Annotated in this window: 53 protein-coding genes, 1 tRNA gene and 2 pseudogenes (2 of these 56 only partly in view); 27 read left to right on the forward strand and 29 right to left on the reverse strand. The window is 68.5% G+C overall.

Features of this window, described 5'->3' with window-relative positions; all coding sequences use genetic code 11:
* On the forward strand, window positions 1-821 hold the 3' portion of the coding sequence (locus ACWDEX_RS06135; protein ID WP_450462011.1) for a transglycosylase domain-containing protein. Its footprint begins 1,888 nt before the window's first position; the window shows 821 of its 2,709 coding nt (coding positions 1,889-2,709); its start codon lies off the left edge, out of view; it ends in the stop codon at window positions 819-821.
* Between the two features lie 129 nt (window positions 822-950).
* Window positions 951-2,459, forward strand: coding sequence for a glycosyltransferase family 87 protein (locus tag ACWDEX_RS06140; protein ID WP_450462012.1), 1,509 nt, complete (start codon window positions 951-953; stop codon window positions 2,457-2,459).
* Window positions 2,460-2,534: 75 nt separating this feature from the next.
* On the opposite strand, the gene ACWDEX_RS06145 is transcribed toward ACWDEX_RS06140, so the two are convergent.
* The 3 genes from ACWDEX_RS06145 to ACWDEX_RS06155 form a co-directional block, all read right to left on the reverse strand.
* Entirely contained in the window at window positions 2,535-3,566 is a 1,032-nt protein-coding gene (locus ACWDEX_RS06145) for an alanine racemase (protein WP_450462013.1), read from the reverse strand.
* A gap of 127 nt (window positions 3,567-3,693) precedes the next feature.
* Window positions 3,694-4,812 carry a peptidoglycan bridge formation glycyltransferase FemX gene (gene femX, locus ACWDEX_RS06150; protein WP_450462014.1) on the reverse strand — a complete coding sequence of 373 codons (1,119 nt, stop codon included), beginning with the start codon at window positions 4,810-4,812 and terminating at the stop codon, window positions 3,694-3,696.
* A gap of 160 nt (window positions 4,813-4,972) precedes the next feature.
* A complete protein-coding gene (locus ACWDEX_RS06155) occupies window positions 4,973-5,290 on the reverse strand; it encodes a hypothetical protein (protein WP_450462015.1) in 318 nt (105 codons plus the stop codon).
* 263 nt (window positions 5,291-5,553) lie between these two features.
* Here ACWDEX_RS06155 and rpsF point away from each other — a divergent pair, with 263 nt between their 5' ends.
* From rpsF to rplI, 4 genes are all read left to right on the forward strand, one after another.
* On the forward strand, window positions 5,554-5,844 hold the full coding sequence (rpsF, locus tag ACWDEX_RS06160) for a 30S ribosomal protein S6 (protein ID WP_004985983.1): 291 nt from the start codon (window positions 5,554-5,556) through the stop codon (window positions 5,842-5,844).
* A 76-nt stretch (window positions 5,845-5,920) separates the two neighbouring features.
* Window positions 5,921-6,502, forward strand: a complete 582-nt coding sequence (locus ACWDEX_RS06165) for a single-stranded DNA-binding protein (RefSeq protein WP_450462016.1) — start codon at window positions 5,921-5,923, stop codon at window positions 6,500-6,502.
* Window positions 6,503-6,583: 81 nt separating this feature from the next.
* Entirely contained in the window at window positions 6,584-6,820 is a 237-nt protein-coding gene (rpsR, locus tag ACWDEX_RS06170) for a 30S ribosomal protein S18 (RefSeq protein ID WP_003949403.1), read from the forward strand.
* A gap of 18 nt (window positions 6,821-6,838) precedes the next feature.
* Window positions 6,839-7,285, forward strand: a complete 447-nt coding sequence (rplI, locus tag ACWDEX_RS06175) for a 50S ribosomal protein L9 (RefSeq protein ID WP_450462017.1) — start codon at window positions 6,839-6,841, stop codon at window positions 7,283-7,285.
* 148 nt (window positions 7,286-7,433) lie between these two features.
* Here rplI and ACWDEX_RS06180 read toward each other — a convergent pair whose 3' ends face one another.
* Complete coding sequence (locus ACWDEX_RS06180) at window positions 7,434-8,771, reverse strand: MATE family efflux transporter (protein ID WP_450462018.1); 1,338 nt, start codon at window positions 8,769-8,771, stop codon at window positions 7,434-7,436.
* A gap of 459 nt (window positions 8,772-9,230) precedes the next feature.
* Here ACWDEX_RS06180 and dnaB point away from each other — a divergent pair, with 459 nt between their 5' ends.
* Window positions 9,231-10,706 carry a replicative DNA helicase gene (gene dnaB, locus ACWDEX_RS06185; RefSeq protein ID WP_450462019.1) on the forward strand — a complete coding sequence of 492 codons (1,476 nt, stop codon included), beginning with the start codon at window positions 9,231-9,233 and terminating at the stop codon, window positions 10,704-10,706.
* A 64-nt stretch (window positions 10,707-10,770) separates the two neighbouring features.
* Here the strand turns inward: dnaB and ACWDEX_RS06190 are convergent, their stop codons facing one another.
* Window positions 10,771-11,328 carry a TetR/AcrR family transcriptional regulator gene (locus tag ACWDEX_RS06190; protein WP_450462020.1) on the reverse strand — a complete coding sequence of 186 codons (558 nt, stop codon included), beginning with the start codon at window positions 11,326-11,328 and terminating at the stop codon, window positions 10,771-10,773.
* A 63-nt stretch (window positions 11,329-11,391) separates the two neighbouring features.
* On the opposite strand from ACWDEX_RS06190, the gene ACWDEX_RS06195 reads away from it, so the two are divergent.
* On the forward strand, window positions 11,392-12,369 hold the full coding sequence (locus ACWDEX_RS06195) for a DsbA family protein (RefSeq protein ID WP_450462021.1): 978 nt from the start codon (window positions 11,392-11,394) through the stop codon (window positions 12,367-12,369).
* 211 nt (window positions 12,370-12,580) lie between these two features.
* On the forward strand, window positions 12,581-13,966 hold the full coding sequence (locus ACWDEX_RS06200) for a serine hydrolase domain-containing protein (RefSeq protein ID WP_450462022.1): 1,386 nt from the start codon (window positions 12,581-12,583) through the stop codon (window positions 13,964-13,966).
* Window positions 13,967-14,029: 63 nt separating this feature from the next.
* Here ACWDEX_RS06200 and ACWDEX_RS06205 read toward each other — a convergent pair whose 3' ends face one another.
* Window positions 14,030-14,482, reverse strand: a complete 453-nt coding sequence (locus tag ACWDEX_RS06205; RefSeq protein WP_450462023.1) for an N-acetyltransferase family protein — start codon at window positions 14,480-14,482, stop codon at window positions 14,030-14,032.
* 250 nt (window positions 14,483-14,732) lie between these two features.
* Window positions 14,733-15,599 (reverse strand): GNAT family N-acetyltransferase, encoded by an 867-nt coding sequence (locus tag ACWDEX_RS06210; protein ID WP_450462024.1) that lies wholly within the window; start codon window positions 15,597-15,599, stop codon window positions 14,733-14,735.
* A gap of 229 nt (window positions 15,600-15,828) precedes the next feature.
* On the opposite strand from ACWDEX_RS06210, the gene ACWDEX_RS06215 reads away from it, so the two are divergent.
* Complete coding sequence (locus ACWDEX_RS06215) at window positions 15,829-16,461, forward strand: HAD family hydrolase (RefSeq protein WP_450462026.1); 633 nt, start codon at window positions 15,829-15,831, stop codon at window positions 16,459-16,461.
* A 144-nt stretch (window positions 16,462-16,605) separates the two neighbouring features.
* Here ACWDEX_RS06215 and ACWDEX_RS06220 read toward each other — a convergent pair whose 3' ends face one another.
* The 5 genes from ACWDEX_RS06220 to ACWDEX_RS06240 form a co-directional block, all read right to left on the reverse strand.
* Window positions 16,606-17,088 (reverse strand): NUDIX domain-containing protein, encoded by a 483-nt coding sequence (locus ACWDEX_RS06220; RefSeq protein WP_450462027.1) that lies wholly within the window; start codon window positions 17,086-17,088, stop codon window positions 16,606-16,608.
* Window positions 17,089-17,237: 149 nt separating this feature from the next.
* Window positions 17,238-18,143 carry a LysR family transcriptional regulator gene (locus ACWDEX_RS06225; protein ID WP_450462028.1) on the reverse strand — a complete coding sequence of 302 codons (906 nt, stop codon included), beginning with the start codon at window positions 18,141-18,143 and terminating at the stop codon, window positions 17,238-17,240.
* A 212-nt stretch (window positions 18,144-18,355) separates the two neighbouring features.
* Window positions 18,356-19,510, reverse strand: a complete 1,155-nt coding sequence (locus ACWDEX_RS06230) for a cystathionine gamma-lyase (protein WP_450462029.1) — start codon at window positions 19,508-19,510, stop codon at window positions 18,356-18,358.
* Window positions 19,507-19,995 carry a low molecular weight protein-tyrosine-phosphatase gene (locus ACWDEX_RS06235; RefSeq protein WP_450462149.1) on the reverse strand — a complete coding sequence of 163 codons (489 nt, stop codon included), beginning with the start codon at window positions 19,993-19,995 and terminating at the stop codon, window positions 19,507-19,509. Before ACWDEX_RS06235 ends, ACWDEX_RS06230 begins: the two co-directional genes overlap by 4 nt.
* 13 nt (window positions 19,996-20,008) lie before the next feature.
* Window positions 20,009-20,389 (reverse strand): phage holin family protein, encoded by a 381-nt coding sequence (locus tag ACWDEX_RS06240; RefSeq protein ID WP_450462030.1) that lies wholly within the window; start codon window positions 20,387-20,389, stop codon window positions 20,009-20,011.
* Window positions 20,390-20,450: 61 nt separating this feature from the next.
* Between ACWDEX_RS06240 and ACWDEX_RS06245 the strand changes: the two genes are divergently transcribed.
* From ACWDEX_RS06245 to ACWDEX_RS06265, 5 genes and pseudogenes are all read left to right on the forward strand, one after another.
* Window positions 20,451-20,768 carry a cupin domain-containing protein gene (locus ACWDEX_RS06245; protein ID WP_450462031.1) on the forward strand — a complete coding sequence of 106 codons (318 nt, stop codon included), beginning with the start codon at window positions 20,451-20,453 and terminating at the stop codon, window positions 20,766-20,768.
* 168 nt (window positions 20,769-20,936) lie between these two features.
* Window positions 20,937-21,149 carry a DUF5326 family protein gene (locus ACWDEX_RS06250; protein WP_450462032.1) on the forward strand — a complete coding sequence of 71 codons (213 nt, stop codon included), beginning with the start codon at window positions 20,937-20,939 and terminating at the stop codon, window positions 21,147-21,149.
* 379 nt (window positions 21,150-21,528) lie between these two features.
* Window positions 21,529-22,255: pseudogene (locus ACWDEX_RS06255) on the forward strand (helix-turn-helix domain-containing protein).
* Window positions 22,256-22,355: 100 nt separating this feature from the next.
* Window positions 22,356-22,793 (forward strand): SsgA family sporulation/cell division regulator, encoded by a 438-nt coding sequence (locus ACWDEX_RS06260; RefSeq protein ID WP_450462033.1) that lies wholly within the window; start codon window positions 22,356-22,358, stop codon window positions 22,791-22,793.
* Between the two features lie 393 nt (window positions 22,794-23,186).
* Window positions 23,187-23,393, forward strand: a pseudogene (locus ACWDEX_RS06265) (phosphomethylpyrimidine synthase ThiC); the annotation flags it as partial.
* Window positions 23,394-23,482: 89 nt separating this feature from the next.
* On the opposite strand, the gene ACWDEX_RS06270 reads toward ACWDEX_RS06265, so the two are convergent.
* The 3 genes from ACWDEX_RS06270 to ACWDEX_RS06280 form a co-directional block, all read right to left on the reverse strand.
* Complete coding sequence (locus ACWDEX_RS06270; RefSeq protein ID WP_450462034.1) at window positions 23,483-24,349, reverse strand: hypothetical protein; 867 nt, start codon at window positions 24,347-24,349, stop codon at window positions 23,483-23,485.
* A 192-nt stretch (window positions 24,350-24,541) separates the two neighbouring features.
* Window positions 24,542-25,651 (reverse strand): metallophosphoesterase, encoded by a 1,110-nt coding sequence (locus ACWDEX_RS06275; protein WP_450462035.1) that lies wholly within the window; start codon window positions 25,649-25,651, stop codon window positions 24,542-24,544.
* Between the two features lie 230 nt (window positions 25,652-25,881).
* Window positions 25,882-26,994 (reverse strand): LacI family DNA-binding transcriptional regulator, encoded by a 1,113-nt coding sequence (locus ACWDEX_RS06280; protein ID WP_450462036.1) that lies wholly within the window; start codon window positions 26,992-26,994, stop codon window positions 25,882-25,884.
* A 431-nt stretch (window positions 26,995-27,425) separates the two neighbouring features.
* On the opposite strand from ACWDEX_RS06280, the gene hisC reads away from it, so the two are divergent.
* From hisC to ACWDEX_RS06305, 5 genes are all read left to right on the forward strand, one after another.
* Window positions 27,426-28,505 (forward strand): histidinol-phosphate transaminase, encoded by a 1,080-nt coding sequence (gene hisC / locus ACWDEX_RS06285; protein ID WP_450462037.1) that lies wholly within the window; start codon window positions 27,426-27,428, stop codon window positions 28,503-28,505.
* Between the two features lie 283 nt (window positions 28,506-28,788).
* Entirely contained in the window at window positions 28,789-30,297 is a 1,509-nt protein-coding gene (locus ACWDEX_RS06290) for a cytochrome ubiquinol oxidase subunit I (protein WP_450462038.1), read from the forward strand.
* Window positions 30,298-30,317: 20 nt separating this feature from the next.
* Entirely contained in the window at window positions 30,318-31,325 is a 1,008-nt protein-coding gene (gene cydB, locus ACWDEX_RS06295) for a cytochrome d ubiquinol oxidase subunit II (protein WP_450462039.1), read from the forward strand.
* Between the two features lie 107 nt (window positions 31,326-31,432).
* Window positions 31,433-34,966 (forward strand): thiol reductant ABC exporter subunit CydD, encoded by a 3,534-nt coding sequence (gene cydD / locus ACWDEX_RS06300; RefSeq protein ID WP_450462040.1) that lies wholly within the window; start codon window positions 31,433-31,435, stop codon window positions 34,964-34,966.
* Between the two features lie 133 nt (window positions 34,967-35,099).
* Window positions 35,100-36,155: a peptidoglycan DD-metalloendopeptidase family protein gene (locus ACWDEX_RS06305; protein WP_450462041.1), complete on the forward strand. Its 1,056-nt coding sequence runs from the start codon at window positions 35,100-35,102 to the stop codon at window positions 36,153-36,155.
* Window positions 36,156-36,181: 26 nt separating this feature from the next.
* Here ACWDEX_RS06305 and ACWDEX_RS06310 read toward each other — a convergent pair whose 3' ends face one another.
* The 5 genes from ACWDEX_RS06310 to ACWDEX_RS06330 form a co-directional block, all read right to left on the reverse strand.
* Window positions 36,182-37,069 (reverse strand): Cof-type HAD-IIB family hydrolase, encoded by an 888-nt coding sequence (locus ACWDEX_RS06310; RefSeq protein ID WP_450462042.1) that lies wholly within the window; start codon window positions 37,067-37,069, stop codon window positions 36,182-36,184.
* A 78-nt stretch (window positions 37,070-37,147) separates the two neighbouring features.
* Window positions 37,148-38,050: an LLM class flavin-dependent oxidoreductase gene (locus ACWDEX_RS06315; RefSeq protein WP_450462043.1), complete on the reverse strand. Its 903-nt coding sequence runs from the start codon at window positions 38,048-38,050 to the stop codon at window positions 37,148-37,150.
* A gap of 114 nt (window positions 38,051-38,164) precedes the next feature.
* Window positions 38,165-38,725, reverse strand: a complete 561-nt coding sequence (locus tag ACWDEX_RS06320; protein ID WP_450462044.1) for an RNA 2'-phosphotransferase — start codon at window positions 38,723-38,725, stop codon at window positions 38,165-38,167.
* Between the two features lie 323 nt (window positions 38,726-39,048).
* The gene (locus ACWDEX_RS06325; RefSeq protein WP_450462045.1) at window positions 39,049-40,806 is read right to left on the reverse strand and encodes an SDR family oxidoreductase; all 1,758 of its coding nucleotides are present in this window, start codon (window positions 40,804-40,806) and stop codon (window positions 39,049-39,051) included.
* A complete protein-coding gene (locus ACWDEX_RS06330) occupies window positions 40,803-40,931 on the reverse strand; it encodes a hypothetical protein (protein WP_450462158.1) in 129 nt (42 codons plus the stop codon). Before ACWDEX_RS06330 ends, ACWDEX_RS06325 begins: the two co-directional genes overlap by 4 nt.
* A gap of 287 nt (window positions 40,932-41,218) precedes the next feature.
* Here ACWDEX_RS06330 and ACWDEX_RS06335 point away from each other — a divergent pair, with 287 nt between their 5' ends.
* The 6 genes from ACWDEX_RS06335 (at window position 41,219) to ACWDEX_RS06360 (ending at window position 45,514) form a co-directional block, all read left to right on the forward strand.
* Entirely contained in the window at window positions 41,219-42,181 is a 963-nt protein-coding gene (locus ACWDEX_RS06335) for an ABC transporter ATP-binding protein (RefSeq protein WP_450462150.1), read from the forward strand.
* Window positions 42,171-43,079 carry an ABC transporter permease gene (locus ACWDEX_RS06340; RefSeq protein WP_450462046.1) on the forward strand — a complete coding sequence of 303 codons (909 nt, stop codon included), beginning with the start codon at window positions 42,171-42,173 and terminating at the stop codon, window positions 43,077-43,079. Before ACWDEX_RS06335 ends, ACWDEX_RS06340 begins: the two co-directional genes overlap by 11 nt.
* A complete protein-coding gene (locus ACWDEX_RS06345; protein WP_450462047.1) occupies window positions 43,076-43,987 on the forward strand; it encodes an ABC transporter ATP-binding protein in 912 nt (303 codons plus the stop codon). Before ACWDEX_RS06340 ends, ACWDEX_RS06345 begins: the two co-directional genes overlap by 4 nt.
* Window positions 43,988-43,997: 10 nt before the next feature.
* Window positions 43,998-44,717 (forward strand): ABC transporter permease, encoded by a 720-nt coding sequence (locus ACWDEX_RS06350; protein WP_450462048.1) that lies wholly within the window; start codon window positions 43,998-44,000, stop codon window positions 44,715-44,717.
* A 176-nt stretch (window positions 44,718-44,893) separates the two neighbouring features.
* Window positions 44,894-45,133, forward strand: coding sequence for an SGM_3592 family protein (locus ACWDEX_RS06355; RefSeq protein WP_450462049.1), 240 nt, complete (start codon window positions 44,894-44,896; stop codon window positions 45,131-45,133).
* A 276-nt stretch (window positions 45,134-45,409) separates the two neighbouring features.
* Window positions 45,410-45,514 (forward strand) — tRNA-OTHER (locus tag ACWDEX_RS06360).
* 64 nt (window positions 45,515-45,578) lie between these two features.
* Here ACWDEX_RS06360 and ACWDEX_RS06365 read toward each other — a convergent pair.
* From ACWDEX_RS06365 to ACWDEX_RS06405, 9 genes are all read right to left on the reverse strand, one after another.
* Window positions 45,579-46,397 carry an HAD family hydrolase gene (locus ACWDEX_RS06365; RefSeq protein WP_450462050.1) on the reverse strand — a complete coding sequence of 273 codons (819 nt, stop codon included), beginning with the start codon at window positions 46,395-46,397 and terminating at the stop codon, window positions 45,579-45,581.
* Window positions 46,394-47,671, reverse strand: coding sequence for a serine--tRNA ligase (serS, locus tag ACWDEX_RS06370; RefSeq protein ID WP_450462051.1), 1,278 nt, complete (start codon window positions 47,669-47,671; stop codon window positions 46,394-46,396). Before serS ends, ACWDEX_RS06365 begins: the two co-directional genes overlap by 4 nt.
* Window positions 47,672-48,249: 578 nt before the next feature.
* Complete coding sequence (pheA, locus tag ACWDEX_RS06375; protein ID WP_450462052.1) at window positions 48,250-49,182, reverse strand: prephenate dehydratase; 933 nt, start codon at window positions 49,180-49,182, stop codon at window positions 48,250-48,252.
* 79 nt (window positions 49,183-49,261) lie between these two features.
* The gene (efeB, locus tag ACWDEX_RS06380) at window positions 49,262-50,626 is read right to left on the reverse strand and encodes an iron uptake transporter deferrochelatase/peroxidase subunit (protein WP_450462053.1); all 1,365 of its coding nucleotides are present in this window, start codon (window positions 50,624-50,626) and stop codon (window positions 49,262-49,264) included.
* A gap of 6 nt (window positions 50,627-50,632) precedes the next feature.
* Window positions 50,633-52,747: a copper resistance CopC/CopD family protein gene (locus tag ACWDEX_RS06385; RefSeq protein ID WP_450462054.1), complete on the reverse strand. Its 2,115-nt coding sequence runs from the start codon at window positions 52,745-52,747 to the stop codon at window positions 50,633-50,635.
* Between the two features lie 13 nt (window positions 52,748-52,760).
* A complete protein-coding gene (locus tag ACWDEX_RS06390; RefSeq protein ID WP_450462055.1) occupies window positions 52,761-53,231 on the reverse strand; it encodes a copper chaperone PCu(A)C in 471 nt (156 codons plus the stop codon).
* Complete coding sequence (locus ACWDEX_RS06395) at window positions 53,228-53,902, reverse strand: SCO family protein (protein WP_450462056.1); 675 nt, start codon at window positions 53,900-53,902, stop codon at window positions 53,228-53,230. The genes ACWDEX_RS06390 and ACWDEX_RS06395 overlap by 4 nt, the downstream gene beginning before the upstream one ends.
* A 107-nt stretch (window positions 53,903-54,009) precedes the next feature.
* Window positions 54,010-54,759 (reverse strand): YcnI family copper-binding membrane protein, encoded by a 750-nt coding sequence (locus ACWDEX_RS06400; protein WP_450462057.1) that lies wholly within the window; start codon window positions 54,757-54,759, stop codon window positions 54,010-54,012.
* Between the two features lie 141 nt (window positions 54,760-54,900).
* Window positions 54,901-55,713, reverse strand: coding sequence for a hypothetical protein (locus tag ACWDEX_RS06405; protein ID WP_450462058.1), 813 nt, complete (start codon window positions 55,711-55,713; stop codon window positions 54,901-54,903).
* A gap of 242 nt (window positions 55,714-55,955) precedes the next feature.
* Between ACWDEX_RS06405 and ACWDEX_RS06410 the strand changes: the two genes are divergently transcribed.
* Window positions 55,956-56,161, forward strand: partial view of an ATP-binding protein gene (locus ACWDEX_RS06410; protein ID WP_450462059.1) — the start only. It continues 220 nt past the right edge of the window; only the first 206 of its 426 coding nucleotides appear in the window; its start codon is at window positions 55,956-55,958; its stop codon lies off the right edge, out of view.

A 56,161-nucleotide genomic window follows, 5' to 3' on the forward strand; every position in this document is an offset into this window, starting at 1 on the left:
CCACCTTCGCGAACAGCGGCAAGCAGAACGAGCCGTACTCCGTCGAGAAGGTCACCAGCAAGGACGGGACGGTCTTCATGCACAAGGCCAAGCCCAAGCAGGCCTTCTCCTCGCTGGTCGCCGACAACGTCACGGACATTCTGAAGACCGTGGTCGAGGAGGGCACGGGTAAAAACGCCCGGCTGCCCGGCCGTGACGTGGCCGGCAAGACCGGTACCACCGACGGAAACAAGTCCGCGTGGTTCGTTGGCTACACCCGGCAGCTGTCCACCTCGGTCGGCATGTTTCGGCTGGACGACAACGAGAACAACAAGAAGCGCAAGTTCCTGTCGATGTTCGGAACGGGCGGCCAGAAGAAGATTCACGGTGCCTCGTTCCCGTCCGAGATCTGGCACGACTACATGGCCGGGGCGATGCAGGGCATGCCGGTGGAGGCGTTCCCGGCCCCGCAGCCCATCGGTGAAATCGTCAACGCCCGGCCCACGCCGACGCCGACTCCGTCGGCCACCGAGACCCAGGAGGCGAGCCCGACACCGAGCCCGACGCCGACCGAGACGCTCACCTCGCCCACGCCCACGCCTACGCCGACGCCGAGTGACACCTGCGGTTACTTCGGCTGGAACTGCGGCAACGACAACGGCGGAGCCGGTGGTAACGGCGGACCCGGTGGGGCTGGCGGACCGGGTGGGCCTGGTGGACCCGGCGGTGTGACCCCCACTCCCACTGAGACGGCCGACCAGGGAGGCACTCGGGGCAATGGCAATGGCAACGGCAACGGCAACGGCAACGGCACTGGAGGGATCTTCCCGGGTGGCGGGTAGCCATCACTGAGCGTGTTTCACGTGAAACAATCCGTTTCACGTGAAACATCGGCCGTAGAGGGGCCGTCATACCGACCAGGTATGGCGGCCCTCGGTGTTTCCCAGGGCGGATGCGGCAGGATGAGCCTCATGTCCAGTGCAGAGACGACGCGAGCGAGCGCGCACGACCCCGATTCCGTGCGGCCGACCAGAGAGGACGAGGTTGCAGCGGCTGGCAGCGAGCTGATCGGCGGCCCCATCGGGCGACGGGCACTGCTCGGCACGTCCTGGTGGACTCCTGTGCGGATCGTGGCGCTCGTCGCGATCGGCATGTTCGCCCTCGGGATGGTCCAGAAGCTGCCCTGCTACGACAGCGGCTGGTTCTTCGGCGCCGGCTCGCAGTACACGCACGCTTGCTACTCGGACATCCCGCACCTCTACCAGGGGCGCGGTTTCGCCGACGGGCTCGTGCCCTACTTCGACAAGCTCCCCGGCGACATGGACTACCTCGAGTACCCGGTGCTCACCGGTGTGTTCATGGAGGTCGCCTCCTGGCTCACCCCGGGCAGCGGTGCCCTCCAAGGCCGTGAACAGACGTACTGGATGGTCAATGCCGGGATGCTCATGGTGTGTACCGCGGTCATCGCCGTGTGCACCGCGCGCACTCACCGTCGGCGCCCCTGGGACGGCCTTCTGGCCGCCCTCGCACCCGCCTTCGCGTTGACGGCCACCATCAACTGGGACCTGCTCGCTGTGGCCCTGCTGGCCGCCGCGATGCTGATGTGGTCGCGCGGCCGGGCTCTCGCCTTCGGCGTTCTGGTCGGGCTTGCCACAGCTGCCAAGTTCTATCCGTTCCTGGTGCTCGGACCGCTCCTCGTACTGTGCTGGCGAGCAGGCAAATGGCGGGAGTACGGGATCGCCTTGCTGGGCGCCGCGGGCGCATGGCTCGCCGTCAACCTGCCGGTGATGTTGCTCGCCCCCGAGGGCTGGGCGAAGTTCTACGGCTTCAGCAGGGAGCGGGGGGTCGACTTCGGCTCGGTCTTCCTGTTCGTCTCGCGCTGGTTCGACGTCGAGATCACCTCGGACACGGCCAATACCTGCGCAATGATCATGATGGTGGGGGTCTGCGTCGGTATCGCCGGGCTCACACTGACCGCGCCGCGCCGCCCGCGCTTCGCGCAGCTCGCGTTCCTGATCGTCGCGGCGTTCATCCTCACCAACAAGGTCTACTCGCCGCAGTACGTGCTGTGGCTGGTTCCCCTGGCCGCGCTCGCTCGGCCGCGCTGGCGGGACTTCCTGGTCTGGCAGGCCTGCGAGGTGGCGTACTTCCTGGGGATCTGGATGTACCTCGCGTACACGACCAGCGGAGACGCCCACAAGGGCCTGCCGACAGACGGGTACCAAGTCGCCATCGCCATCCATCTGGTGGGGACGCTCTACCTGTGCGCCGTCGTCGTACGCGACATCGTCATGCCAGAACGGGACCCGGTGCGCCGGGCCGGTGACGACGACCCGTCCGGCGGGGTGCTGGACGGCGCGCCGGACGCCTTCGTCCTGGGGGTGGCCGCTCATCCGCCGCGGCACGCGGCACACGTCGACGGGCCGCAGGTGGACTGGGGTAGCCGAAGCACGGAGCCCACGGGGAACAGTTCGCTCTGAGCGAACGGAGCAAGAGGGGGGCTGCACAAAGGCCGTACACAGGTGCTGTGTACGGCCTTTGTGTTCCGCCCAGGCTCAGCAGTCGACGAGCCGGTCGAACTGCGTGGTGGTGTGACGCAGATGGGCCACCAGTTCGTCGCCGACCTTCGGCTCGGTGGCCTCCGCCGGGACGAAGAGGATCGAGACCTGCATGTGCGGGGGCTCAGCGAACCAGCGTTGCTTGCCCGCCCAGACGAACGGCGAGAGGTTCCGGTTCACCGTTGCGAGGCCGGCCCGCGCGACACCCTTGGCGCGCGGCATGACACCGTGCAGGGCTTTGGGTGCCTCCAAGCCCACGCCGTGCGACGTTCCGCCCGCCACGACGACCAGGAACCCGTCGGAAGCCGCCTTCTGTTGCCGGTAGCCGAAACGGTCACCCTTAGAGACGCGGGTGACGTCCAGGACAGCACCGCGGTACTCGGTGGCTTCGTGGTCCCCCAGCCACAACCGGGTGCCGATGCGGGCGCGGAAGCGGGTCTGCGGGAACTGTTGCTGGAGCCGGGCCAGTTCCTCGGCCTTGAGGTGGCTGACGAACATCGTGTGCAGCGGCAGCCGGGCCGCGCGCAGCCGGTCCATCCAGCCGATGACCTCCTCGACGGCGTCGGAGCCGTCGGTGCGGTCCAGCGGCAGGTGGATGGCGAAGCCCTCGAGGCGGACGTTCTCTATGGCGGCGTGCAGCTGTGCCAGTTCCTGCTCGCTCACGCCGTGCCGCTTCATCGAGGACATCACCTCGATGACCACCCGGGCGCCCACGAGACCGTAGACACCGTCGATGGACGACACCGAGCGGATGACGCGGTCGGGCAGCGGCACTGGTTCCTCGCCCCGGCGGAACGGCGTCAGCACCAGCAGGTCGCCGCTGAACCAGTCCTTGATGCGGGCCGCCTCGTACGTCGTGCCCACGGCGAGGACATCCGCGCCCAGACGCGTGGCCTCCTCCGCCAGCCGCTCGTGGCCGAAGCCGTAGCCATTGCCCTTGCAGACCGGGACGAGTCCCGGGAACTGCTCCTGCACGTGCTTGTGGTGTGCCCGCCAGCGCGCGGTGTCGACGTAGAGCGTGAGCGCCATGGCCGGTCCCGGAACCTTTCTTGTGGCTGCGGTGTATCAGAGGTCTGAGAGGAAATTGTGACGGATCCGTCGGGCCGGCGGAGCGGTACCGGGCTGCCTGACGGGCCTGGCACGGGGCTCCGGCGGGTCAGCGACGGGACATGTAGATGTCGAGCGCCTTGTGGAGCAACTTGTTGAGCGGGAAGTCCCACTCGCCGAGGTACTCGGCGGCCTGCCCGCCCGTGCCCACCTTGAACTGGATCAGACCGAAGAGGTGGTCGGTCTCGTCCAGCGAGTCGGAGATGCCGCGCAGGTCGTAGACGGTGGCGCCGAGCGCGTAGGCGTCGCGCAACATCCGCCACTGCATGGCGTTCGAGGGCCGCACCTCGCGGCCGATGTTGTCTGATGCGCCGTAGGAGTACCAGACGTGTCCGCCGACGATCAGCATGGTCGCCGCCGACAGGTTCACTCCGTTGTGCCGGGCGAAGTAGAGGCGCATGCGGTTGGGGTCCTCGTTGTTGAGGGCCGACCACATGCGCTGGAAGTACGACAGCGGGCGGGGGCGGAAGTGGTCGCGCACAGCCGTGATCTCGTACAGTCGCTGCCATTCCGCGAGGTCGTGGTAACCGCCCTGGACCACCTCTACACCGGCCTTCTCGGCCTTCTTGATGTTGCGGCGCCACAACTGGTTGAAGTTCTTGTGGACCTCTTCCAGGGAGCGGTTGGCGAGCGGCACCTGGTAGACGTAGCGGGGCTGTACGTCGCCGAAGCCGGCGCCGCCGTCCTCCCCCTGCTGCCAGCCCATGCGACGCAGCTTGTCGGCGACCTCGAAGGCGCGCGGCTCGATGACGTCCGCTTCGATGTCGCGCAGGCGCTTCACGTCCGGGTTCTGGATGCCCTGCTTGATGGAGGCGGCCTCCCAGCGCCGGATGATCACCGGCGGGCCCATCTTCACGGAGAAGGCGCCCTGCTGCTTGAGGTGCGCGAGCATGGGCTGGATCCAGTCGTCCAGGTTCGGCGCGAACCAGTTGATGACCGGGCCCTCGGGGAGGTAGGCGAGATAGCGCTTGATCTTGGGCAACTGGCGGTAGAGCACCAGTCCGACGCCCACCAGTTCGCCGTTCTTGTCGAACCAGCCGAGGTTCTCGGAGCGCCACTCCGCCTTGACGTCTGCCCAGGCCGGAACCTGCATGTGGCTCGCCGCAGGCAGGCTCTGGATGTACGCCAGATGCTGCTCGCGGCTGATCGTCCTCAGGGTCAGGCTCATTCGGGGCGCTCCTCGGGCTGGTGTGTCCCCATGGGTACAGGGGCTCCGGCTCTCGCGCCGAAGCCTACTGCGCCCTGCGAGCGCCCCGTCTGGCCGTATGGAACCTGCGTGCCCGTCAGGCCGTCCGGCGGACCCCTGGGCCGACCGGCGACCTCACGAGTCAGCCCCCGATGATCCCTCCGAAGAGGCCGCCGTCGGCCATACCGAGGAAGAAGCCGATGGCGGAGGCCCCGATCCCCAGGATCAATCCGAAGCGCTCACGAGTCGTGGCGGAGACGAGTTGTCCGTACGCGCCGGTGAGGATCCCCACCAGGCCGGTCCAGGAGCTGACCAGATGCAGGCCGCCGATCATCGCCGTAACGAAGGCCGTTCCCCCCAGCACCAGGGTCACCACGAGCAGGGTTGTCTGGAGGGGATGGGCCTTGCCGTCCGTGGCGAAGAGAGAGCCGGTGGTGTTGGGTCGCAATACCTGTGCCATAGGCACCTCCTGCGGAAGGCGGCGCATCGTAGCGCCGTACACACCCGATGTGTACAGATTGACGGGCCTCACGGCCGGATTTCAACCGGAAGCTCGTGTGCGGGTACTCTGTACCGTCTGCACCGGTGTCTGCCCAGGCTGAGCCGGGGAAACCGCCGACTGGCCTTCGATTGTCAGTGGCGGCCGATACCGTTGCGTACGCATCACAACCCTCCTGCCACGGAACGACCGTGGCCGCTGAGTCCAAAGGAGGTGGGTTCCACATGCGTCACTACGAGGTGATGGTCATCCTCGACCCCGATCTCGAGGAGCGCGCTGTCTCCCCGCTGATCGAGAACTTCCTTTCTGTCGTCCGTGACGGTGGCGGAAAGGTCGAGAAGGTCGACACCTGGGGCCGTCGTCGTCTCTCGTACGAGATCAAGAAGAAGCCCGAGGGCATCTACTCGGTCATCGACCTGCAGGCCGAGCCTGCGGTCGTCAAGGAGCTCGACCGCCAGATGAACCTGAACGAGTCGGTCCTCCGGACCAAGGTCCTCCGCCCCGAGACCCACTGAGCCCTCCGCTCAGCGGATCACGGGATTCGAGTAGCAGCACAAGCAGCCAGCAGCAAACCCGCCGAGAGGTTCCCCCATGGCAGGCGAGACCGTCATCACGGTCGTCGGCAATCTTGTCGACGACCCCGAGCTGCGCTTCACCCCGTCCGGTGCGGCGGTCGCGAAGTTCCGCGTCGCGTCCACTCCCCGCACCTTCGACCGCCAGACGAACGAGTGGAAGGACGGCGAGAGCCTCTTCCTGACCTGCTCGGTCTGGCGTCAGGCGGCGGAGAACGTCGCCGAGTCGCTCCAGCGAGGCATGCGCGTCATCGTGCAGGGCCGGCTGAAGCAGCGGTCCTATGAGGACCGGGAGGGCGTCAAGCGCACGGTCTTCGAGCTCGACGTCGACGAGGTCGGCGCGAGCCTGCGCAACGCCACGGCCAAGGTCACCAAGACCTCCGGCCGCGGTGGCCAGGGCGGTTACGGCGGCGGTGGCGGTGGCGGCCAGCAGGGCGGCGGCTGGGGCGGTGGCCCCGGTGGCGGCCAGCAGGGCGGCGGCGCTCCGGCCGACGACCCGTGGGCGACCGGCGCTCCGGCCGGCGGCCAGGGCGGTGGCGGCTGGGGCGGCGGCTCCGGCTCCGGCGGTGGCGGCGGCTACTCGGACGAGCCCCCCTTCTAGACCTTTGGGCCGGGCCTTGAGTCCGGACCGGGTCAAGGGCGGGTTGCATCCCAAACTTCTTGATCACACAGGAGAAACACCATGGCGAAGCCGCCTGTGCGCAAGCCGAAGAAGAAGGTCTGCGCTTTCTGCAAGGACAAGGTCACGTACGTGGACTACAAGGACACGAACATGCTGCGGAAGTTCATTTCCGACCGCGGCAAGATCCGTGCCCGCCGCGTGACCGGCAACTGCACGCAGCACCAGCGTGACGTCGCCACGGCCGTCAAGAACAGCCGTGAGATGGCGCTGCTGCCCTACACGTCCACCGCGCGCTAAGGGAAGGGTGACCGACTCATGAAGATCATCCTCACCCACGAGGTTTCCGGCCTCGGTGCCGCGGGCGACGTCGTCGACGTCAAGGACGGTTACGCTCGCAACTACCTGATCCCGCGGAAGTTCGCTATCCGCTGGACCAAGGGCGGCGAGAAGGACGTCGAGCAGATCCGTCGGGCTCGCAAGATCCACGAGATCCAGACCATCGAGCAGGCCAACCAGGTCAAGGCCCAGCTCGAGGGCGTGAAGGTCCGTCTGGCTGTCCGCTCCGGCGACGCCGGCCGTCTCTTCGGTTCCGTCACCCCGGCCGACATCGCCTCGGCGATCAAGGCCTCCGGTGGCCCCGAGGTCGACAAGCGCCGCATCGAGCTGGGCGCGCCGATCAAGACGCTGGGCTCTCACGAGACGTCCGTGCGTCTGCACCCCGAGGTTGCCGCCAAGGTCAACATCGAGGTCATCGCGGCCTGATGCCGCGCTCGGCTTGAGCAGCTGAGAGAAGGGCCGCACCCAGGGGTGCGGCCCTTCTTTGTCGCTGGAGGCAGTCATGCCTGCTGATGCACGCGCCCTGGTGTTTCACGTGAAACACCACGGAGGGGAGGCGAGATCGTCGGCTCGGTCAGCGCGTCGCGCCCGTCACGACCCAACGGCCCGAGCGGGTGCGCAGCCACAGCGTGAGCATCCGTACGGTCATCATCAGCGTCATCGCTGCCCAGACGGCGGTCAGCCCGCCGCCGAGAACCGGAACGAGCAGGGCCACGGGAGCGAAGACCGCCAGTGTCAGCACCATCGCCCAGGCCAGGTACGATCCGTCCCCGGCTCCCATCAAGACCCCGTCCAGCACGAAGACGATGCCGCAGATGGGCTGCCCGAGAGCCACGAGCACCAGCGCGGGCAGGGCCGCACGGTGGACGGTCGTGTCACCGGTGAACAGCGGCAGGAACAGTGGGCGGGTCATGAGGACCAGCAGTCCGAGCACGACTCCAGCGACGAAGCCCCACTGCACCATGCGGTGACACGCCGCGCGGGCGCCCCGCGGGTCGTCCGCACCGAGATAGCGCCCGATGATGGCCTGCCCGGCGATGGCAATCGCGTCCAGGGCGAAGGCGAGCAGGTTCCACAGCGACAGGATGATCTGGTGCGCGGCGATGTCCGCGTCCCCGAGCCGAGCGGCGACAGCGGTGGCGATCACCAGGATCGCTCGAAGCGAGAGCGTACGGACCAGCAGCGGTGCTCCCGCCTGTGCACAGGCCCGTATCCCGGCCGTGTCCGGCCGCAGCGACGCACCGTGGCGGCGGGCACCACGGACGACGACGTACAGGTACACGGCGGCCATGCCGCACTGGGCGATGACGGTGCCCCAGGCGGAGCCGGCGATGCCCAGGCCGGCGCCGTAGACGAGGCCTGCGTTGAGGGCACCGTTCGCCACGAAGCCCGCGACGGCGACGTACAGCGGCGTTCTCGTGTCCTGCAGGCCGCGCAGGAGACCCGTGGCAGCGAGGACGACGAGCATCGCGGGGATGCCGAGTGCCGAGATCCGCAGATACGTCGTCGCATACGAGGCAGCGGACTGTGAGGCGCCGAAGAGGTCCACGATTTCGGGGGCCATGGGCAGGACGACGGCGATGACCATCGCTCCGAGCAGCAGCGCCAGCCAGACACCGTCCATGCCCTGGCGGATGGCGGCCCGTAGATCGCCCGCGCCGACCCTGCGCGCGACTGCGGCCGTGGTGGCGTACGCCAGGAAGACGAAGACGCTTACGGCGGTGGTCAGGAGCGCCGAGGCGACGGCGAGACCGGCCAGTTGCGCGGTGCCGAGATGGCCGACGATCGCACTGTCGGCTATCAGGAAGAGGGGCTCTGCGACGAGTGCGCCGAAGGCCGGAACGGCCAGTGCGACGATCTCCCGGTCATGTCGGCGTCGGATGGCGCGGGGTGTCGCGGGAGCCTGGGTCATGACCGCCAAGATAGCCGTCCACAGGTAAGAGATGCAAGCAGTGAGTGCCCCTTACTCTGGCTCAGTAGGGGCGCGGCGCTGTGTACCGTTCGCGAAGATCTTGACCCGGCTGGGGAAGTTTTTCTTCTGCACAGCCAGTGGACGGGAAAAGAGCAGGTCAGAGTCGATCGAGCGAGGTGGCTGAGGGCTTGTTCACAGGACTGTCCACCGTGTCGTGCACAGGTTTTGTGGAGTTGTCCACAGTGTAGGGGCCGTCGTCCACATGCCCTGTGGATAACCAGATTGGCTGACGGTGCCGACAGGCCTAACGTGGTCCGGCGCCCGCTCCGCGTGCGTCCTTGCGGAACGCGCGAAATCGACGCGTCTGAAACGGAGCTGGGGTTCTCAGTTTGTCAGTGCCGTGCCCTAGAAACGAGGTGCACGGCGAAGTCCGCGCGGCGGACGGGAGGAGGCGGCCCGGTGAGCATTTCCGAGCCCTTGGACGATCCGTGGGCCGACAGCGGTCCCACTGATCGTGTGCCCGCCTCCCGTCGGCGGCACGATGGCGGCCGGAGCCGCGACGAGCAGCACGACCGCGGCCGGGACAGCGAGTCATGGGACGGGGCGGGTTCCTCCTTCGAGCGAGTCCCGCCGCAGGACCTGGACGCCGAGCAGTCCGTGCTCGGTGGCATGCTCCTGTCCAAAGACGCGATCGCCGATGTCGTGGAGATCCTCAAGGGCCGTGACTTCTACCGGCCTGCGCACGAGACGATCTACCAGGCGATCCTCGACCTGTATGCGAAGGGCGAGCCGGCCGACCCCATCACGGTTGCCGCCGAGCTGACCAAGCGTGGCGAGATCACAAAGGTCGGCGGAGCCTCGTATCTGCACACCCTCGTGCAGACGGTCCCGACCGCGGCGAACGCCGAGTACTACGCACAGATCGTGCACGAGCGTGCGGTGCTGCGCCGCCTGGTCGAGGCAGGAACGCGCATCACCCAGATGGGGTATGCCGCCGATGGTGACATTGACGAGATCGTCAACGGCGCCCAGGCTGAGATCTTCGCGGTCACCGAACAGCGCACGGCCGAGGACTATCTGCCGCTCAGCGAGATCATGGAGGGGGCGCTCGACGAGATCGAGGCGATCGGCTCGCGGTCGGGGGAGATGACCGGTGTGCCGACCGGCTTCACCGATCTCGACCAGCTCACCAACGGTCTGCATCCCGGCCAGATGATCATCATCGCGGCCCGCCCCGCCATGGGTAAGTCGACGCTGGCCCTGGACTTCGCACGGGCGGCCTCCATCAAGCACAACCTGCCGAGTGTGATCTTCTCGCTTGAAATGGGCCGCAACGAGATCGCGATGCGCTTGCTGTCCGCCGAGGCGCGGGTAGCCCTGCACCACATGCGGTCCGGCACGATGACGGACGAGGACTGGACCCGGCTCGCGCGCCGCATGCCAGACGTGTCGGCCGCTCCGCTCTACATCGACGACTCGCCTAACCTGTCGATGATGGAGATCCGCGCCAAGTGCCGCCGTCTCAAACAGCGCAACGACCTGAAGCTGGTCGTCATCGACTATCTGCAGCTGATGCAGTCGGGCTCGAAGCGGTCCGAGAGTCGACAGCAGGAAGTCTCCGAGATGTCCCGGAACCTCAAGCTGCTCGCCAAGGAGCTGGAGCTGCCAGTGATCGCGCTTTCGCAGCTCAACCGAGGACCCGAACAGCGCACGGACAAGAAGCCCATGGTGTCCGATCTGCGTGAGTCCGGTTCGATCGAGCAGGACGCCGACATGGTGATCCTGCTGCACCGCGAGGATGCGTACGAGAAGGAGTCGCCGCGCGCGGGCGAGGCGGACATCATCGTCGGCAAGCACCGAAACGGTCCGACGGCGACGATCACGGTCGCCTTCCAGGGCCACTACTCCCGCTTCGTGGACATGGCACAGACCTGACCGGAGTCGCTGTAGCGTCTCCGCTCTGCGACATCGGGCACCGGCGCGGCGGGCCGTTGCGAAGTCAGCGCCGGAACAGCCTCCAGAAGGCGAGGGCCGTCTCCGGTGCGGACACCGGGGCGTTCTGCGTGATCCAGGTGGCGATCACGCCGATCAAGGCGCCGGCCAGATAGGCGGCATGCACCTCGTCCGGTACGTCATCGAATCCGGCGGGACAGCGCCCTTCGCGGAACGAGGCGACGAGTTCCGTGGTCAGCCGTTCCCGCATGCGTGCGGCGAACAGAGCGCTTCCCTGGGCGCCCAGCATGCGTCTGTACAGAGCCGCATTGTCGAGGACGTGCTCGAACAGGTCGTTCAGCGGCTGGGGCACGACATCGCGAGGCGCGTCGAGAGGACACAGAGCTGCCGTACGCGTCACATGCGCCATCGCGTCTTCCATGGCATCCGTCACAAGTGCGTTCACGTCGGGGAAGTGCTGATAGACGGTGGCTCGGTTCACGCCGGCGTGCTTGGCGACCTCCGACATGGTGATAACGGCGGGATCCTTGGCCGCGGCGAGCTCAAGGATCGCGGTCCGCAGCTGGGCCCGACTGCGCTGGGCGCGGGGATCGTCCAGGTTCATGACCTCACACTAACCGACAGTTGTCGATTTACTAATCAACAGTTGTTGATTAAGGTTTCGTTCATGCGAATCGAGATCTGGGCAGACGTGGTCTGCGCATGGGCATACCTCGGCAAGCGGCGTCTGGAGAAGGCGCTGGCCAGTACGGCACTCGCCGATGCCGGGGCTGAGGTGGTCTGGCGTCCGTTCCGCATCGACCCGACCACGCCGGACAAGGCGACTCCCATCGAGGAGGCATATCGCGATCCGCTGGTGGACGCCGCGTTGCAGCAGTGCTCGCCGGGGCTGTCTCCGGCGGAGAACCGGGTCCGTGTCTCCCGGATCGCGGCGGACGAAGGACTGGGGTCGCAGTGGGGAGCGGTCTGGCGGGCCAGCAGCCACGACGCCCATCGGATGCTTTACCTGGCCCGGGAGCACGGCGGCGCCGCGCTGCAGAACGAGGTGGCCGAGCAGGTGATGAAGGCGCACTTCATCGACGGCGACGACATCAGCGACCGCCGCCGCCTCAAGATGGTCGCCATGCGCTCCGGATTCGCCGAGGGGGCGGAGCTGCTGGACTCCGACGCGGGCGACCGAGAGGTGCGGGAACTCGTTCTGACAAGCAAAGCTCGAGGCATCGCGACATCGCCGACGATCGTGGTCGGTGACCGGGCGCTGGCCGGCGCCCAGTCGCCCGAGGTGATCGCGGCCTTTCTCGCCGGAGGTGACCGCGGGCGCGAGATGCCGGAGGAGGTCCAGCGGTTGCGCTGGGCCGAGTCCCTGCTGGACCAACACGACCCCCTCGGCGCCCTCGCCCTGCTGAGGCCATTGCTCGACGAGCATGCGGACGACCTGAACGTCCGCCGCATCGCGGCTCGCAGCTACTTCCACTCCGCCCAGCTGTCGCGCGCTCGTGACGTGCTGGAGCAGCTGGTCAACGACGCGCCGGACGACTCCTATGCGCGGCTCATGCTCGGCCGCACCCTCCAGCGCTTGGGAAAGCACGACCAGGCTGCTCTGCACCTGAAGATGGCGGCTGCCATGACGCCCGAGTACGCCTGACCGGCCACCGGTTGAACTGGGTAAGTGACCACAGGCGGCGAGGAGCTGCGCGCATTCGAGACGTCCGGCGGATGCCAAGCCGAAACAGCTGGGGAAGCCGGGGTCACAACCTCAGTTCAGCAGAGCGAAACGGAAGCACCTGCCGTCGCTCGGGCGAGCGCGACCGGGTATTTGGCTCGACGTGAGATGCGTGGTCGGGTGGACTGGTCCCATGACGACACATCAGGAAGAGCTGCTTCCTGCCACGCGCCGGGCTCTGCTGCACCGCATCGCCGTGGCTCAGGCCGAAGGGCGGTCGCCGTCACTGGTGGCGGCGGTCGTCCGGGACGGGCAGACGGTGTGGCACGGTTCCCGCACCTGCGTGGACGGCCAAGCCCCGGACGAGAACGTGCAGTACCGGATCGGCTCGATCACCAAGACCTTCACCGCGGTCCTTGTGTTGCGGCTGCGTGACGAGGGCCTCCTGGACCTAGGCGACCCGCTGGAGAAGCATCTGCCCGGCACCGGTGCGGGGGAGGCCACCATTGCCGAGCTTCTTGCACATACGGGCGGTCTTGCGGCCGAGTCGCCCGCGCCGTGGTGGGAGCGTACCCCCGGCACGCTGCGCCCCGAACTCTCGGATGTACTGGGCGAGCAGCCCCTGCGGCACCCGGTCGGTCGCAGGTTCCACTACTCCAACCCCGGCTACGCACTCCTGGGCGCGCTGGTCGAAGAGGTTCGCGGGGCTCCCTGGGAGGATGTTCTGCAGCGTGAGGTGCTCGAGCCGCTGGGGTTGCATCGCACGAGTAGCCGGCCGCAGACGCCGCACGCCGGCGGCTGGGCCGTGCATCCGTGGGCGGATGTGATGCTGCCGGAGCCCGCCGAGGACCTGGGCCGAATGGCACCCGCCGGTCAACTGTGGTCAACCACAGGCGACCTGGCGCGCTTTGCCGTCTTCCTCTCCCGGGGTGACGATCGGGTGCTGTGTGCGGAGTCCGTCCAGGAGATGCGTACACCCGCTGCGCCGCCAGAGGCCGTGGATGTGGCGGGCGGTTATGCCTACTGCCTCGGTCTGGAGATACGGCACCGGGACGGTCGCCCCCTCGTCGGGCATACCGGCTCCCTCCCCGGCTTTCTCGCGAGCCTCACCTTCAGCGTCGAGGACGACGTGGCGGCCGTCGTGCTGGCCAACTGCACCTCCGGGGCGCTGCTCGCCGCCGTCGCCGCCGATCTCGTTGGCATCGTGGCCGAGGCGGAACCCCGGATCCCCGAGCCGTGGCGACCGCTGCCCGATGTGGACCGGACGGTGCTGGAGCTGGCGGGGCAGTGGTACTGGGGGACGCAGGGGTACGCGCTGCGCCTGACCCTGGACGGGGGAGTCTCTCTGGAGCCGCTCTCCGGCGTGGGCCGTCGCTCGCACCTGCGGTCCAACGGAGATGGCACCTGGACCGGGCTTGACGGCTACTACGCGGGGGAGCTTCTGAAGGCAGTGCGACGGCCGGATGGATCAGTGAGTCATCTGGATCTGGGGTCGTTCGTGTTCACGCGTCAGCCCTACGACGAAGGGGCTCCTGTGCCCGGCGGCGTGGACCCGGAAGGGTGGCGCGGAATCCGATAGGCTGCGCCACCGTCGAAAGGGGCATGTTTCTCGTGAAACATGCCCCTTTGTTGGTGAGCAGTGTCAGAGCGACAGCTTGAAACCGAGATGCGACGCCTTGAAGCCCAAACGCTCGTAGAAGCGATGCGCGTCGGTGCGGCTTGCGTCGGATGTCAGCTGTACCAACTGGCATCCCTGGCGCCGAGATTCGTCGACCGACCACTCGATGAGCTGTGTCCCGAGGCCGCTGCCCCGCTCGTCGGCATGGATACGCACGGCCTCGATGAGCGATCGGGTCGCACCCTTGCGGGACAGTCCCGGGATGATCGTGAGCTGGAGGGTACCGACGACACGCCCTTCGCGTACGGCGACCATGAGGTGCTGGTTCGGATCGCAGCTCAGCCTGTCCAGCGCGCTCAGATATGGAGTCAGGTCGTCCGGGGACTCACGTTGGGCGCCGAGCGGGTCGTCGGCGAGCATGGCGACGATCGCCGGTACATCATCCGCGACGGCAGGCCGTATCTCTAGATCTCCCATGTTTGCACCTTACGGGGAAACGCTCCCCTGCGTATGGGCCGTGACCAGGCTGTACGGCTGCCCCCGGACAGGACACCAGTGCCACAACAAACCGGCAGACTCACGGACATGTCCCCACGGATCGGCAGCGTCGATTCGGGATTCGTCGCCGCGTCGTAGAGCGCCTCGCACTGAGTGAAACCGCCGTATCCCGGCCGACCGACGACGTGCCTCGACATCAGCGGCACGCGGTTGTCATGTCGGCGCAGGGTCAGCTCGCCGCCACCGTCACCGGTGCGAAGCGCTGCGTCCAGTCACCGGGCAGGTCCGGGATGCCATACGTCATCACCGCGTTGAAGGTGACGGAGGCGAGACCATGACCCTTCAGCCACGTCAGCAGTTCTTCGTGCCGTACATCGACGTCGGTGCGCAGCGGTCGGTCGGTGCGGGCGGCCAGGGACGCGACGAGTGCCTTCGCCGTCTCCGTGTCGCGAGCGATGAGCGGGCCCACGACATGGGTGTCCATGTTGGGCCAGGCGGCCGCGTACCCGATGATCCGCCCGTTCTCCTCTGCGACCCGCAACTGGTCGGCGAATGCGGGTAGTCGCGTGATCACATGTGTGCGATCGACGCCGAAGATCTCCTCGTCGAGCCGGACGAGGGTGGCAAGGTCCTCGGCAGTGGCTGCGCGGGTGGCAACGGTGGGGGACGGTCCATCCGCCGTGAAGTGCCCACGCAGCATCTCGGAACTGCCGATGACCTTGAAGCCGAGTTCCTCGTACAGAGGACGGCCGTACGGGGTTGCGTACAGCGTGAGGGGTGTGGCGCCCAACTCCGCGAATACATGCCGCATCAGTCGCCGGCCGACGCCCTGACGGGCGTGCCGTTCGGCGACGAGCACCATGCCGATGGCCCCCAGTTCCGGACGGTACCGGGACCCGTACTCGGTCACGACGCAGACGGTGATGAGGCCACCCTCGGGGTCGTCGATGCCGTACCCCTTTCCCGCGGCTAGGAGAAGCCCCCACTTGTGCTCCTCGCGGGGCCAGCCCCGGTCTTCGGACAGGTCAGCACAGGCATGGAGATCACGGGGCGTCAGGCGACGGATGGGCAGAGCAGCTAGGGAAGGTGTCGACACGCAGGTCAGGCTGTCTGACATGAGGCAGTGGCGTCCACTCGATTGCGGACCAACGCACCGGCTTTTGGCCATGTCATGCGACCACAGAACAGGAGGGCAGGCGTTTCACGTGAAACAACGAGCGGCCTGAGCGTGACCGTTCGGCGCCCGGCTGATGACCGGTCACGGCTGGACGGCATCCAGGAACTCGCTGTGCCGACAGCGGAAGAGGCCGCTAGCCTCCTCGAACATGGCGAGACTTCATCTCTTCGATCTCGACGGTACGTTGCTGCACCGGACGACCGCGCCGTTGGAGATCTCACGGCAACTCGGCTTGGAAGCCGAGACTGTGATGCTGGAGCGGGCGATCGCGGCCGGAGACATCGGACCCCCGGAGTACGCAACACAGGTGCATGCCCTCTGGTCGCGGCTCACGGACGCGCATGTGGCAGCGGCTTTCGCGGCTGCCCCCTGGCTGTCCCGTATCGAAGAGGTGTGGACCGCGATCCGTGAGGACGGTGACTACTGCGCCGTCATCTCGCTCTCTCCTTCCTTCTTCGTGAAGCGGCTCACGCTGTGGGGTGCGCATGCGGCGTACGGATCGCGTTTTCCTGTGCTGCCCTTCACGGAGCCGGTGGATCCGGCGGGGATTCTCAGCGCCGCCGCCAAGGTGCGGATCACGGACCGGCTCTGCGCGGAGTTCGGCGTTCGGCGTGCCGATTGCGTTGCCTATGGTGACTCGCTGTCGGACAGGGACCTGTTCGATGCGGTGTCGGTATCGGTCGCGGTCAATGCGGACCAGCACTTGGCGGACCGGGCGACCCACGTCTATGTCGGACAGGATCTGTGGGATGCCTATGAACTGGTGCGTCACGCCTGGTAAGTGAGAGGGCGGGCCCTCCAGGAGTGATCAGGTGCGGCAGCTCCGGCTTATCGGCATCCTGTTGGAGCGGATTCGCCACGACGCGGTGGAGCCACTGGTCACCGTAGGGGCCCGGCCCCGCAGAGGGACGCTTCCGTCCGGGTGTCAGCCGAGGTCGGGCGCGTGCATGGCCCGTACGCCCTCAATGTTCCCGTCGAGGTAGTGCCGCAACGACAGCGGAACGAGATGAACGGACGCGATGCCGACCCGAGTGAAGGGGACCCGCACGATCTCGTATCCGCCGGCGGGCTCCTCCACCTCCGGGCCGTGCCGCAGGCTCTCATCCATGGACTCGAGGCGACAGACGAAAAAGTGCTGGACCTTCACACCGGTTGCGCCGCCGTCCTTGCCGATGTGCTCGACGGTGTCCACGAAGCAGGGCACCACATCGGTGATCTTGGCGCCGAGTTCCTCGTGTACTTCGCGGTGGAGTGCATCGACGACGGTCGTGTCCGACTCCTCGACCCCGCCACCTGGTGTGAGCCAGTAGGGATCGACGCCGGGCTTGGTCCTCTTGATCAGGATCAGGTCGTCACCATCGAGCAGAATGGCGCGGGCGGTGCGCTTGACCACGGGGCGAACGGTCATGGGTGAAATGTGGCCCAGCGTGTTCCACGTGAAACATCGCAAACCCCACATGGCGTCGAAACCCCAGTGGGCTCAGCGAGCCGCCTCCTGGTGGCCCACAGGCGCGGTGGACATCGAGCGAAAGCACCGCACCGTCGGCCGTTCGGCGATCAGCTCCAGTCCGCCGCCGTCCGCAGCAGCCACTCGTGCGCCCGAGCTATGTGCGGCATGGCCATCGTGCCCGTCCGGACCACGAGAAAGTACGTCCTCAGCGGGGGTACCGCTGGTTCATGGAGGGCCACCACATCGCCTCGGTCCAGTGCGGGGGCGCAGAGATAGCGCGGCAGCACGGCGAGCCCTGCGCCGGTGGCGGCGCAGGCGAGGACCGCACGCAGATCGGGGACGACGACGGTGCCGGAGGCAGCCGGACGGGAGTCGAAGACGGACGCCCAGTAGCGGGCGACGAACGGGAGCGACTCGTGCACCTCGACCACCGGGAGGTCATCCAGCGCGTGTGCACTCATACGGCGCAGCTTGCCGGGGTCGATAGCGGACGCCCAGCGCGGGGCGGCGACCAGGACGTGTTCCTCGTCGCAGAGGGGCGTCGCGGTGAGCAGGGCGCCGCGCGGCCGGGTCGTGGTGATGGCCAGGTCATGATGTCCGGCGGCGAGCCCCTCCAGTGTTTCGTCGGCGTTCCCGAAAGAGGCGCGCAGCGCAAGCCCCTGGCCGTCGTCGTCGGTCAGTTCGGCAAGTGCGGGCAGGGCGCGCTCGGCGGTGAATTCGGGGGGACCTGCGAGATGAAGGGTGCGCAGCGACGTGTGCTCGTCGATTCCCGTCTCGGCGATCTCCACGAGGGCGTCGAGATGGGGAGCGGCCTTGTGCGCGAGTTCATCGCCGATGGTCGTGGGGGTCACGCCGCGGGCTTGGCGCAGGAAGAGGGGACGGCCGAGCTGCCGTTCCAGGGTGCGGATCTGGGAGGTCACGGCCGGCTGTGAGAGGCCGAGCAGTGCCGCGGCGCGGGTGAAGGAGCCGGCCCTGTGTACGGTCACGAAGGTGCGCAGCAGGGCCACATCCATGGTGCTTCCTCCCCTCCCCGCACCCCCAGCCGCGCCCAACTATAAATAAGTCGATAGGCCTCTGTCGCTACTGTGATTGGACACTGACACAGAGTCAACTAGCCTAGGTCGCACGGTTCTTCGCGCGCAGAACCGGGGCGGTCCGAGCCACGAGGGGGGAGGCTCGGACCGTCCGCCGTCCGCCGTCCGGAGAACGGATCCCAGAGGCGTGGTCATTGCGCCGACTTGTCGAGCGCGCGCAGCACATCGGCCACCAGGTCCTCGGGGTCCTCGGCGCCCGCCGAGAAGCGGATGAAGCCCTCCGGCACCGCGTCACCGCCCCAGCGTCCACGCCGCTCGGCGGTGGATCGTACGCCTCCGAAACTCGTTGCCTCATCGACGCAGTGCAACGCGTCCAGGAAACGGTCGGCACGCGCGCGTGTGGACAACGTGAACGACACCACGCATCCGAATCGGCGCATCTGCTGCGCAGCGATGGTGTGGGAGGGGTCGTCGGGCAGGCCCGGATACCGCAGCCCGCTCACCTCGGACCGGCCTCGCAGCGCCTCGGCGACCGCGAGCGCGTTGGCGGTCTGCCGGTCGGCACGTAGCTGGAGGGTGGCCAGTGAGCGGTGCGCGAGCCAAGCCTCCATGGGACCCGGGACGGCCCCGACGATCTTTCGCCAACGTCGTACGGAGGTCATGGCTCCGGCATTCCGGGACACCACGTAGCCGAGCAGGAGGTCCCCGTGCCCGGTGAGCATCTTGGTGCCGCTGGCCACGGAGAAGTCGGCGCCCAGCTCCAGGGGGCGCTGGCCGAACGGGGTCGCCAAGGTGTTGTCGACGGCGACCAGGGTGCCTTGTGCGTGCGCTGCAGCAACGAGCCGGCGCACGTCGCAGACGTCCAGTCCGGGGTTCGAGGGAGTCTCGATCCACAGCAGCTTCGCGCCGTCGAGGACGCCTAGCTGGGCGTCGGCACCGGTTGGCGCGGTGCGCACCGCGATGCCGTACGCGGTCAGCTGCTCGCAGACCAAGGGAAGTACCTGGTAGCCGTCGCCTGGCAGTACCACGGTGTCGCCGGCGCGCAGCTGGGAGAAGAGGACCGCTGAGATCGCGGCCATGCCGGAGGCGAAGGTGAGCGTTTCGACACCGTCTTGGCCGGGCGCCTCGAGCTCACCGATGGCGCGCTCCAGAAGGGTCCAGGTGGGGTTCTCGTCACGCCCGTAGGTGTACGGACCCGTCGGCTCACCGGGCAGGTGGTAGTGCGCGGCGAAGACGGGACCCGGCAGCGTCGGCTCGTACTTGACCGGCTCGGGCAGCCCCGCCCTTACTGCGCGCGTGCCGTCACCGGGCCGACTGCCGGACGTGCTGCCATCCCCTGCTGTCATGCTGCCTTCCCCTCCACGTGCTCTTTCACCGCGGCGAGCAGGCCAGCGCTGGCCGCCTCCACCATCTCAAGACATTCCTCGAAACCGTCCACTCCCCCGTAATAAGGGTCGGGAACGTCGAGGTCGTCCGCGGTGGGGTCGTACGAGCGCAGGAGCCGGACCTTCGCCGCGTCCTCCGGGCCGGGCGCCAGGCGGCGCAGGACCTCGAGATGGCCGGAGTCGAGGGCGATCACGAGGTCGAGGAGGGAGAACCAGGAGCGATCAAACTGTCGTGCGGTGTGGTCGCTGTCGTAGCCGTTCGCCCCAAGAACGGCGACGGTACGCGGATCGGCGCCGTCCCCTTCGTGCCAACCGCCTGTGCCGGCGCTGTCGACTTCGACCAGGTCGTCGAGACCAGCCTCCTCGACGCGTGCACGGAAGACGGCTTCGGCCATCGGGGAGCGGCAGATGTTGCCGGTGCAGACGAAGCAGACGCGATAGGACATACGGCTCACTCGATCAATCCTTGCCGTCGGGCAGCGCGACGTTCAGGGCCCAGGAGACGATCGAGACGATCAGACCGCCCACTACGGCGGTCCAGAAGCCCTCGACATGGAAGCTCAGGTCCAGCTTGCCTGCCATCCAGGAGGTGAGCAGCAGCATCAGAGCGTTGACGACCAGGGTTATCAGGCCGAGCGTCAGGATGAACAGCGGGAAGGTCAGCACCTTCACGATCGGCTTGACCATAAAGTTCACCAGGCCGAAGAGCAGCGCGACGACGATGAGCGTGCCGATCTTCTTGCCGGTGCTTGAGCCCGTCAGGGTGATCTTGTCGAGCAGCGCGACGGCGACGGCCAGAGCTCCCGCGTTGGCGATCGTCTTGACTACGAAATTCTTCATGTGTCTGATCGTGGCAGACGGGATCACCGGTCAGTAGAGAGCAAGGGCGGAACCAGGGGCGATGAAGGCATTCCGGCTGGACGAACTGGAGGCGGAGCGCGCCGCCAACGACGGGGCCTATCTGCAGTTCCTGCGGGAGCGGAACATGTCGGTGGGCCTGTACGCACTTGACGCGGGTGCCTTGGACCCCCAGAAACCCCACCAGCAGGACGAGGTGTACTTCGTCGTCAGTGGTCGCGCCGCGATCACCGTCGGCGTGGAGACCACGCAGGTCGCGCGCGGCAGCGTCGTCTACGTGCCCGCCGGGGTCACTCACAAGTTCCACCACATCACCGAGGATCTGAGGGTTCTGGTGGTGTTCTCTCCGCCCGAGAGCTGAGGCCCTTCTCGGGGTTCCCTAGGGGGACGATCAGGGGAGGGCAAGGGGTGTGGGGCGCCCCTTCCGACCCGTGTCGGACCTAGCATCGAGGGCAGGACACTGAAGAGCCCGACAGCAGAGCCTCCGAACGGGACGTGAGGCGACGGGTGGAGAGACAAGGACAAGGCGATGCGAGAGATCTTCGCGAGTTTGCCGTGGTGGGTGAAGTGGATCGCGGTGCCGGTCGTCGCGCTGGTCGTGTTCGGCAGCGTCATAGCGAGCATCATCGGCTTCGTCGTGGCGCTGCTCTTCAAGGTGCTGCTCTTCGTCGCGCTCGTCGGCGGACTGATCTACGTCGTACGGAAGTTCATGTCGAGCTCAACGTCACGCGGCGACTGGTGACCTGCCCTGAGCGCGCCGAGGCGTCGCCGCACCGGCATGGAACGGCGCGCCGCAGGGGAGCGGTGACGGGCGGGCGGTAACGGGATTCCGAGGTTCGCTCGGGCGAGGGAAGTTTTCCCGGTGGGGCCGCCGGCGAGCGGTGGTGGACCGTTAGAGTCCGAGTTCGGCGCGCGGCCGGCGCCGCGCGTGGCGCACCCACCTCCCGTGTCCCCGCACGGGCGGCTCCCTCGCGCTCCGGGAGTGATCCTTGGCCACGGCCCGCACCGCACCGCCAGTCTCCACTGCCCCGCCCCTACAGCCGCGCTCATCACCAGCGGAGGCCTGCCTCCGCCCCGTACAACCGCACTCCACCACGCTCATCGGATCCGTGCAGCGGGCGATGCGGCTGCTGGAAGCCGTCGCCGAACACGCGTACGGGGCCCCTGCCAAACAGCTGGCCCGTGAGGTCGGCCTGGCGCTCCCCACGGCGTACCACCTGCTGCGGACCCTCACCCACGATGGTTATCTGCGCCGCGAGAAGGGCCTGTTCTTCCTCGGCGAGGCGGCCGAGCGGCTGAGCAGCGGTGCCGCCCGGCAGAAGACGTCGCAGCATGGTGAATGAAGCGCACGCACAATGGCGTGAACCGATCGACGCGCCGCGCACTACGTGACCTACCGCGGGGGTGGGATCGAGGTCCGCAGCGTCGCCGACTTCCCGGTCCGTCTGGGGCCTGCCCCAGCGGTCGAGGAGCGGGCCGACTTCCCTGATACCGGGCACGCACGCCCACGCGATCGGCCGGCGCTGTTGTCCCCGCCCGGCGAGGAGGTCCGCCGGGGCCCTCTCGGCCATTACCCCGTTCGGGCGATCACTCCTCTGTGGTGTGTGACGTCCGTACCGACCCGCGACGGCCGCAGTGCCTGGGACCGGTGGAACCCGTCATCGAAGACCGGAAGTACGTGCTGGGGGCGGTTTGTGCCGCCATTCGCCTCAATGTCGGGGCGGGGCCAGCCACCATGGCCCTCTCCCCGCCCGCCCGCCAGGCCGAACGACTGCTGTCCGTCGCACGCGAGTTGCAGGCGGAGAGCGGAGGGCTTCGAGGTCACTCGCTCTCTCTATCAGCATCTGAAAACTCACGCCTTGTGATCTGGAGTGCACTTTCAGCAAACTTCCAGCAGGTGTCAGGGGGATGATTCCTGGCCAGTCGATGGCAACTGACGGGGTAGGCGATGCGCGAGTCGGTACAGGCAGAGGTCATGATGAGCTTTCTCGTCTCGGAGGAGCTCTCGTTTCGCATTCCGGTGGGACTGCGCTACGAGACGTGTGATCCCTATGCCGTGCGGCTGACCTTCCATCTTCCTGGTGATGCGCCCGTGACCTGGGCGTTCGGGCGTGAGCTGCTGGTCGACGGAGTGGGTCGGCCATGCGGCGACGGCGACGTGCACATCCAGCCCGCCGAGCAGGACACGTTCGGCGATGTGCTGATCCGGCTCCAGGTGGGCGCCGACCAGGCTCTGTTCCGGTCTGGCGCGGTGCCGCTCGTGGCATTCCTCGACCGCACGGACAAGCTGGTGCCGCTGGGGCAGGAAGGCGTGCTCTCTGGCTTCGACGCGCATCTGGACGAGGTGCTGGACCGGATCCTGGCGGAGGAACAGAGCGCGGGCTGACGCGACGCACGGCGCCGTAACGCTTCGCCGGTGTGTAGCGCGATGGGCGCTGTAACGGTTCGCCGGAGCTGCGCAGGGCGGCGGCTGCCGTAACGGTTCGCCCCCCTGTATCAGCGAGGTCGAATGTGTACCGCCTTTGTGTCCGTCCGTGAGACGCGGGGTGCTGGCTCGTGGGCATTGCCCGGTCATGGCAAGAAGGCATGAACCAGGGCTGTGAACGTACTGACCTGTGCAAACGTGATGTTTCACGTGGAACATCCGCGGGCGGAAACCGCTGCGTCGACCGCTGAACCTGTTGCCGGGTAATGCCGGCGTAGGGAGTAGGTCTCATGACCATCAAGGACGCACGCAGGCCTGCCTCCGCTCAGGAAGAACGGTCCCCTACAAGACCTGGGCGCCCAGGAGTGGGGCGACGCCCTGTACGACGCGCGCTTCGAGTGCCACTGGGAGGTCCAGTTCAACCTGGCCCTCGACCTGGCCACGGCTTGCGACTTCCACGACGAGACACTCCCGGCGGAGCCGGCCAATACGGCCCACCTCTGCTCGATGTGCGGGCCGAAATTCTGTTCGTCCTCCGGAAGCCGGAGGACGTTCGGCGGACATGGGAGGTGACCGTCCCGCACGAGCACACGCCGGACGTACCGGTACCGCCCCTGGTGGCGGCACCGGCAGTGGACGGACGGCGCCCGTCACTCCGGCTGGTGTTCCGGACCTCCGAAGTCCGGGCTGGTGAAGTCCGGGCTGGTGAAGCGGGGGCGCGGGCCCGTCGTGGGGTGACTCTCCGGGCTGCTGAATCCCGGGCGGTCATAGCCGAGGTGCGGGATACGGCTGGGGGTCGGTTCCGGCTCCTTCCCATGCATCGCGGGCGTGCCCGGGTTGGCGAGGGCCTCTCGGAGAAACGGCAGGATGCCGCGCTCCAGCAGGGCCTCGTGCCAGGCTTCCCTGGTCCGGGCCACTTCCGCCGCCAACGCGTCCCGGGCAATGGCTTCCTCACTGGAGGAGCCGTTGCGTAGCGCGGTCAGCAGCAGGCCGATCGCGGCGACCAGGATCGCCGCCGCGGTCACCGCGCCGAAGACCCACCCGGTGGTCAGGAGGGTCCTCGCGAACGCCTGGTCGGGGTTGACCATCCTGAGGATGTAGCCCACGAGCAGGAAGATCGCCGCGGCGGCACCGGCGAGGACAGGAGCGAGCACTGTGACGACGGCACCGGCTCCGGCGCTCGCCGCGGCCTCTCCCACAGTGGCGGCGAGCCCCGGACCGTCCATGTCCGATTCCGCGGAATCGGTGGTGTTCTGCTGGACGGCCGGGGTCGACGGCGCCGGCTGGCGCAGTTCCTCGCGGGCCTTCACATAGCGCTCGTACTCGGTGGCTGCCGCCGCGGTGATCAGGGCGGTGGCGTTCAGCGCCAGGGTGCGCAACTGTTCGGGGTTGAGACGCTTTCCGACAGCGGTCGGTTCAGGGCGGTGTGGGGCGGAGCGCAGCGCCTCATCGAGGATCCGCTCGTAGTCCTGGCGGTCCTCGCTCAGCAGGTGCTGCGGAACGCTGTTCATGTGCATCCCCCGATGCTCCGTAGGGCTTGGGGCTCGGCATGCTGACGAGCCGTCGGGCAGAAACGGAGGGGAGCCTGCTACGGATAAGCCGATGGTAGAGCGGCGACGGCACACGGTGACAGGGGGTTTCCGGAAATTGCCCCGGTCGTCACAGTTCTTCGACAGTCCCCCGTCGGGGGACGTTTGCCCAGTGAACGCTCAGCTATCCAGCGGGAGTTGCTGGACCAGCAGCTTTCCGGCCATGGTCACGCCACCGTCCATCGCGATCGCCAGTCCGTCCGCGTAGAGGTGCGGGCCCTCGACCGATGGACCCGAGCCGTCCTCGCCGTCCTCCGAGCCGACCTCGCCCAGAAGATAAGGAATGGGGCTGTGCCCGTGGACGATGCGCGTACCGCCGTATGTGTCCAGCAGGGACCGTACGGCGTCGGCGCCGCCCTCATCGCGGAAGGAGAAGCGCTTGGTGAGCTTCCGGAAGAGGTCCCAGACCTCGTCCGGGTCGTTACGCGTGAGTGTCTCGTGGATGGTGTCGTTGACCGCTTCGATGGAGTCGCCGTAGTCGAGGTAGGCCGTGGTGTCCGAGTGCACCAGCAGATGCCCGTCGGCCTTCTCGACGGCGTCCAGGCGGGCCATCCACTGAAGGTGGTGGTCCTGGAGTCGGTCCATGTCGCTCTTCTGGCCACCGTTGAGCAGCCAGGCCGCCTGGAAGGTGGCGGTGCCCGCGCCGGAGTTGACGGGGGTGTCGCCGAACCGTTTGGCGCCGAGCAGCAGCAGTTCGTGGTTGCCCATGAGTGCCTTGCAGTAGCCGCCGGCCGCGGCCGCTTCCGCGGACAGCCTCATCACCAGGTCGATGACGCCGATGCCGTCGGGCCCACGGTCGGTGAAGTCGCCCAGGAACCACAGCCGTGTCGTGCCCGCGGACCAGTGGCCTGCGGCGTTGATGAGCCCCTTCTCCCGGAGCGCTGTCATCAACTCGTCGAGATAGCCATGGACGTCCCCGACGACGAACAGCGGACCGGGCCCGTCGGCGGGCTGTGGGGCGGGCTCGGGTGCCGGGTCGACGGTCACCTGGAGGGTGTCGCCGCGGTTGATCACCGGCAGATCGCGCTCGGTGGGCGTGTACTCGTCGGAGTACCCGTGTGGGTACGACTCCGCTGTGGCCACGGGGTTGGTGACCTCGTCGGGGGGTGTGTTCTGCGCGTACGGACCGGCCTCGTGGACGTACGCGGGTACCCGGAAGTCGCGCAACGTCGCTGTCCGCTCCGCCTCGGGTCCCTGACTGGCCCCCTGAGTCATCGACCCCTCCACCATCGCGCCGCATCTGCACCGCATCGGACTGCCTGGTCGCAGCGGCCCGCGGTGTCGTGGGCCCATCATAGGAATGCGGATCGCGCCATGTGATGACCCAGGGGTGGTGAATCGGGGCCAGACTCCGGCCCACCGTGGCATTCGCCCCAATTGGGCGGGGCTTTCGCCGTCGGGACGCCGACCGTCGGGCGCGTGCGGGTGACCTGTGTGTCATCCCGCGGGGCACAGACGGTCTACCCCTTCTCCGGCGACCGGGGCGGGCTGATCGTTGTACGGGGCGAACGCCGCTCGGACGATGTACGCACGATCAGCTCTGTCGGTATCACCCGCTTGACGGGCTGCTCCGACTCGACACCCTCGATGGCGTCGATGAGGAGCTGGACCACCGCGGTGCCGATCTGGCGCGGTTTGAGAGAGAGCGTCGTGACGGGCGGTTCGGTGTTGGCGTACACGACGGACTCGCTGCAGCAGACGAGCAGCAGGTCGTCGGGCACGCGCAGACCGTAGCGGCGGGCAGCGGCCAGCAGGTCGGTGCCGTTGGGATCGAAGAGCCCGTAGACCGCGTCGGGGCGGTCGGGGCGTGCCAGTAGCCGGTCGGCGGCAACGGCGCCCGCGCACGGGTCGTGGGCCGGGTAGGCCTCGTAAACCGGTTCCTGGCCGACACGCTCGCACCAGTTCAGGTACGCGGTCGTGGAAAGGTGCGTGTACGTGTCGGTCGTCGTGCCGGTCAGCAGTCCGATCCGGCGGGCGCCCGCCTCCGCCAGATGGTCGAGGATGTCCAGGACCGCGGCCTCGTGGTCGTTGTCGACCCAGGCGGTGACCGGGAGGGCACCGGCCGGACGACCGTCGGAGACGACCGGTAAGCCCTGGCGGACCAGCTCGCCGACCACCGGGTCCTGGTCAGACGGGTCGATGACGACCGTGCCGTCCAGGGCGACGTTCGACCACACGTCGTGGCGCGAGGTCGCGGGCAGGATGACCAGGGCGTAGCCGCGGGCGAGCGCGGCCGACGTGGCGGCTCTGGCCATCTCCGCGAAGTACGCGAACTCGGTGAAGGTAAAAGGTTCATCCCCGTACGTCGTCACGGTCAGGCCGATGAGGCCCGACTTTCCGGTACGGAGGGTGCGAGCCGCGGCCGAGGGGCGATAGCCCAGCCGGTCGGCGACTTCGCGGACATGGCGTCGGGTGGCCTCCGGAAGCCGGCCCTTGCCGTTGAGGGCGTCGGAGACGGTCGTGATGGAGACCCCGGCGGCGGCGGCCACGTCTCTGATGCCCGCCCGGCCCGGCCGACTGCCTCGGCGGGAGGTCTCCGCCCGGCTCACCTGGTGCTTCCCTGCTGCTGTCATGGCGAGCCGATAGTAGGGCTCATGTGGTGGGGCAGCGCGGACGCATATGCACTCGTTGACAGGCACGTTTCTGCATGATCAAGATGCGTCAAATGCCATGGAAAGCAAGGGGATCAGGCGACACCGTGTCATTAGGTGACTAGTCGGCGCGCATGGGCCTGCTGGGGTGGCGATATTCCGAAAGCGGCTCAACTCACCTTCACGAGGGATGCGCGCCACGGCGTGAGCCACCGGCGCGTGCGAGAAGCGGCGACGCGCCCCCCTTTGACGCGTCTCTTTCGTACGGTGATGCGCCTCGCTTCGTGCGGCGATGCGTCCGGAGCGAAACATGGTTGTCCACAGCCCATTCGCAGCGGCGCCGAATCCTCATAAGGTGAGAAGCATTGGAAGCCGGTGGCGGCCATGAGCCGGCGCGCGTGAGGAGGACTGCGGTGAGCGAGACGAGCCCGAGGCTGCGTACCGAGCTGGAGGGTATCCCCACCTACAAGCCCGGCAAGCCTGCTGCGGCCGGCGGACCGGCAGCCTACAAGCTGTCCTCGAACGAGAACCCCTACCCGCCGCTCCCGGGCGTGATGGAGAGCGTGACGGCGGCGGCCATGTCCTTCAACCGCTACCCGGACATGGCGTGCGTGGGACTGATGTGCGAGTTGTCGGAGCGTTTCGGCGTGCCTGAGTCGCACCTCGCCACCGGCACGGGCTCGGTCGGTGTCGCCCAACAGCTGTTGCAGGCCACGAGCGGCCCGGGCGACGAGGTGATCTACGCCTGGCGGTCCTTCGAGGCGTACCCGATCATCACGCAGATCAGTGGTGCGACGTCGGTGAAGGTGCCGTTGACCCCTGGCGACGTGCACGACCTGGACGCGATGGCGGATGCGATCACTGACCGAACCCGGTTGATCTTCGTCTGCAATCCCAACAATCCGACCGGCACGGTGGTGCGTCGAGCTGAGCTGGAGCGCTTCCTCGACCGTGTGCCGGGCGATGTGCTGGTAGTGCTCGACGAGGCGTACCGGGAGTTCATACGCGATGTCGAGGTGCCGGACGGCGTCGAGCTGTACCGTGAGCGGCCGAACGTGTGCGTACTACGCACCTTCTCCAAGGCGTACGGCCTTGCCGGGCTGCGGATCGGCTTCGCGATAGCCCATGAGCCGGTTGCCGCCGCGTTGCGCAAGACGGCGGTGCCGTTCGGTGTGAGCCAACTGGCCCAGGAGGCGGCGATCGCCTCGCTGCGCGCGGAGGACGAACTGCTCGGCCGGGTCGGCTCGCTGGTGTGCGAGCGCTTGCGGGTGGTCGACGCGCTGCGTGCCCAGGGCTGGACGGTGCCTGAGACCCAGGCGAACTTCGTGTGGTTGCGCCTGGGGGAGCGCACGGCCGACTTCGCGACGGTCTGCGAACAGGCCGGCGTGGCGGTGCGGCCCTTCCCGGGTGAAGGGGTGCGCGTGACGATCGGAGAGACCGAGGCGAACGACATCTTCATGAAGGTGGCGGAGGACTTCCGCAAGGATCTCTGAGGGATCTACGGGCAACAGTCGTCAGTCGTTCGCGGGTTTCCCGCGTACGGGTTCACCGCCCTCAAGATCTTCGACCCAACGTCGAAGATCTTGAGGGCGGAGTCATGTCGGGACTGATGGCCCCACTTAGGGACCCCCCGCCTATCCAGGTCCAAACCGTCATGCGTCATAATTTCTTGTGAATGTGAACGCGTTCACAAGCGTGTCCCGATTGCTCCTGCGATGCGCGTGACAAAAGGGGCAGAACGCCGCTTGACCACGGCGAAGTAAGGAGAAAGACGACGTGGACATGGCTTTGGCGCCAGAGACCTTGGCGCGATGGCAGTTCGGTATCACCACCGTCTACCACTTCCTCTTCGTCCCGCTGACGATCTCGCTCGCCGCTTTGACGGCCGGCCTGCAGACCGCCTGGGTGCGGACGGAGAAGGAGAAGTACCTCAGGGCGACGAAGTTCTGGGGAAAGCTCTTCCTGATCAACATCGCGATGGGTGTCGTCACCGGCATCGTGCAGGAGTTCCAGTTCGGCATGAACTGGTCCGACTACTCGCGCTTCGTGGGTGACATCTTCGGCGCCCCGCTAGCGTTCGAGGCCCTGCTCGCCTTCTTCTTCGAGTCCACCTTCATCGGGCTGTGGATCTTCGGCTGGGACAGGCTGCCGAAGAAGATCCACCTCGCCTGCATCTGGATGGTCTCCATCGGCACGATCCTGTCGGCGTACTTCATCCTTGCGGCCAACTCGTGGATGCAGCACCCCGTCGGCTACCGGATCAACACGGCGAAGGGGCGCGCCGAGCTCACGGACTTCTGGCAGGTCCTGACCCAGAACACCGTGCTCGTCCAGGTCTTCCACACGCTGTCCGCGGCCTTCCTGACCGGTGGTGCCTTCATGGTCGGCATCGCCGCATTCCACCTGCTCCGCAAGAAGCACATCGGCGTGATGAAGACCTCGCTGCGGCTCGGTCTGGTCACGGTCATCATCGGGGGCCTGCTCACCACGATCAGTGGCGACCGGCTCGGCAAGGTCATGTTCGACCAGCAGCCGATGAAGATGGCCGCTGCCGAGGCGCTCTGGGACGGTCAGGGCCCCGCGCCGTTCTCGATCTTCGCTGTCGGCGACGTCAGCAAGGGCCACAACACCGTTGAGCTGTCCGTCCCGGGGCTGCTCTCATTCCTCGCCCACGACGACTTCCACTCCTTCGTCCCCGGTATCAACGACACCAACAAGGCCGAACAGGAGAAGTTCGGCCCCGGCGACTACCGCCCCATCATTCCCGTCACCTTCTGGGCCTTCCGCTGGATGATCGGCTTCGGGATGGTGTCCTTCGCCCTTGGTGTGGTCGGGCTCTGGCTCACCCGTAAGAAGTTCATGCTGCCGGAGCATCTGCGGGTGGGTGAGGACGAAGTGCCGCATCTGGTGCTCTTCAAGAGCAAGGCTCTCGGTCCCACGCTCACCATGTGGTACTGGCGGATCGCGATCCTGACCCTGGGCTTCCCCCTGATCGCCAACTCCTGGGGCTGGATCTTCACCGAGATGGGTCGGCAGCCGTGGGTCGTCTACGGCGTACTGCAAACTCGTCACGCGGTCTCCCCCGGTGTCTCCCAGGGCGAGGTCATCACCTCGATGACCGTGTTCACGCTGCTCTACGCGATCCTCGCCGTCATCGAGGTCAAGCTGCTCGTGAAGTACGTCAAGGCCGGCCCGCCCGAGCTCACCGAGTCCGATCTCAACCCGCCCACCAAGATCGGCGGCGACTCCCGTGACGCCGACAAGCCGATGGCCTTCTCGTACTAGGCCGAGGGAGCGCTCACATCATGGAACTTCACGACGTCTGGTTCGGCCTCATCGCGGTTCTCTGGATCGGCTACTTCTTCCTGGAGGGCTTCGATTTCGGGGTCGGCATCCTAACCAAGCTGCTGGCCCGCGACCGTGCGGAGCGGCGCGTGCTGATCAACACGATCGGTCCCGTCTGGGATGGCAACGAGGTGTGGCTGCTCACCGCGGGCGGCGCGACCTTCGCCGCCTTCCCCGAGTGGTATGCCACGCTCTTCTCCGGCTTCTATCTGCCGCTACTGATCATTCTGGTCTGCCTGATCGTGCGCGGCGTCGCCTTCGAGTACCGGGCGAAACGTCCCGAGGAGAGCTGGCAGCGCAACTGGGAGACAGCGCTCTTCTGGACCTCGTTGATCCCAGCGTTCCTGTGGGGTGTGGCCTTCGCCAACATCGTGCGGGGCGTGAAGATCGACCAGCATCTGGAGTACGTGGGCAATGTCTGGGATCTGCTCAACCCGTTCGCCCTCCTGGGTGGCCTGGTGACGCTGACCCTGTTCACCTTCCACGGAGCGGTTTTCACGGCGCTCAAGACCGTCGGGGACATCCGGGAGCGGGCACGGAAGCTGGCCTTGATGGTCGGACTGCTGACCGCCGTGTTGGCACTTGCCTTCCTGATCTGGACACAGGTCGACCACGGTGATGGCGCGAGCCTGGTCGCGTTGATCGTCGCGGTCGTGGCGCTCGTCGCGGCGCTCGTGGCGAACCAGGCCGGGCGCGAGGGATGGTCGTTCGCGTTCTCCGGCGTCACGGTCGTGGCGGCGGTCGCGATGCTCTTCCTGACGCTCTTCCCGAACGTCATGCCGTCCACGCTCAATGCAGACTGGAGCTTGACGGTGACCAATGCCTCGTCGAGCCCCTACACCCTGAAGATCATGACGTGGTGTGCCGGGATCGCCACGCCGATCATCCTGCTCTACCAGGGCTGGACGTACTGGGTGTTCCGCAAGCGCATCGGAACGCAGCACATCGCCGCTGACCCGGTGCACTGATTCCGGCCGGTGGGTGCGTTTCACCTTTCACGTGGAACGCACCCACCCGGAATCGAAGAGCATGTTTCACGTGAAACGTGCTCTATGAGACAGAGAGTGTGTTTCACGTGAAACCAATCGATCCACGACTGCTCCACTACGCCCGCGCCACGCGCCTCTTCCTCGTGGCGGTCGTTGGTCTGGGCGCCGTCGGGTCGGTATTGGTCATCGCTCAAGCGATGTTGATCGCCGAGGTGGTCGTCGGTGCCTTCCAGCACCACTACCCGGTCGCCGAGTTGCGGACGCCTCTGCTGCTCCTGGTGGTCGTGGCGGTCGGACGGGCATTGGTCTCCTGGCTCACCGAACTCGCCGCACACCGAGCCAGCGCGGCGGTGAAGTCCGAGCTGCGGGGGCGGCTGCTGGAGCGGGCGGGGGCCCTCGGCCCCGGGTGGCTCAGCGGGCAGCGCACCGGGGCGCTGGTCGCCCTGGCCACCCGAGGCGTCGACGCCCTCGACGACTACTTCTCGCGCTATCTGCCGCAACTGGGGCTCGCGGTCGTCGTACCGATGGCGGTGCTCGCCCGGATCGTGACCGAGGACTGGGTGTCGGCGGCAATCATCGTCGGTACGCTGCCGCTGATCCCGCTCTTCATGATCCTCATCGGCTGGGCCACGCGGTCCCAGATGGACCGTCAGTGGCGGCTGCTGTCCCGGCTGTCCGGGCACTTCCTCGACGTGGTCGCCGGGCTGCCGACGCTCAAGGTGTTCGGCCGCGCCAAGGCGCAGGCCGAGTCCATCAAGCGGATCACCGGCGAGTACCGGCAGGCGACCATGCGGACGCTGCGGATCGCCTTCCTGTCGTCCTTCGCGCTTGAGCTGCTGGCCACCATCTCGGTGGCGCTCGTCGCGGTGACCATCGGTATGCGGCTGGTCCACGGCGACATGGACCTGTACACCGGCCTGGTCATCCTCGTGCTCGCACCGGAGGCCTATCTGCCGCTGCGGCAGGTGGGCGCCCAGTTCCACGCGGCTGCCGAGGGTCTGGCCGCCGCTGAGGAGATCTTCGCGGTGCTGGAGACGCCGGTGCCGTCCTCCGGCTCGCGAAGCGTCCCACACAGGGAGATCGCCTTCGAGGGCGTGACCGTGCGCTACCCCGGACGGTCGGCTGACGCGGTGTCCACGGTGTCGTTGACGGTCCAGCCGGGTGAGACCGTCGCCCTGGTCGGGCCGAGCGGCGCGGGCAAGTCGACGCTGCTGAACGTCCTGCTCGGTTTTGTGCCGCCTACCGCGGGGCGCGTACGGGTCGGGGGAGTCGATCTCGCCTCGGCCGATCTGAAGGAGTGGCGCTCGCGGATCGCGTGGGTGCCGCAGCGGCCCCATCTGTACGCGGGCACCATCACGGACAACGTGCGGCTGGCACGGCCGGACGCGGACGACGCCGCGGTACGGCGGGCGCTGGCCGACGCCGGCGCGCTGGAGTTCGTGGAAGCGCTGCCCGCCGGGACGGAGACGATCCTCGGCGAAGACGGGGCGGGGCTCTCCGCAGGGCAGCGGCAACGGCTTGCCCTGGCACGGGCGTTCCTCGCCGACCGGCCCGTGCTCCTGCTTGACGAGCCGACGGCGTCCCTGGACGGGGCGACCGAGGCGGAAGTCGTGGAAGCCGTGCGGCGGCTGGCCGTCGGGCGGACGGTGCTGCTGGTCGTGCACCGGCCGGCGCTGCTCGCGCTGGCGGACCGGGTCGTGCGACTGGATGCGAACGAGTTCGCCACCGCGGGTGGTCCGGCTCAGTCCGCTGCCGCACCGCTGCCCCACCCCCGGGCGCCGGAGGAGCCGCAGTCCCACGACGAGCAGATGCCCGCCCTCTCCCCCATGCGACGCGGCGGCGTACTCGCCCGCGTCCGTGCGATGGCCGGTCCCCGACGTGGGCGGCTCGCCCTCGCACTGCTGCTCGGCAGTCTCGCGCTCGGGAGCGCTGTCGGGCTGATGGCCACTTCCGGATGGTTGATCTCGCGGGCGTCCCAGCAGCCTCCCGTGCTGTATCTGATGGTCGCCGTGACGGCCACGCGGGCGTTCGGTATCGGCCGCGCCGTGTTCCGGTACGGGGAGCGACTCGTGTCCCACGACGCCGTGCTGCGGATGCTGGCCGATACCCGGGTCGCCGTCTATCGGCGCCTGGAGCGGCTGGCGCCGGCCGGGCTGCGCACGACCCGGCGTGGCGACCTGCTGTCGCGGCTGGTGGCAGACGTGGACGCACTGCAGGACTATTGGCTGCGCTGGCTGCTGCCCGCGGGCGCCGCGCTCGTCGTGTCGGCCGGCTCGGTCGGTTTCACCGCCTGGCTGCTGCCTGAGGCCGGAGCCGTTCTCGCCGTCGGGTTGCTGGCGGCCGGTGCCGGTGTGCCCTTGGTGACCGGTGCTGTGGCACGCCGCGCGGAACGGAGGCTGGCCTCCACCCGTGGCGTGCTGGCGACTCGGGTGACCGATCTGCTCACCGGGACCGCCGAACTGACGGTCGCCGGGGCGCTGCCCGCGCGGACCGCCGCGGCACGCCGGGCCGACAGCGCACTCACCCGCATCACATCCCGCGCCGCCACCGCCACCGCGCTCGGCGACGGGCTCACCGCGCTCATCACCGGGCTGACCGTCGCGGCCGCCGCCCTCGTGGGGACCCAGGCCGTCACCGACGGGCGGCTCGGCGGAGTGACCATGGCCGTCGTGGTGCTCACCCCGCTGGCCGCGTTCGAGGCGGTCCTGGGGTTGCCCCTCGCCGTGCAGCACCGGCAGCGGGTGCGCCGGAGCGCGGAGCGCGTGTACGAGGTGCTGGACGCCCCCGAGCCCGTACACGAGCCGAAGCGGCCGGAGCCTGCGCCCGCGTCACCGTTCCCGCTCGTCCTGGATGGGCTGGCCGCCCGCCACGACGGGCAGCGGCGGGACGCGCTCGCGGGGCTCGACCTCACCCTCGAACAGGGTCGGCGGATCGCCGTGGTCGGTCCCTCCGGTGCGGGCAAGACGACGCTCGCACAGGTGCTGCTGCGGTTCCTGGACATGCGCGCCGGTGCGTACACCCTGGGTGGCACGGACGCGTACACGCTCGACGGTGACGACGTACGGCGTCTGGTCGGACTGTGCGCCCAGGACGCGCACCTCTTCGACAGCTCGGTACGGGAGAACCTGTTGCTCGCCCGGAAGGACGCGAGCGAGGAGGAACTGCGCGACGCGCTCGCGAGGGCGCGCCTCCTCGACTGGGCCGACGGACTGCCCGACGGCCTGGACACGCTGATCGGCGAACACGGCGCGCGGCTGTCCGGCGGCCAGCGGCAGCGACTCGCGCTGGCTCGCGTCCTGCTCGCCGACTTCCCCGTCCTTGTCCTCGACGAGCCCGCGGAACACCTCGACCTGCCGACGGCCGACGCGCTCACCGCGGACCTGCTCGCTGCCACGGAGGGTCGCACGACGCTGCTGATCACCCACCGGCTGGCCGGGCTGGACGCGGTCGACGAGGTGATCGTGCTGGCGGATGGGCATGTGGTCCAGCGGGGTACATACGCGGACCTGGCGGCGGCGGAGGGTCCGCTCAAGGAGATGGTGGAGCGGGAGGCCCGGGGAGATCTGCTCGGAAGGCGGACGGGACACCGGGGATCGGCAGCAGCCTTGGCCCCGACGTAGGGATCTTCACCTTCATGGTGGGACCCGGGCCCCGCCCGGACGGGGGACGTCGTGGACCATTCGTGGTCATCCGTTCCCCCAGCCGTACGACGTGAGCAGGACGGCGGACCGCCCGTGGGAAACGATCGCTGACATGTTCTCACCTCGCCGCCGCTCTCTGCTCGTTCCGGTGCTTCTGTGCGCGGTCACCCTGTCCCTGGTGTGGCCCGCCGCTGCCGAGGGCGGGTCGGGGGGAGGTGAGGCGGACTCCGGTGTCAGCGCCCGGGTAGCGCGACTGTACGAGGACGCCGCTGTGGCGACGCGACGGTACGAGGTGGTGCACCAAGAAACCGAGAAGCAGCGCGCCAAGGCGCGGCGCTCCGAGCAACTCCTCGCTCGGGAGCAGAAGCGCATCGCGACTCTTCACGCCGACCTCGGCCGGATCGCCCGCGCTCAGTACCGCCAGGTCGGTGGGATTCCGCTCGCGGCGCAGGTCATTCTCGCGAAGACGCCTGAGGACCTGATGCGAAGCCAGCACGTGTTCTCCCAGGCGGACCTCGCGGTGGAGACCATGGTCGCCAAGAGCCGCCGAGCGGAGGCCCGGCTCGCCGCGGTCCAGGCACAGGCATCCGCGCTCTGGCGGGACCTGAAGAAACGGAACGGTGAACTGGCCGGGATGAAGCGGAACATCCAGGCGAAGCTGGATGAGGCACGAAGGGTGCTGCAGAGCCAGGCCGATGCGTCTGCCGCCTCGGGTACGTGCCGAGGCGCCGTCCGGCTGGACGGGGAGTACCCGAAGATCAGGCGTGAGTGGGTCGCTCCGGTGGAGGACTACCGTCTCTCCGCAGGCTTCGGCAGCGGCGGCACCCACTGGGCGAACCGGCACACCGGCCAGGACTTCGCTGTGCCGATCGGTTCACCGGTGCGGGCGGTCGGGGCGGGGAAGGTGGTGAAGGTGACGTGTGGGGGTGCGTTCGGCATGGAGATCGTGATCGAGCACCCGGGCGGGTACTGCACGCAGTACGCCCATCTCGCCGCTGTCACGGTCAATCAAGGCGACCAGGTGGCCACCGGACAGTGGATCGCCCAGTCGGGTACGACGGGCAACTCCACCGGTCCTCACCTGCACTTCGAGGTGCGGGTCACTCCTGAGCTGGGGTCGGGTATCGATCCGGTGCCGTGGCTGAGGGCACGGGGCGTGAAGCCGTAGGGGACCCGCCCTGTGCCTGCCCCGGCCTACAACCGCTCGGCGAGGATCCGCTCGATCACCACGGCCACCCCGTCCTCGTTGTTGGCTACCGTCCGCCCGGACGCTGCGGCGATCACGTCCGGGTGCGCGTTGCCCATCGCGTAGGACTGGCCCGCCCAGGTGAGCATCTCCACGTCGTTGGGCATGTCACCGAAGGCGATGACCTCCTCCTGGGAGATGCCGCGCTCGGCGCAGCACAGCGCGAGCGTGCTCGCCTTGGAGACGCCGGGGCCACTGATCTCCAGCAGCGCGCTGGGGCTGGACCGGGTGATGGAGGCGCGGTCGCCGACGGCCAGGCGAGCCAAGGTGAGGAAATCGTCCGGATTCAGCTCCGGGTGGTACGCGAGGATCTTGAGCACCGGTTCGTGGGCGATCGAGCCATCCGCCGCCAGCAGTTCCTCGGCGGGCGCGCGGAGGCCGGGGTCCTCCATGTGCAGCTTCGGGTATGCGGGCTCCTGGTGGAAGCCGTACGTCTTCTCGACGGCGTACACCGTTCCGGGCGCCGCTTCCCGCAGTAGCCCCACGGTATCGAGGGCGTTCTCCCGGGCCAGCTCCCGGACCTTGACGAAGCGGTGGGCGCCCGGGCCGCCGTGCAGGTCGACCACGGCGGCGCCGTTGCCGCAGATGGCGAGGCCGTGACCGTGGACATGGTCACTGACGACGCCCATCCAGCGCGCTGGGCGGCCCGTGACGAAGAACACCTCGACGCCGGCCTTCTCGGCGGCGGCCAGTGCGGCGACCGTGCGCTCGGAGACCGACTTGTCGTCCCGGAGGAGGGTGCCGTCGAGATCTGTCGCGATCAGCCGGGGCGGGACGGTGGATGTGGGGGTCTCGGGCTCTCGGGTCGCTGAGGTCACGGGCCCATTCTGGCGCATATGCCCGCACGGCCGTGCGGGAGTCCGCACAGGTGAGTGGTGACGCTCCTCACCAAGGGTCGTCACCTCCCGTCATGGTCAGCCCAGCTGGGCCGGGGCCTCCATGGCGATCTGCTCGAAGACCTTCTCGTCCGTCGCGAAGTCCGAGTCGGGGATGGGCCAGTGGATCACGAGGTCGGTGAAACCCAGCTCCGCGTGCCGGCCGGCGAAGTCGACGAACGCGTCGAGGGACTCCAACGGACGGCCACGGTCCGGGGTGAAGCCGGTCAGCAGGATCTTGTCGAGTCCCGTCACATCACGGCCGACCACGGCGCACGCGTCGGCCAGCTTTTCGGTCTGTGCGCGCAGGGCCAGCACGGACTGCTCGGGGGTTCCGTTCTCGTACAGCTTCGGGTCGCCGGTCGTCACCCACGCCTGCCCGTGGCGCGCGGCGAGCGCCAGGCCGCGCGGGCCGGTCGCGGCCACCGCGAACGGCAGCCGGGGGCGCTGGACGCACCCCGGGATGTTGCGAGCCTCGTGCGCGGAGTAGTGGTCGCCCTGGTACGAGACGGAGTCCTCGGTGAGCAGGCGGTCGAGCAGCGGGACGAACTCGCCGAACCGGTCGGCGCGCTCACGCGGGCTCCAGGGGTCCTGACCGAGCACGGTGGCGTCGAAGCCGGTTCCGCCCGCGCCGATGCCCAGCGTGATCCGGCCGCCGGAGATGTCGTCGAGGGAGATCAGTTCCTTGGCGAGAGTGACCGGGTGCCGGAAGTTCGGCGAGGTCACCAGGGTGCCGAGACGCAGACGCTCGGTGACGGCGGCCGCGGCCGTCAGCGTCGGCACGGCGCCGAACCACGGGCCGTCGCGGAAGGACCGCCACGACAGATGGTCGTAGGTGAACGCGGTGTGGAATCCCAGCTGCTCCGCACGCTGCCATGCGGAACGTCCGCCCTCGTGCCAGCGGACGTACGGCAGGATCACGGTGCTCAGGCGCAGACTCATGCTCCGAGCGTAAGGGGAGCTACGGAGAGCCGCGGTAACCGGAGGTACGGGGGCGCGAGGAGGTACGGGGCGAGTCCCCGCCTGATCGGTGGTACCGGGGTAATTCGGGCGGTCTCAGCGCGGCTCTGGAAACCGCAGGTAGCGCGGCGGTACGGCTTTGGTCAGCCACACTCCGTTCGCGCTGACGTGGAAGACGAGGCCGTCGCGCTGCATGGCACCGGCGTCCACGGCCAGGACGACCGGGCGGCCGCGGCGGGCACCCACTCGGGCGGCGGTCTCGCGGTCCGGTGAGAGGTGCACATCGTGCCGGTTCATGGGCCGGAGGCCCTCCGTGCGGATCGTGCCCAGGTGGCGTGCCACGGTCCCGTGGTAGAGGTAGGCGGGCGGGGTCGCCGGGGGCAGCCCGAGGTCGACTTCGATGCTGTGGCCCTGGCTGGCGCGGATGCGGGTGCCGTCGACCGCGAAGCGCTTCTTGTCGTTGGTGGCGACCAGGTGCTCCAGCTCGTCGCGCGTGATGCGGAAGCCGTGCGAGGCCGCCGCGGCGAGCAGGTTGTCGATCTCGACCCAGCCGCCCTCGTCGAGCGTGAGTCCTATCCTCTCCGGCTGGTGCCGCAGATGTTTCGAGAGGTACTTCGACACCTTCACGGTGCGTCTCTCATCGTTCCTTTCCGTCATCCTTCCAGCATGCGGGAGAGACGCGGATCACGCAGATGATTTTGATCGGGATGTTTGATCCACAAGCAAGTGCAGTTATCCACAGGGAAATTGAGAAGTCTGTGGATAACTCGATGGCGCTTACTGGGTGTTGGGCAACTGCGCTGTGTTATACGGGATGTGTGACGGTGTGAAGCAATGTGTGGTGCTCATGGGGGAGTTGGTAGCCAACCGCATGAACCGCGGCGAACAGCGGGCAGCCGCAGACGAGTTGCCGAACGAGCCGAAGACTGCGTCGCGTTGGGCGCCCCGTGGTCAAGAACCCACCAAGCAAAGGGCGATGATCACAACGGCGGTTCCAGCCGTGCCACCGCGCGTAGCGCGCGAGGAGTGAAGCGGGACATCAAGAGGGCGCCCCGCGCCTCCGGAGTGACCGGCACGACGGCCTGGTTGCGGACGACGGCCCGCAGGATCGCCTGCGCGACCTTCTCCGGCGGATACCCCCGCAGGCCGTACAGTCGTGCCGTCTTCTTCCGCCGACGTTTCTCCTCCTCGTCGTCCACACCCGTGAAGTGGGCGGTCGACGTGATGTTCGTGTTGACGAAGCCCGGGCAGATCGCCGACACCCCGATACCCCGCCCGGCCAACTCGGCGCGCAGACACTGGCTGAGCATCAGGACGGCCGCCTTGGAGGTGCTGTAGGCGGGCAGTGCCCTAGACGGTTGGTACGCAGCCGCCGAGGCGGTGTTGACGATGTGGCCGCCCTGGCCGCGCTCGGCCATCTGCCGTCCGAAGAGCCGGCAGCCGTGGATGACACCCCACAGATTGACGTCGAGGACCTTTTGCCAGTCCTCGGCGGTCGTGTCGAAGAAGGAGCCGGACAGTCCGATCCCGGCGTTGTTCACGAGCACGTCGACCACCCCGTACTCGGCTGCGACCTTCTCGGCGAGCTTCTCCATGGCCTGCTCGTCCGAGACGTCGACCGTCTCTGCCCAGGCCTCGGGAGCGCCGTTCAGCCGCGCCAGCTCCGCCGTTCGGGCCGCGCCCTCCGCGTCCCGGTCGACGGCCACCACGCGTGCTCCGGACTCGGCGAACGCGAACGCCGTGGCCCGCCCGATGCCGCTGCCCGCGCCGGTGACCAGCACGAGCTGGCCTCCGAACCGGTCCGCGTAACGGCCGCGCGCCGTCGGGGGCGACGGTCGGCCGTCTTCCACAGCGGTCACGAACTCCGCGACCCAGGCAGACAGTTGATCGGGACGGGTGCGCGGGATCCAGTGCCCGGCGGGCAGCGTGCGACGAGTCAGCTGTGGGGCCCACCGTTCCAGCTCGTCGTAGAGCCGCTCCGAGAGGAACGAGTCCCCCAGGGGCGTGATGAGCTGAACGGGCGCGTGCGCGTAAGCGTCGGCACGTGGGTGGTTCAGCCGCGACCGTACGTTGTCGCGGTACAGCCAGGCGCCGTGGGACGCGTCCGTGGGCAGCGACGGGGTCGGGTAGCCGTCGGCGGGCACCTTCTCGATGCGTTGCAGGATCTTCGGCCAGCCCCTGCCGAGGGGCCCGCGCCAGGCGAGTTCCGGCAGGACCGGAGTGTGCAGCAAGTACACGTACCAGGACTTGGCGCCCTGGCCGAGCAATTGGCCCACCCGGCGCGGGGTGGGCTTTCGCACCCGGTCCTTGATCCAGTGCCCGAAGTGGTCCAGGGACGGTCCGGACATCGACGTGAAGGACGCGATCCGGCCCTTCGTGCGCTTGACGGTGACGAACTCCCACGACTGCACCGAGCCCCAGTCGTGCCCCACCACGTGCACCGGCCGGTCCGGGCTGACGGCGTCCACAACCGCCAGGAAGTCGTCCGTCAGCTTCTCCAGCGTGAACCCGCCGCGCAGCGGCTTCGGCGCAGTCGAGTCGCCGTGGCCACGGACGTCGTACAGCACGACGTGGAAGCGTTCGGCGAGGCGCGCCGCCACCTCGGACCAGACCTCCTTGCTGTCCGGATAGCCGTGCACGAGGACGACCGTCGGCTGCGTCGAGTCCCCCAACTCGGCCACGCACAGCTCGATTCCACCCGTCCGCACCCGGCGCTGACGCGCCCCCACGACAGTCACTTGTCCTCCGCCCAACGCCGCATGTGCGGCAGATCGTCGTCCAGCCAGAACGCGCTCTGCTCCGGATCTCGAAAGTCCCCGGGCGTCACGACGGTCTCGGCGCACCCGGACGCGAGTCGCCGCACCGATCCGAATCCCCGTGGTCCAGCGCGGAGAGCGTCCGTCACCGCCGTCGTCATGTCACCGCCCCACTCGCCGCACCGACTGCGCTACGTGTCCGTAACTTGGCATCGGCGAATCTCGCAGTTGTTAGAGCCCGCGTCAATAGTGCCGCCTCGGCCTGTGGAAAACTCCGGAGGCGTTCGACCTCAGGGTGACCCCTAGGGACTCGTACTACTGGAGTCTGATTCCAGGACAGCTCTGCGGTCTGACGACGTACGTGGCCCGTGTCACTACCGTCGACGATGTGACTGTGATCGCGACCGAAAGCCTGAGCAAGCGGTTCCAGAGGGTGACCGCGCTTGATCGGCTCTCCGTGGACGTCGGACCCGGTGTGACGGGGCTCGTCGGCGCCAACGGAGCCGGCAAGTCCACGCTGATCAAGATCCTCCTGGGGCTGTCCCCCGCCACCGAAGGCCGCGCCGAGGTTCTCGGACTCGATGTCGCCGACAAGGGCGGCGCCATCCGCGAGCGCGTGGGGTACATGCCGGAGCACGACTGCCTGCCGCCCGATGTGTCGGCAACCGAGTTCGTCGTCCACATGGCGCGCATGTCCGGACTGCCACCGACGGCCGCCCGTGAGCGCACCGCGGACACGCTGCGCCACGTCGGCCTGTACGAGGAGCGCTACCGCCCCATCGGCGGCTACTCGACCGGCATGAAGCAGCGCGTGAAGCTCGCCCAGGCCCTGGTCCACGACCCGCAACTGGTCTTCCTGGACGAGCCGACCAACGGCCTCGACCCGGTCGGCCGCGACGAGATGCTCGGCCTGATCCGCCGTGTCTACACGGACTTCGGGATCTCGGTCCTGGTCACCTCCCATCTGCTGGGCGAGTTGGAGCGCACCTGCGACCACGTCGTGATCATCGACGGCGGCAAGCTCCTGCGTTCCAGCTCCACCCGGGACTTCACCCAGACCACCACGACCATCGCGATCGAGGTCACCGACAGCGACGAGCACCCGGACGGCACCCGCGCGGTGCGCGACGCGCTCCACGCGCGCGGGGTGACCACGCACGACGGCAGCGAACTTCCGGGCGCCGGACACATTCTGCTGCTCACCGTGGACGACGAGCAGACGTACGACCTCGTCCGGGACGTCGTCGCAGACCTGGGCCTCGGCCTGGTCCGCATGGAGCAGCGCAGGCACCACATCGCCGAGGTCTTCAAGGACAGCGACGAGCAGCGGAAGGAGGCGGTCGGCCATGGCGGTTGAGCAGCCCACGGCCCGAGAGGCCGAGCAGACCCGGATCCACAACATCGGCTACCGCTCGTACGACGGTGCGCGCCTGGGCCGCGCCTACGCCCGCCGCTCGCTGTACTCGCAGTCCCTGCGCGGCGCCTACGGCCTCGGTCGATCGGTCAAGTCCAAGGTGCTGCCGATGCTGTTGTTCGTGGTGATGTGCGCACCCGCGCTGATCATGGTCGCGGTCGCGGTCGCCACCAAGGCGAAGGACCTGCCCGTCGAGTACACGCGCTACGCGATCATCATGCAGGCCCTCATCGGTCTGTACGTCGCCTCGCAGGCGCCCCAGTCGGTGTCGCGCGACCTGCGCTTCAAGACGGTGCCGCTGTACTTCTCGCGCCCCATCCAGACCATCGACTACGTCCGCGCCAAGTACGCGGCCCTGGCCTCGGCGGTGTTCATCCTGACGGCCGCGCCGCTGCTCGTCCTCTACGTGGGCGCGCTGCTGGCCAAGCTGGACTTCGGCCACCAGACGAAGGGATTCGCCGAGGGACTGGTCGCCGTGGCGCTGCTCTCCCTGCTGTTCTCCGGGATCAGCCTGGTCATCGCGGCAGCCACCCCTCGTCGCGGCTTCGGTATCGCGGCCGTCATCGCCGTCCTGACCATCTCGTACGGAGCTGTCTCCACCCTCCAGGCCATAGCGGACGTCCACTCCGGCAACCACACAGTCCTGGTGTGGATGGGCCTGTTCTCGCCGATCACCCTCATCGACGGAGTGCAGACCGCCTTCCTGGGCGCGACTTCCTCCTTCCCGGGAGGGCAAGGCCCCTCGGCCGCGCAGGGAGCCGTCTTCCTCATCGTCGTCCTGGGACTCGTCGTGGGCAGCTACGGCCTGCTGGCGCGCCGCTACCGAAAGGCCGGACTGTGACAACGCTCACCATCGACCACGTCTCGCGCTGGTTCGGCAACGTGGTCGCCGTCAACGACATCACGATGACCGTCGGCCCCGGCGTCACCGGCCTACTGGGCCCCAACGGCGCCGGCAAGTCCACCCTCATCAACATGATGGGGGGCTTCCTCGCCCCCTCCACCGGCTCCGTCACCCTGGACGGGCAGCCCGTGTGGCGCAACGAGCAGATCTACCGGCTCATCGGCGTCGTCCCCGAGCGCGAGGCGATGTACGACATCCTCACCGGACGTGAATTCGTGCTCGCCAACGCCGAGTTGCACGGCCTGGGAGGCAAGGCTGCGCAACGCGCCCTCGCCACCGTCGAGATGGAGTACGCGCAGGACCGGAAGATCTCCACGTACTCCAAGGGCATGCGCCAGCGCGTGAAGATGGCGTCCGCCCTTGTGCACGACCCGTCCCTGCTGCTGCTCGACGAGCCGTTCAACGGCATGGACCCGCGTCAGCGCATGCAGCTCATGGAGCTGCTGCGGCGCATGGGCGCCGAGGGCCGCACGGTGCTGTTCTCGTCCCACATCCTCGAAGAGGTCGAGCAACTCGCCTCGCACATCGAGGTGATCGTCGCCGGACGGCACGCGGCGAGTGGCGACTTCCGCAAGATCCGCCGTCTGATGACCGACCGGCCGCACCGTTATCTGGTGCGCTCCAGCGATGACCGGGCGCTCGCGGCCGCGCTCATCGCGGACCCGTCGACCTCCGGCATCGAGGTGGACCTCACGGAGGGCGCGTTGCGCATCCAGGCAGTCGACTTCGGCCGGTTCACAGCTCTGCTGCCGAAGGTCGCGCGCCAGCACGGCATCCGGCTGCTCACGGTCTCGCCGTCCGACGAGTCCCTTGAGTCCGTCTTCTCGTATCTGGTCGCGGCGTAGGAGGCCGAAGATGTACGACCCCACAGTCGCCCGGCTCACCTACCGGGGACTCCTCGGTCGCCGCCGAGCCCTCATCCTCGGAGCGCTGCCCGTCCTGCTCCTCGTGATCTCCGCGGTCGTGCGCGCCCTGACCGGCGCCGACGACCAGGTGGCCCACGACGTCCTGGGCGGGATCGGGCTCGCCACGATGGTGCCGATCATCGGCGTCATCGCGGGCACCGGCGCGATCGGGCCCGAGATCGACGACGGATCGGTGGTGTATCTGCTGGCCAAGCCGGTGAAGCGACCCACGATCATCTTCACCAAGCTGATCGTCGCTATCGCGGTCACCATGGCGTTCTCGGCTCTTCCGACGTTCGTCGCGGGCCTGATCCTCAATGGCAACGGCCAGCAGATCGCCGTCGCGTACACGGTCGCGGCACTGGTCGCCTCCATCGCGTACGCTGCGCTGTTCCTGCTGCTCGGCACGGTGAGCCGACACGCGGTGGTCTTCGGCCTGGTCTACGCGCTGGTCTGGGAGGCGCTCTTCGGCTCCCTGGTCTCCGGGGCGCGCACGCTCAGCGTCCAGCAGTGGGCGCTCGCCGTGGCCCACAAGGTCTCCGACAGCTCTCTCGTCACCTCCGACGTCGGGCTGCCCACCGCGACGGCGCTGCTGGTCGCGGTGACCGTGGCCGCCACCTGGTACGCGGGACAGAAGTTGCGGACGCTGAAGCTGGTGGGGGAGGAGTGACGGACCCGGCGTGGCCTCGGCCGGGGTGCGTCCGGGAATCGGGCCGCGCCCCGGCCTGCCTCGCAACGGGCTCGTCGTCCGTGCTCTTCCCAAGACCTTGAAGCCCTCCTTGACAGTGGCTTCACACCCGCCCGGGCACACTGGGCAAAGGGGGATGCGCAGGGAAAGGAACGGGCATGGCAGCTCAGGCACCACAGGGCGGCGGGCCGGGCGGGGCGGGGGGCGACTGGGACGGCGTCGTGTTCGACGAGGACTTCATACGGTCCGCGGCGTCCACGGAGCCGTCCGCGCGTGCCCGAATGCTGGCCGCGCGCTGGCGCAACGAGGCGCCCGACCCCCAACCGTGGCGCTCCGACGAGCCGCCCGCCGGCTGGTTCTTCAGCAAGGCACGCCGTCGCCGGTGGCGCCGCCGGTAATGGCCGTACCCGGTACGCGGCCGGTGGATTTTATTCAGTGGCGCCCGATTCGGTGGACAGGCACAGTGGTGATGTCCACGACGCCGGGTCGAGCCGGCGCCACGTTCTGGGAGAGGAGCTGGGCGATGTCCATGCACGGCAGTACGTCGAGCTCCCGACAGGGCAGCCCGCGGCGGGCTCCGGAGTAGTTACTCCTCCGTCGAGCCCGCCCGCACGGGGAGCTGCCCGGGGCGGCCGCTTCGAGCGCGCGATTCGCTTCGCGCGGGCCGCCCACCCGGAGGATTGGCCGAGTGGTAAGGCACCGGCTTGCGCAGTGTTCCATCAGAAGCAAGTCGTGGTCGGGGTCCATCCCCCGCGCGCGTTCGATCCGCGCATCCTCCGCGAGACGCTGTCCCTTCGGCCTGGCCGAGGTTCAAGGTCCGAAGTACCCAGGCACAACTCGGAGCTACCCGAGCAACCGTTCCAGTACCACGGCGATCCCGTCGTCCTCGTTGGACAGCGCCACCTCGTCCGCGACCGCCTTGAGATCCTCGTGGGCATCGGCCATGGCCACGCCATGGGCAGCCCACGCGAACATGGGGATGTCGTTCGGCATGTCGCCGAAGGCGATCGTGTCCGCGGCCTTGACCCCCAGGCGGCGGGCCGCAAGTGACAGGCCCGTCGCCTTTGTCAGGCCGAGCGGGAGGATCTCCACGATCCCCTCGCCCGCCATCGTCACTCCGACGAGGCCTCCGGCCGTCTGCCGCGCCGCCTCGGCCAGCTCGTCGTCGCTCAGCGTCGGGTGCTGGAGGTACACCTTGTTCAGCGGCGCCGACCACAGCTCCGCGGCGTCACTGATCGGCCGGTACGGAAGCGGCCATTCCTGGACCCGGTAGCCGGGGCCGACCAGAACCTCTCCGTCCAGCCCGTCCCGGCCGGCGGCCAGCAGCAGCGGGCCCACCTCGGCTTCGATCTTCGCCAGCGCGATGCCCGCGATCTGCCGGTCCAGCGTCACCGACGTCAGCAGCCGATGCTCCCCCGCGTCGTACACCTGCGCCCCCTGGCCACAGACCGCGAGGCCCTGGTAGCCGAGGTCGTCGAGGATGTGACGGGTCCAGGGGACCGCGCGCCCGGTGACGACGATGTGCGCCGCGCCCGCCGCGGTGGCCGCGGCGAGCGCCGCACGCGTGCGCTCCGAGATGGTCTCGTCGGAACGCAGAAGCGTTCCATCGAGGTCGGTGGCTATGAGCTTGTAAGGAAATCCGGCAGGTTCGACCGTGCTCACTTGGTCACGGGCTCCAGCAGCTCCCGGCCGCCAAGGTAGGGGCGCAGGACCTCGGGCACCCGTACGGAGCCGTCGGCCAACTGGTGGTTCTCCAGGATTGCCACGATCGTGCGAGGCACGGCGCACAGCGTGCCGTTCAGTGTCGACAGCGGCTGGACCTTCTTGCCGTCCCGCACACGGACCGACAGGCGGCGGGCCTGGAAGCTGTCGCAGTTGGAGGTCGAAGTCAGCTCGCGGTACTTGCCCTGAGTCGGGATCCACGCCTCGCAGTCGTACTTGCGGGACGCCGACGCGCCCAGGTCGCCCGTCGCCACGTCGATGACCTGGAACGGCAGTTCAAGCGAGGTCAGCCACTGCTTCTCCCACTCCAGGAGCCGCTTGTGCTCGTTCTCGGCGTCCTCGGGGTCGACGAACGAGAACATCTCGATCTTGTCGAACTGGTGCACACGGAAGATGCCGCGCGTGTCCTTGCCGTAGGTGCCGGCCTCGCGGCGGAAGCACGGTGAGAAGCCCGCGTAGCGCAGCGGCAGCTTCTCCGCGTCGATGATCTCGTCCATGTGGTACGCCGCGAGGGGGACCTCGGAGGTGCCGACGAGGTAGTAGTCGTCCTTGTCCAGGTGGTACACGTTCTCGGCGGCCTGGCCGAGGAAGCCCGTCCCCTCCATGGCGCGCGGACGGACCAGGGCGGGCGGCAGCATGGGGGTGAACCCGGCCTCCACGGCCTGCGCGATCGCCGCGTTGACGAGCGCCAGCTCCAGCAGGGCGCCGACACCGGTCAGGTAGTAGAAGCGCGAGCCGGAGACCTTCGCGCCGCGCTCGACGTCGATCGCGCCGAGCGCCTCGCCGAGCTCCAGGTGGTCCTTGGGTTCGAAGCCCTCGGCGCCGAAGTCACGGATGGTGCCGTGCGTCTCCAGGACGACGAAGTCCTCCTCGCCGCCGACCGGGACGTCGGGGTGCACCAGGTTGCCGAGCTGGAGGAGGAGCCGCTTGGTCTCCTCCTCGGCTTCGTGCTGCTCGGCGTCGGCCGCCTTGACGTCGGCGGCGAGTCGGCTCGCCTTCTGCAGCAGTTCGGCCTTCTCGTCGCCGGAGGCCTTGGGAATCAGCTTGCCGAGCGACTTCTGCTCGGAACGGAGCTCGTCGAAGCGGACGCCGGACGACCTGCGCCGTTCATCGGCGGAGAGGAGGGCGTCGACGAGCGCGACGTCCTCACCACGGGCGCGCTGGGAGGCGCGAACACGGTCGGGGTCCTCACGGAGCAGGCGAAGGTCAATCACCCCTCAAGGCTACCGGTGCCGAGTTGGGGCCCACGACTCAGTATTTCCTTCTGCGGCTGCTGTGCCGTCATGGCGCAATTACGCTACGTGTCAATAAAAGGGGTGCCGGTCCCCGGGTGGGGCAGCTCGACTGTGGCTTGTTGACCCGACTCCCTTGCGGGGTACGGGATTTGAGACGTGCTTGTCCACAGGCGTCGGTGGTCCCGCGAAGTTATCCACAGCCTGTGTGGAAAATCTGTGGATACCGGAGGCGGGCATTCTGAATGTCGTGCGCAGGGTGGAGGATTTCCCGGTTCAAACCAGCGCTACGCACCCTTTCGGGCGGAATGGGTCGCCTCAAAGTGTTGGTCGAACGAAACAGGTGGACAACTGTGGCGGGTGTGCTGGCGCCCGGTTGGTGAACCTTCGGTGGATTCACTGCTCCCCCGCGCCAGTGGTGTCGACTTGTCCTCAGGTCGAGAAAGTCGGCCTGTGGATAACTTCTGTGGATAATGAAAATGTGCAGGTAGGACCGGAGGTGATCAGTCCTTCTGGAACCGGCACCCCCGAACCCGGCCGGGCTAGTGCCGGGGCGGGCACTAGAACCTCCCGTCCTGGCAGCGTGCCACCCAGTCCGCCGCGCTCATGAACTTGTCGTCCGATGTGCCCGGCAGCAGATCCCGCACGTCGTCCGGCTCGATGTCCGCGCGCGGGTACGAGCCGAGGAATCGCACCTGCAGACAGATCCGTTTGAGTCCCATCAGTGCCTCGGCCACTCGGCGGTCGGAGATATGACCCTCGGCGTCGACGCAGAAGCAGTAGTTCCCGATGCCTGCTCCCGTCGGGCGTGACTGCAGCAGCATCAGGTTGACGCCCCGGACGGCGAACTCGCCCAGCAGGTCGCGCAGGCCACCGGGGTGGTCGTCGCGCTGCCACAGGACGACGGAGGTTTTGTCCGCGCCGGTCGGTGCCGCCGGCCGGGAGGGCCTGCCGACGAGGACGAACCGCGTCTGTGCGTTCTCCGCGTCGTGGATATCCGTCTCCAGGGGCTCGAGGCCGTAGCGTGCGGCGGCGAACTCGCCCGCGAACGCGGCATCGTAGCGTCCCTCCTGGACCAGGCGGGCGCCGTCCGCGTTGGACGCCGCCGATTCCCAGACGGCGTCCGGGAGGTTGGCCTTCAGCCAGTTGCGTACCTGTGGCTGGGCGGCCGGGTGCGCGGTGACCGTCTTGATCTCCGAGAGATTGGTGCCGGGCCGGACCAGTAGCGCGAAGGTGATGGAGAGGAGTACTTCGCGGTAGATCATCAGAGGCTTGCCCGCGACCAGTTCGTCGAGGGTGGTCGTGATGCCGCCTTCCACGGAGTTCTCGATCGGCACGAAGGCGGCCTCGGCCTCGCCGCTGCGGACGGCGTCGAGAGCCGCGGGGATCGACACCATCGGGACGAGCTCCCGGGTCGCGGCCTCCGGCAGCGTACGGAGGGCGACCTCGGTGAAGGTGCCCTCGGGGCCCAGATACGCGTAGCTGGCTGGCATGGCCTCACCCTAATGCGCCCTGGTGGGACCGGGCTCGCCCTCGAGGCAGCGTGGCCCTTGCGAGGGACACGTTCGCCGCTCATCCCTCCAGCAGTCGCTGCCCCACGTACTCCCCTGTCGCGGCCCCGCCCGGCACCGCGAACAGGCCGCTCGCCTCGTGGCGGATGTACTCCGACAGCGCGTCCCCCCGGTCCAGCTTGCGCTGTACGGGTACGAAGCCGCGCAGCGGATCCGCCTGCCAGCAGATGAACAGCAGACCCGCGTCGGGCGATCCGTCCGCGGCGAAGCCGTCGTGGAAGGAGAAGGGGCGGCGGAGCATCGCGGCGCCCCCGTTCTGGTCCGGCCGGGTGATGCGCGCGTGTGCGTTGAGGGGCACGACCAGCTTGCCGTCGTCGCCGGTCTTCTCCAGGTCCATGGCGGTCGTCTCGGCGCCGCCACTGAGCGGCGCCCCGGTGGCCTTACGACGTCCGATGACGTCCTCCTGGGCCTTGGACGAGAGCTTCTCCCAGTCGTCGAGGAGCATGCGGATACGGCGTACGACGGCGTACGAACCGTTCGCCATCCAGGCGGGGTCGCCGTCGGCGGGCACGAAGATGCGCTGGTCGAAGTCGGTGTCGGCCGGTTTCGGGTTGTTCGTGCCGTCGATCTGGCCCATCAGGTTGCGCGCCGTCATGGGCTGCGCGGTCGCGCCCGGCGAACGGTTGAAGCCGTTCATCTGCCAGCGGACGCGGGCATCGCTGCCGGCGTTCTTCTGGATCGCGCGCAGAGCGTGAAAGGCGACGAGTGCGTCGTCGGCGCCGATCTGCACCCACAGGTCACCGTTGCTGCGGGATGCGTCGAGCCGGTCGGAGGAGAAGTCGGGCAGTGGATCCAAGGCGGACGGACGCTGCTTCTGAAGGCCCGTACGGGAGAAGAAGCTGTTCCCGAACCCGAAGGTGATCGTCAGGGACGCCGGTCCGGCGTCACGGGCGACGTCCGTGTCGTCGTGCGGGGCCGCCTCGCCCGCCATCAGCCGCTCGGCGGTGGCCGACCACCGGCGCAGCAGCGCGGCGGCCTCCCTGCGGCCCGCGCCCGCCGTCAGGTCGAAGGCGACGAGATGGCCGCGGGCCTGGAGGGCGTCGATGATGCCGGGCTGATGTTTCCCGTGAAACATTGCCCGGTTCGCGCCGAGGGAGGCCAGGGGCGTCGTCTTCTCTGAAGGCGCGGCGGCGTACCCGGCGGCCCCGCCGACCGCCCCGAGTGCGAGCCCGGTGGCACCGGCGGTGCCGAGGAGCCGCCGCCGAGAGATCACCCCGGTGGGGGAGGAATGGTCGGAATCGCTGTCCCGCGGGGTGCTGGGGAGGGAAACGGCGTCCTCGGGGGAGCGTTTCCCGGCGGGACGACGGCCCCGGTTCTGCTGGGAAGGGATGTCCTCGGACGCGTTGGGCGTGGACTGGTCAGCCATGGTGGTTCAGCCGATCTTCGCGTTCTTGTTCACGGTCACTTGGTCGATGTCGGAGGTCCGCACGGTCACCGCGATCTCCCAGTCGCCCGCCATGGGGATCTGCACGCCGGTCGCAGCCCAGTGACCGGTGGTGATGCGGTCGGGCGAGAGCGACAGCGGGCCGATGTCCTTCGCCTTGAGCGTGAGGGCGACTTTCACCTCGGGGACGTCGAAGGCCTTGCCGTTCGGTCGCACCACGAAGAGGTGCATCTCGTTGCCGCCCGCACGGGCGGGGTCGAGTGTGAGCTCCACCCTGCCCTTGCCGTCCTGGCCGCCTGTGTCGAAGGGGAGGTTCAGCGACACGGGACCGGACCGCTGGGACACGGAGGGGAGGGCCGTTCTGGCCGCTTCCTCCGTGCGTCCCGGCTCGGTGGCCGTGAGCACGGTGGTGACGGCGAGCAGCGCGACCGCGACGCTCGCCTCGACGAGCACGGAACGGCGCAGCCCGGAGCGGACCGGGTCGGCGTCCCGGATCCGCTTGGCGCGTGCCGTGGCCATGGCGGCCTGCTGGCGGGCCAACTGGGCGGCGCGTCCGGGCTCAGCAGATTTCGGGGAGTCCTGAGTCGTGCCCGGCCCCCGGCTCCCGCCGGAAGCCGTCGGAGATCCCCTGCCCTTGCCGGAGACCCCGGAGCCCTTGCGCCGCGCGGACACACCGCTCGTCGGCCGAGCCTTGGCCGCCACCGTCGCCGGTGTCTCCTCCGTCGTACCCGGCTCCGCCCCCGACGGCGTACTTGCCAGCTGCGCCGTCCAGCGCCGCGAGATCCAGGCGATGCCGACGAGGACGGCGACCAGGCCGGCTTTCACGAGCAGCAGTTGCCCGTACGTCGTCCCGGTCAGCGCGGACCATGAGCCGACCTGGCGCCACGACTGGTAGACCCCGGTCGCGGCGAGCGTCATCACGCTTGCGAACGCGACGCGCGAGAAGCGCCGTACGGCCGCCGTCTCGATCGACGGTGCCCGGTACAGCGCCACCAGCAGGGCCGCGAGCCCGCCCAGCCAGGTCGCGACCGCCAACAGGTGCACGACGTCGACCGGCATCGCGATGCCGGCCTGGATGCCCGACGAGGCATGCTCGGCCATCGCCCAGGTCGCCGCGAGACCGGCCGCGACGACGGTTCCGCCGATGGCGAGCCCGAAGGTGAGGTCCCGCTTCTCGGCTGCCCTGGCGGCGGCCTCGTCCAAGGCGCCGCCGGGGGACAGGCCCGCCGTGTCGCCGACGGCCCCGGACGCCTCCTCCGCGTCCCGCTTCACATACGCCCCGAAGAGCACCGCGATGAACAGGGCCGCCGCCGCGAGCAGCAGCAACCGGGAGGTGAGTGCTGCCCCGGCCTTGGTCTCCAGTACCGGCCCGAGCAGGGACAGGTCGACGATGTCGGCGACCTTCCCGGAGGTCGTGTACGAACCGCGCAGGAGCAGCAGCGCGAGTGTCGCCGCGGTGATCGCCACCCACCCGCTGACCACGAGTCGCTGCACCGCCCGTACCCCGGCGCCCCGTTGCCAGCAGGCCAGCACGAAGGTCGCGCCGCCGACCAGGACGATGAACCCCGCGTAGGCGACGTACCGCGCGAACCCGTAGAGCCCGCCGACGAGTCCGCCGCCCACGGCCTGGCCGGAGGCCGGGACCGTGGTCGCGGACGGGGCGCCGATGGAGAAGGTGAAGGCGCCGGCGATCGGGTGGCTGTCCTCGGACACCACCTGGTAGGTGACGGTGTAGGTACCGTCGGGCAGCCCCGCGCGGACCTTCACGCCGTACGTCGTCCCGCTCAGATTGGCCGCCTTGCCGGTGTCGACGCGCTGTCCCTTCGGGTCAAGGACGCGCAGCGAGCCGTCGGAGAGCGCTACCCGCTCGGAGAAGGTGAGCGAGACCTGGGTGGGCGCCTTGTCGACCACCGCTCCCTGCGCCGGGCTGCTGCCGGTCACTGCGGCATGCGCGGAGGCGGGTGCGGCCCCGCCCAGCAGCACGCCCACGACGGCGAGCAGCAGCGCCAGCAGCCCGCGGACCGCCCGGGGCCGAAGGGTGCGCCGGGCGTACGCACGGACGGTCCCCTGGACGTGGACGCCCGGGGCGATGGTCTGCGTCACGGTGGTCTCTCCCTCAGTGCGAGTGGCCGGTCTTCGGGGTGTACGTGGCCGGTTTCACCGGCATGTCGACCGTGATCGTTCCGGATTTGGCGAAGTGCAGCCGGACCGACACCCTCTCGCCCTGCTTCGGCTTGTGGGTGAGCTTCTCGAACATGAGGTGATTGCCGCCGCGTGCGAGGTCGAGCGTGCCGTTCGCGGGCACGGCGAATGACTTCTCCTCGTGCATCGCGCCGTCCTGGGTGGAGTGCATCGTGATGTCTTCGGCGAGGCTGCTGGTGACGGAGGTGAGGGTGTCGGCACCGCCGGAGTTGGTGACGGTGAAGAAGCCGCCGGCCATGTCGCTGCTGACGGGCACGGGCATGTAGGCACCGGTGACCTTCAACTCCGGTTTGGCCGAGGACGAGCCGTCCGTGCTGCCGCAGCCGGCGAGTATCAGTCCTGCCGCCGTTGCCGCGGCGGCGGCCAGGGAGAGGCGGAGGTTCACGGCTTCTCCCCCTTGATGATCTTGGGGAGGTCCTTGGTGTAGTCGTCGGCGGTGGCGTCCTCGCCGTACAGCACATAGCCGGCGTCGGTCTTCGGTGAGAACGCGATGACCTGGCTGCCGTGGGTGGAGACGATCTTGCCGTCCTTCTCCTTCCTCGGTGCCTCGATGCTGATGCCGAGGGTGCGGGCGCCGGCCTGGATGGTGGCGAAGTCACCGGTCAGGCCCACGGTGTCGGGGTCGATGCCCTTGAGCCATGCGCCGAGAGCCGCGGAGGTGTCGCGCTTCGGGTCGGTGGTGACGAACACGATCCGCAGCGAGTCCTTCTGCGCCTGGGTGAGCTGCTTGCTCTGCTCCACCGCCTTCTTGGCGACGGCGAGGTTGCTCATCGTCAGCGGGCAGACGTCGGGGCAGTGGGTGTAGCCGAAGTAGATCAGTGTCGGCTTGCCCTTGGTCTCGGCACGGAAGTCGTACTTCTTGCCGTGGGTGTCGGTGAGGACGAGATCCGGCTTCTCGAACGGCTGGTCGAGCACGGTGGCGGCCTTGTCCGAGCCGGTCTCGGCCGAGACGTCGGTGACGGGATTGCCGCTTTGGCCGTCGGACCCGCAGGCGGAGAGGGTGAACGCGACGGCGACGAGGAGGCCGGCCGCGGTGAGCGTCTTCTTCTTGCGCATGGAGAAATGTCCCAGATATGAGGGGGTCGGTGAGCGCCGGAGCCGTACGCGGTGCCTCGTGGCGGTGTCGTACGGATCCGGCGCGGACCGGGGATGAGCCGTGGGCGTCAGGCGTTGCCGGCGGTACGCCGGCGGCCGGCCAGAACGCCGTACGCGACGCCCGCCGCGCCGATGACGATGCCGACGATGCCGAGGACCCGGGCGGTGGTGTCACTCTGGTCGCCGGTGGCCGTCGCCGTGGAGCCGGGCTGGTCGGAGGCGGAGGCGTCCTCGGCCGTGGAGTCATGGTGGTCGGAGGCCGAGGCGGTGGTCAGTTCGAGCACCGGGGCAGGGTTGCCGGGCTCCGGCTGGCCCTTCTTCTGCGGCTCGATCCAGCGTGTGATCTCCTTGTTGGAGTACGTCTGGAGGGCCTTGAAGACGAGCTGGTCGGTGTTCTCGGGGAGCGGGCCGATCGAGAGCGGGAACTTCTGGAAGTAGCCCGGCTGGATGCCCTTGCCGGTGGCGGTCCAGGTGACCTTGGTGACGGCCTTGTCGATCTGCTGTCCGTGCAGGGTGAGCGGCTTGTCGAGCTTGGACTTGGTGACGTGCGCGTCCCAGCCCTCGATCGGCTGCGGCATCACCGAGGCGAGCGGGTGGTCGGCCGGGAAGCTGACCTCGAGCTTCGTGGTCGAGGCGTTGTCCCGCTCGTTCGGGACCTTGAAGTCGACGACCACGTACCCGCCCTTGGCGGCCTCGCCCTCCGGCTGCACACTCACGTGCGCGAACGCGGGCGTGGACAGGACGAGGACGGCCGATGCGGCCGCGGCGCCGACGGCGGCCAGACGGGAAACCTTCGGGGATGACTTGATGGCCTTCATGACAGAGAGCACTCCACTTCGAGTGAGAAGTCCGTTGACGGGATGGGTACGCGGGGCCACGCTCCGGTGGGGGCCCCGGGCACGCGCGCGTGCCGCACGACGGCGGCCCCTCGGCATGGACGAGTGGAGCGGCGCGTCGCGTCAGACAGCGAGGACGAGGGAAGTGGAGGAAGGCGGTCCGCGGCGGATCACCGTGTGTCGCAGCGCGGCCGTGCGCGGCTTCGGCGGTACGAGGAACCAGGTGCGCGGGGCGCGCGGCCCCGCTTCGGGGAGCCCTCCCAGCAGGACGCGCACAAGAGCGAACACGAGCTTCAGGGAGCGGAGCAGCGACCCCTCCGCGACTCCGTGCGCCGACAGCCGGATGAGCCGCAGCAGCGCCATGTCCCCGCGGCGCAGCACCCAGCCGGCCGCGATGCCCGCGAGGACGTGGGCGAGCAGCATGTGGAGGGACGGCAGCATCGACCACCACGGACCACCCGTGAAGGAAAGGGCGTCCGCCGGGTGATGCGGGGCGGCGGGGCCCGTACCTGTGCCGAGCCGCGCGTCGGTGAGGATCTTCTGGGCCTGCGCGGGGGAGATCGCCGCCACGGTGGTACCGCACATGATGCGCGCGGCCCGCTCCACGAGCGTGGCATCGGCCGTGGGCACGGCGCCCGACGTCATCGACGCGGCTGAGGAGTGCTGTCCGAGCCCGAAAAGCGTGTGCAGCACGGCCTGGCCCATCGCGAGGACCGCGACGATGCCCGGCAGTGAGCGCTCGCGCCCCGCCAGCGCGGCGGCGACGACGAACACGCCGAGGAAACCCGCGCCCAGCGTCCACAGTGGAACGGTGGCGCAGGAGGCGAGCCCGTGCCCGGCCGCGGCCAGCGCGACGCAGACCGCGGCGAACACCGCGGCCCGCAGAATCCGGAGATCACATCCGGTACGCGCCGTGCGCTGGTCAAGGGCACTCATGGCGGCCTCATCATCCCACTGGCCCGACCGGCTTCATACGGCAGGTCCACAAGGTGGCGTATATGTGCTGATCGGACCGCGGACCCGGAAGGTCACGCCCTGGCGAGGGCATCGGCGTATACATCGATCCGGGCTCCCCGCGCATCCGCCGCACGGGCGGGATCTGGTCGACCGGGTGATTGCCTGCGGGCACTCGCGGTAATACGTAACGGTATGTCGAGCCGCGGCCAGGAGGCTGGAGCATGAGCATCTGGTGGTCACTCCATCTGCCGCGAGAAGCCGCGAGCGTGCCGCTCGCCCGACGGCTCCTGCTGGGGACGATGGAGAGCGCGGGCGTCGACCCGGACGTTTCCCACGACCTCTCCGTCGCCCTCAGCGAGGCCTGCGCCAACGCGGTCGAGCACGGCGGCGACGGCGCCCACGGCGACACGCTCGAGGAGTACCGGGT

Source organism: Streptomyces sp. NPDC001020 (assembly GCF_053599115.1).

Bases quoted from the DNA above. Each gene is read 5' to 3' on its own strand.
- ACWDEX_RS06140 (WP_450462012.1), top strand. From the start codon at position 951: ATGTCCAGTGCAGAGACGACGCGAGCGAGCGCGCACGACCCCGATTCC.
- ACWDEX_RS06235 (WP_450462149.1), bottom strand. From the start codon at position 19,995: ATGTCCTATCGCGTCTGCTTCGTCTGCACCGGCAACATCTGCCGCTCC.
- femX (WP_450462014.1), bottom strand. From the start codon at position 4,812: ATGAGCCTGACCCTGAGGACGATCAGCCGCGAGCAGCATCTGGCGTAC.
- ACWDEX_RS06180 (WP_450462018.1), bottom strand. From the start codon at position 8,771: ATGACCCAGGCTCCCGCGACACCCCGCGCCATCCGACGCCGACATGAC.
- ACWDEX_RS06315 (WP_450462043.1), bottom strand. From the start codon at position 38,050: ATGAGTCTGCGCCTGAGCACCGTGATCCTGCCGTACGTCCGCTGGCAC.
- ACWDEX_RS06275 (WP_450462035.1), bottom strand. From the start codon at position 25,651: ATGGTGGAGGGGTCGATGACTCAGGGGGCCAGTCAGGGACCCGAGGCG.
- ACWDEX_RS06225 (WP_450462028.1), bottom strand. From the start codon at position 18,143: ATGGATGTGGCCCTGCTGCGCACCTTCGTGACCGTACACAGGGCCGGC.
- ACWDEX_RS06355 (WP_450462049.1), top strand. From the start codon at position 44,894: ATGGCAGCTCAGGCACCACAGGGCGGCGGGCCGGGCGGGGCGGGGGGC.
- ACWDEX_RS06190 (WP_450462020.1), bottom strand. From the start codon at position 11,328: ATGAACCTGGACGATCCCCGCGCCCAGCGCAGTCGGGCCCAGCTGCGG.
- ACWDEX_RS06260 (WP_450462033.1), top strand. From the start codon at position 22,356: ATGCGCGAGTCGGTACAGGCAGAGGTCATGATGAGCTTTCTCGTCTCG.
- ACWDEX_RS06240 (WP_450462030.1), bottom strand. From the start codon at position 20,389: ATGAAGAATTTCGTAGTCAAGACGATCGCCAACGCGGGAGCTCTGGCC.
- ACWDEX_RS06400 (WP_450462057.1), bottom strand. From the start codon at position 54,759: ATGAAGGCCATCAAGTCATCCCCGAAGGTTTCCCGTCTGGCCGCCGTC.
- ACWDEX_RS06245 (WP_450462031.1), top strand. From the start codon at position 20,451: ATGAAGGCATTCCGGCTGGACGAACTGGAGGCGGAGCGCGCCGCCAAC.
- ACWDEX_RS06250 (WP_450462032.1), top strand. From the start codon at position 20,937: ATGCGAGAGATCTTCGCGAGTTTGCCGTGGTGGGTGAAGTGGATCGCG.
- ACWDEX_RS06280 (WP_450462036.1), bottom strand. From the start codon at position 26,994: ATGACAGCAGCAGGGAAGCACCAGGTGAGCCGGGCGGAGACCTCCCGC.
- ACWDEX_RS06195 (WP_450462021.1), top strand. From the start codon at position 11,392: ATGCGAATCGAGATCTGGGCAGACGTGGTCTGCGCATGGGCATACCTC.
- pheA (WP_450462052.1), bottom strand. From the start codon at position 49,182: ATGCCAGCCAGCTACGCGTATCTGGGCCCCGAGGGCACCTTCACCGAG.
- ACWDEX_RS06220 (WP_450462027.1), bottom strand. From the start codon at position 17,088: ATGACCGTTCGCCCCGTGGTCAAGCGCACCGCCCGCGCCATTCTGCTC.
- ACWDEX_RS06155 (WP_450462015.1), bottom strand. From the start codon at position 5,290: ATGGCACAGGTATTGCGACCCAACACCACCGGCTCTCTCTTCGCCACG.
- ACWDEX_RS06320 (WP_450462044.1), bottom strand. From the start codon at position 38,725: ATGACGGAAAGGAACGATGAGAGACGCACCGTGAAGGTGTCGAAGTAC.
- ACWDEX_RS06215 (WP_450462026.1), top strand. From the start codon at position 15,829: ATGGCGAGACTTCATCTCTTCGATCTCGACGGTACGTTGCTGCACCGG.
- ACWDEX_RS06305 (WP_450462041.1), top strand. From the start codon at position 35,100: ATGTTCTCACCTCGCCGCCGCTCTCTGCTCGTTCCGGTGCTTCTGTGC.
- ACWDEX_RS06350 (WP_450462048.1), top strand. From the start codon at position 43,998: ATGTACGACCCCACAGTCGCCCGGCTCACCTACCGGGGACTCCTCGGT.
- ACWDEX_RS06230 (WP_450462029.1), bottom strand. From the start codon at position 19,510: ATGACAGCAGGGGATGGCAGCACGTCCGGCAGTCGGCCCGGTGACGGC.
- rplI (WP_450462017.1), top strand. From the start codon at position 6,839: ATGAAGATCATCCTCACCCACGAGGTTTCCGGCCTCGGTGCCGCGGGC.
- efeB (WP_450462053.1), bottom strand. From the start codon at position 50,626: ATGGCTGACCAGTCCACGCCCAACGCGTCCGAGGACATCCCTTCCCAG.
- ACWDEX_RS06165 (WP_450462016.1), top strand. From the start codon at position 5,921: ATGGCAGGCGAGACCGTCATCACGGTCGTCGGCAATCTTGTCGACGAC.
- rpsR (WP_003949403.1), top strand. From the start codon at position 6,584: ATGGCGAAGCCGCCTGTGCGCAAGCCGAAGAAGAAGGTCTGCGCTTTC.
- ACWDEX_RS06200 (WP_450462022.1), top strand. From the start codon at position 12,581: ATGACGACACATCAGGAAGAGCTGCTTCCTGCCACGCGCCGGGCTCTG.
- ACWDEX_RS06395 (WP_450462056.1), bottom strand. From the start codon at position 53,902: ATGCGCAAGAAGAAGACGCTCACCGCGGCCGGCCTCCTCGTCGCCGTC.
- ACWDEX_RS06205 (WP_450462023.1), bottom strand. From the start codon at position 14,482: ATGGGAGATCTAGAGATACGGCCTGCCGTCGCGGATGATGTACCGGCG.
- ACWDEX_RS06145 (WP_450462013.1), bottom strand. From the start codon at position 3,566: ATGGCGCTCACGCTCTACGTCGACACCGCGCGCTGGCGGGCACACCAC.
- rpsF (WP_004985983.1), top strand. From the start codon at position 5,554: ATGCGTCACTACGAGGTGATGGTCATCCTCGACCCCGATCTCGAGGAG.
- ACWDEX_RS06340 (WP_450462046.1), top strand. From the start codon at position 42,171: ATGGCGGTTGAGCAGCCCACGGCCCGAGAGGCCGAGCAGACCCGGATC.
- ACWDEX_RS06310 (WP_450462042.1), bottom strand. From the start codon at position 37,069: ATGCGCCAGAATGGGCCCGTGACCTCAGCGACCCGAGAGCCCGAGACC.
- cydB (WP_450462039.1), top strand. From the start codon at position 30,318: ATGGAACTTCACGACGTCTGGTTCGGCCTCATCGCGGTTCTCTGGATC.
- ACWDEX_RS06270 (WP_450462034.1), bottom strand. From the start codon at position 24,349: ATGCACATGAACAGCGTTCCGCAGCACCTGCTGAGCGAGGACCGCCAG.
- ACWDEX_RS06405 (WP_450462058.1), bottom strand. From the start codon at position 55,713: ATGAGTGCCCTTGACCAGCGCACGGCGCGTACCGGATGTGATCTCCGG.